General features: G+C 44.4%; 50 protein-coding genes (1 of these 50 running past the window's edge). 27 read left to right on the top strand and 23 right to left on the bottom strand.

Annotated features, from left to right (window positions below; genetic code table 11):
* The 4 genes from mpl to A3K91_RS00230 form a co-directional block, all read left to right on the top strand.
* On the top strand, window positions 1-542 hold the final stretch of the coding sequence (mpl, locus tag A3K91_RS00245; protein ID WP_062843490.1) for a UDP-N-acetylmuramate:L-alanyl-gamma-D-glutamyl-meso-diaminopimelate ligase. The gene continues 937 nt to the left of window position 1, outside the view; only the last 542 of its 1,479 coding nucleotides appear in the window; its start codon lies off the left edge, out of view; it ends in the stop codon at window positions 540-542.
* Window positions 543-893: 351 nt separating this feature from the next.
* Window positions 894-1,148 (top strand): GlsB/YeaQ/YmgE family stress response membrane protein, encoded by a 255-nt coding sequence (locus tag A3K91_RS00240; protein WP_062843489.1) that lies wholly within the window; start codon window positions 894-896, stop codon window positions 1,146-1,148.
* 234 nt (window positions 1,149-1,382) lie between these two features.
* Window positions 1,383-1,937, top strand: coding sequence for a peptide deformylase (def, locus tag A3K91_RS00235; protein ID WP_062843488.1), 555 nt, complete (start codon window positions 1,383-1,385; stop codon window positions 1,935-1,937).
* 151 nt (window positions 1,938-2,088) lie between these two features.
* The gene (locus A3K91_RS00230; protein WP_062845776.1) at window positions 2,089-3,264 is read left to right on the top strand and encodes a type III PLP-dependent enzyme; all 1,176 of its coding nucleotides are present in this window, start codon (window positions 2,089-2,091) and stop codon (window positions 3,262-3,264) included.
* A gap of 87 nt (window positions 3,265-3,351) precedes the next feature.
* Here the strand turns inward: A3K91_RS00230 and A3K91_RS00225 are convergent, their stop codons facing one another.
* From A3K91_RS00225 to dnaJ, 3 genes are all read right to left on the bottom strand, one after another.
* Window positions 3,352-4,266, bottom strand: a complete 915-nt coding sequence (locus A3K91_RS00225) for a hypothetical protein (protein ID WP_062843487.1) — start codon at window positions 4,264-4,266, stop codon at window positions 3,352-3,354.
* Window positions 4,267-4,310: 44 nt separating this feature from the next.
* Entirely contained in the window at window positions 4,311-5,141 is an 831-nt protein-coding gene (gene dapB, locus A3K91_RS00220; RefSeq protein WP_062843486.1) for a 4-hydroxy-tetrahydrodipicolinate reductase, read from the bottom strand.
* A 185-nt stretch (window positions 5,142-5,326) separates the two neighbouring features.
* Entirely contained in the window at window positions 5,327-6,460 is a 1,134-nt protein-coding gene (gene dnaJ / locus A3K91_RS00215) for a molecular chaperone DnaJ (protein ID WP_062843485.1), read from the bottom strand.
* A 425-nt stretch (window positions 6,461-6,885) separates the two neighbouring features.
* On the opposite strand from dnaJ, the gene A3K91_RS00210 reads away from it, so the two are divergent.
* Window positions 6,886-7,536: a DUF2939 domain-containing protein gene (locus A3K91_RS00210; RefSeq protein WP_062843484.1), complete on the top strand. Its 651-nt coding sequence runs from the start codon at window positions 6,886-6,888 to the stop codon at window positions 7,534-7,536.
* Window positions 7,537-7,684: 148 nt separating this feature from the next.
* Here the strand turns inward: A3K91_RS00210 and A3K91_RS00205 are convergent, their stop codons facing one another.
* A complete protein-coding gene (locus tag A3K91_RS00205) occupies window positions 7,685-8,749 on the bottom strand; it encodes a disulfide isomerase DsbC N-terminal domain-containing protein (RefSeq protein WP_062843483.1) in 1,065 nt (354 codons plus the stop codon).
* 349 nt (window positions 8,750-9,098) lie between these two features.
* Complete coding sequence (locus tag A3K91_RS00200) at window positions 9,099-9,803, bottom strand: pseudouridine synthase (RefSeq protein ID WP_062845775.1); 705 nt, start codon at window positions 9,801-9,803, stop codon at window positions 9,099-9,101.
* Window positions 9,804-9,999: 196 nt separating this feature from the next.
* On the opposite strand from A3K91_RS00200, the gene A3K91_RS00195 reads away from it, so the two are divergent.
* From A3K91_RS00195 to A3K91_RS00175, 5 genes are all read left to right on the top strand, one after another.
* Window positions 10,000-10,596, top strand: a complete 597-nt coding sequence (locus A3K91_RS00195) for a YigZ family protein (RefSeq protein ID WP_062843482.1) — start codon at window positions 10,000-10,002, stop codon at window positions 10,594-10,596.
* Between the two features lie 224 nt (window positions 10,597-10,820).
* Complete coding sequence (locus A3K91_RS00190; protein ID WP_062843481.1) at window positions 10,821-11,906, top strand: YheT family hydrolase; 1,086 nt, start codon at window positions 10,821-10,823, stop codon at window positions 11,904-11,906.
* A 74-nt stretch (window positions 11,907-11,980) separates the two neighbouring features.
* A complete protein-coding gene (locus tag A3K91_RS00185; protein WP_062843480.1) occupies window positions 11,981-12,523 on the top strand; it encodes an acyl-CoA thioesterase in 543 nt (180 codons plus the stop codon).
* 18 nt (window positions 12,524-12,541) lie between these two features.
* Complete coding sequence (locus A3K91_RS00180) at window positions 12,542-12,919, top strand: VOC family protein (RefSeq protein ID WP_062843479.1); 378 nt, start codon at window positions 12,542-12,544, stop codon at window positions 12,917-12,919.
* 215 nt (window positions 12,920-13,134) lie between these two features.
* On the top strand, window positions 13,135-14,181 hold the full coding sequence (locus A3K91_RS00175; protein WP_062843478.1) for an NAD(P)H-dependent flavin oxidoreductase: 1,047 nt from the start codon (window positions 13,135-13,137) through the stop codon (window positions 14,179-14,181).
* A gap of 1 nt (window position 14,182) precedes the next feature.
* On the opposite strand, the gene A3K91_RS00170 is transcribed toward A3K91_RS00175, so the two are convergent.
* Window positions 14,183-15,136, bottom strand: a complete 954-nt coding sequence (locus A3K91_RS00170) for an alpha/beta fold hydrolase (protein ID WP_062843477.1) — start codon at window positions 15,134-15,136, stop codon at window positions 14,183-14,185.
* Window positions 15,137-15,647: 511 nt separating this feature from the next.
* Between A3K91_RS00170 and A3K91_RS00165 the strand changes: the two genes are divergently transcribed.
* Window positions 15,648-17,213 (top strand): MATE family efflux transporter, encoded by a 1,566-nt coding sequence (locus A3K91_RS00165; protein WP_062843476.1) that lies wholly within the window; start codon window positions 15,648-15,650, stop codon window positions 17,211-17,213.
* Window positions 17,214-17,456: 243 nt separating this feature from the next.
* Here the strand turns inward: A3K91_RS00165 and A3K91_RS00160 are convergent, their stop codons facing one another.
* The gene (locus A3K91_RS00160) at window positions 17,457-18,218 is read right to left on the bottom strand and encodes an aspartate/glutamate racemase family protein (RefSeq protein ID WP_084387207.1); all 762 of its coding nucleotides are present in this window, start codon (window positions 18,216-18,218) and stop codon (window positions 17,457-17,459) included.
* A gap of 221 nt (window positions 18,219-18,439) precedes the next feature.
* Between A3K91_RS00160 and A3K91_RS00155 the strand changes: the two genes are divergently transcribed.
* Both A3K91_RS00155 and A3K91_RS00150 read left to right on the top strand, forming a co-directional pair.
* Window positions 18,440-19,951, top strand: coding sequence for a right-handed parallel beta-helix repeat-containing protein (locus A3K91_RS00155; protein WP_062843475.1), 1,512 nt, complete (start codon window positions 18,440-18,442; stop codon window positions 19,949-19,951).
* A 52-nt stretch (window positions 19,952-20,003) separates the two neighbouring features.
* Window positions 20,004-20,258, top strand: a complete 255-nt coding sequence (locus A3K91_RS00150) for a DUF2798 domain-containing protein (protein ID WP_062843474.1) — start codon at window positions 20,004-20,006, stop codon at window positions 20,256-20,258.
* A 251-nt stretch (window positions 20,259-20,509) separates the two neighbouring features.
* Here the strand turns inward: A3K91_RS00150 and oppF are convergent, their stop codons facing one another.
* The 5 genes from oppF to A3K91_RS00125 form a co-directional block, all read right to left on the bottom strand.
* Window positions 20,510-21,541 (bottom strand): murein tripeptide/oligopeptide ABC transporter ATP binding protein OppF, encoded by a 1,032-nt coding sequence (oppF, locus tag A3K91_RS00145; protein WP_269465570.1) that lies wholly within the window; start codon window positions 21,539-21,541, stop codon window positions 20,510-20,512.
* Window positions 21,542-21,544: 3 nt separating this feature from the next.
* Window positions 21,545-22,639 carry an oligopeptide ABC transporter ATP-binding protein OppD gene (gene oppD, locus A3K91_RS00140; protein ID WP_269465569.1) on the bottom strand — a complete coding sequence of 365 codons (1,095 nt, stop codon included), beginning with the start codon at window positions 22,637-22,639 and terminating at the stop codon, window positions 21,545-21,547.
* A 12-nt stretch (window positions 22,640-22,651) separates the two neighbouring features.
* Entirely contained in the window at window positions 22,652-23,557 is a 906-nt protein-coding gene (gene oppC, locus A3K91_RS00135; protein WP_062843473.1) for an oligopeptide ABC transporter permease OppC, read from the bottom strand.
* Between the two features lie 43 nt (window positions 23,558-23,600).
* Window positions 23,601-24,521 (bottom strand): oligopeptide ABC transporter permease OppB, encoded by a 921-nt coding sequence (gene oppB, locus A3K91_RS00130; RefSeq protein WP_062843472.1) that lies wholly within the window; start codon window positions 24,519-24,521, stop codon window positions 23,601-23,603.
* Between the two features lie 154 nt (window positions 24,522-24,675).
* The gene (locus A3K91_RS00125; protein ID WP_136139172.1) at window positions 24,676-26,346 is read right to left on the bottom strand and encodes an ABC transporter substrate-binding protein; all 1,671 of its coding nucleotides are present in this window, start codon (window positions 26,344-26,346) and stop codon (window positions 24,676-24,678) included.
* Between the two features lie 1,074 nt (window positions 26,347-27,420).
* Here A3K91_RS00125 and A3K91_RS00120 point away from each other — a divergent pair.
* From A3K91_RS00120 to A3K91_RS00105, 4 genes are all read left to right on the top strand, one after another.
* Window positions 27,421-29,676, top strand: coding sequence for a DUF2157 domain-containing protein (locus A3K91_RS00120; protein WP_062843470.1), 2,256 nt, complete (start codon window positions 27,421-27,423; stop codon window positions 29,674-29,676).
* On the top strand, window positions 29,673-30,284 hold the full coding sequence (locus A3K91_RS00115; protein WP_084387206.1) for a GDYXXLXY domain-containing protein: 612 nt from the start codon (window positions 29,673-29,675) through the stop codon (window positions 30,282-30,284). Before A3K91_RS00120 ends, A3K91_RS00115 begins: the two co-directional genes overlap by 4 nt.
* A gap of 246 nt (window positions 30,285-30,530) precedes the next feature.
* Window positions 30,531-31,508 carry a zinc-binding dehydrogenase gene (locus A3K91_RS00110; protein WP_062843469.1) on the top strand — a complete coding sequence of 326 codons (978 nt, stop codon included), beginning with the start codon at window positions 30,531-30,533 and terminating at the stop codon, window positions 31,506-31,508.
* 153 nt (window positions 31,509-31,661) lie between these two features.
* On the top strand, window positions 31,662-32,666 hold the full coding sequence (locus A3K91_RS00105) for a YhdH/YhfP family quinone oxidoreductase (protein WP_062843468.1): 1,005 nt from the start codon (window positions 31,662-31,664) through the stop codon (window positions 32,664-32,666).
* Window positions 32,667-32,823: 157 nt separating this feature from the next.
* On the opposite strand, the gene A3K91_RS14145 is transcribed toward A3K91_RS00105, so the two are convergent.
* The 3 genes from A3K91_RS14145 to A3K91_RS00090 all read right to left on the bottom strand — a co-directional run bounded on the left by A3K91_RS14145 (window position 32,824) and on the right by A3K91_RS00090 (window position 35,809).
* A complete protein-coding gene (locus A3K91_RS14145) occupies window positions 32,824-33,870 on the bottom strand; it encodes an RES family NAD+ phosphorylase (protein WP_062843467.1) in 1,047 nt (348 codons plus the stop codon).
* 140 nt (window positions 33,871-34,010) lie between these two features.
* On the bottom strand, window positions 34,011-34,544 hold the full coding sequence (locus A3K91_RS00095) for an NADPH-dependent FMN reductase (RefSeq protein WP_062843466.1): 534 nt from the start codon (window positions 34,542-34,544) through the stop codon (window positions 34,011-34,013).
* Window positions 34,545-34,633: 89 nt separating this feature from the next.
* A complete protein-coding gene (locus tag A3K91_RS00090; RefSeq protein WP_062843465.1) occupies window positions 34,634-35,809 on the bottom strand; it encodes an MFS transporter in 1,176 nt (391 codons plus the stop codon).
* A 105-nt stretch (window positions 35,810-35,914) separates the two neighbouring features.
* On the opposite strand from A3K91_RS00090, the gene soxR reads away from it, so the two are divergent.
* Window positions 35,915-36,364: a redox-sensitive transcriptional activator SoxR gene (gene soxR, locus A3K91_RS00085; RefSeq protein ID WP_084387205.1), complete on the top strand. Its 450-nt coding sequence runs from the start codon at window positions 35,915-35,917 to the stop codon at window positions 36,362-36,364.
* 85 nt (window positions 36,365-36,449) lie between these two features.
* Complete coding sequence (locus A3K91_RS00080) at window positions 36,450-36,902, top strand: GNAT family N-acetyltransferase (protein ID WP_062843464.1); 453 nt, start codon at window positions 36,450-36,452, stop codon at window positions 36,900-36,902.
* Window positions 36,903-37,034: 132 nt separating this feature from the next.
* Here the strand turns inward: A3K91_RS00080 and guaA are convergent, their stop codons facing one another.
* On the bottom strand, window positions 37,035-38,645 hold the full coding sequence (gene guaA / locus A3K91_RS00075) for a glutamine-hydrolyzing GMP synthase (protein WP_062843463.1): 1,611 nt from the start codon (window positions 38,643-38,645) through the stop codon (window positions 37,035-37,037).
* A gap of 715 nt (window positions 38,646-39,360) precedes the next feature.
* Between guaA and A3K91_RS00070 the strand changes: the two genes are divergently transcribed.
* Window positions 39,361-41,166 (top strand): YadA-like family protein, encoded by a 1,806-nt coding sequence (locus tag A3K91_RS00070; RefSeq protein WP_062843462.1) that lies wholly within the window; start codon window positions 39,361-39,363, stop codon window positions 41,164-41,166.
* A gap of 125 nt (window positions 41,167-41,291) precedes the next feature.
* Window positions 41,292-42,353: a hypothetical protein gene (locus A3K91_RS00065; RefSeq protein ID WP_210727510.1), complete on the top strand. Its 1,062-nt coding sequence runs from the start codon at window positions 41,292-41,294 to the stop codon at window positions 42,351-42,353.
* Between the two features lie 123 nt (window positions 42,354-42,476).
* On the opposite strand, the gene A3K91_RS00060 is transcribed toward A3K91_RS00065, so the two are convergent.
* Window positions 42,477-43,640: a MalY/PatB family protein gene (locus tag A3K91_RS00060; protein WP_062843461.1), complete on the bottom strand. Its 1,164-nt coding sequence runs from the start codon at window positions 43,638-43,640 to the stop codon at window positions 42,477-42,479.
* A gap of 40 nt (window positions 43,641-43,680) precedes the next feature.
* Here A3K91_RS00060 and A3K91_RS14275 point away from each other — a divergent pair, with 40 nt between their 5' ends.
* The 4 genes from A3K91_RS14275 (at window position 43,681) to A3K91_RS00045 (ending at window position 46,430) form a co-directional block, all read left to right on the top strand.
* A complete protein-coding gene (locus A3K91_RS14275; protein WP_257722194.1) occupies window positions 43,681-43,812 on the top strand; it encodes a hypothetical protein in 132 nt (43 codons plus the stop codon).
* Between the two features lie 145 nt (window positions 43,813-43,957).
* Window positions 43,958-44,455, top strand: coding sequence for a cupin domain-containing protein (locus A3K91_RS00055; RefSeq protein ID WP_062843460.1), 498 nt, complete (start codon window positions 43,958-43,960; stop codon window positions 44,453-44,455).
* A 251-nt stretch (window positions 44,456-44,706) separates the two neighbouring features.
* Entirely contained in the window at window positions 44,707-45,891 is a 1,185-nt protein-coding gene (locus A3K91_RS00050; protein ID WP_062843459.1) for a hypothetical protein, read from the top strand.
* A gap of 101 nt (window positions 45,892-45,992) precedes the next feature.
* Window positions 45,993-46,430, top strand: coding sequence for a hypothetical protein (locus A3K91_RS00045; protein WP_062843458.1), 438 nt, complete (start codon window positions 45,993-45,995; stop codon window positions 46,428-46,430).
* Between the two features lie 87 nt (window positions 46,431-46,517).
* Here the strand turns inward: A3K91_RS00045 and A3K91_RS00040 are convergent, their stop codons facing one another.
* Together A3K91_RS00040 and A3K91_RS00035 are read right to left on the bottom strand one after the other, a co-directional pair.
* Window positions 46,518-47,177, bottom strand: coding sequence for a hypothetical protein (locus A3K91_RS00040; RefSeq protein WP_062843457.1), 660 nt, complete (start codon window positions 47,175-47,177; stop codon window positions 46,518-46,520).
* A 93-nt stretch (window positions 47,178-47,270) separates the two neighbouring features.
* A complete protein-coding gene (locus A3K91_RS00035; RefSeq protein ID WP_062843456.1) occupies window positions 47,271-48,074 on the bottom strand; it encodes a crotonase/enoyl-CoA hydratase family protein in 804 nt (267 codons plus the stop codon).
* Window positions 48,075-48,278: 204 nt separating this feature from the next.
* Here A3K91_RS00035 and A3K91_RS00030 point away from each other — a divergent pair, with 204 nt between their 5' ends.
* Both A3K91_RS00030 and rlmF read left to right on the top strand, forming a co-directional pair.
* Window positions 48,279-48,980: a LysE family translocator gene (locus A3K91_RS00030; protein ID WP_062843455.1), complete on the top strand. Its 702-nt coding sequence runs from the start codon at window positions 48,279-48,281 to the stop codon at window positions 48,978-48,980.
* A gap of 65 nt (window positions 48,981-49,045) precedes the next feature.
* Window positions 49,046-50,083 (top strand): 23S rRNA (adenine(1618)-N(6))-methyltransferase RlmF, encoded by a 1,038-nt coding sequence (gene rlmF, locus A3K91_RS00025; protein ID WP_062843454.1) that lies wholly within the window; start codon window positions 49,046-49,048, stop codon window positions 50,081-50,083.
* A 173-nt stretch (window positions 50,084-50,256) separates the two neighbouring features.
* On the opposite strand, the gene gyrB is transcribed toward rlmF, so the two are convergent.
* The 4 genes from gyrB to dnaA all read right to left on the bottom strand — a co-directional run bounded on the left by gyrB (window position 50,257) and on the right by dnaA (window position 57,572).
* Window positions 50,257-52,884, bottom strand: a complete 2,628-nt coding sequence (gene gyrB, locus A3K91_RS00020) for a DNA topoisomerase (ATP-hydrolyzing) subunit B (protein ID WP_099046686.1) — start codon at window positions 52,882-52,884, stop codon at window positions 50,257-50,259.
* 505 nt (window positions 52,885-53,389) lie between these two features.
* Window positions 53,390-54,592: a DNA replication/repair protein RecF gene (gene recF, locus A3K91_RS00015; RefSeq protein ID WP_062843453.1), complete on the bottom strand. Its 1,203-nt coding sequence runs from the start codon at window positions 54,590-54,592 to the stop codon at window positions 53,390-53,392.
* 185 nt (window positions 54,593-54,777) lie between these two features.
* Window positions 54,778-55,953, bottom strand: a complete 1,176-nt coding sequence (gene dnaN, locus A3K91_RS00010) for a DNA polymerase III subunit beta (protein WP_062843452.1) — start codon at window positions 55,951-55,953, stop codon at window positions 54,778-54,780.
* 173 nt (window positions 55,954-56,126) lie between these two features.
* Window positions 56,127-57,572: a chromosomal replication initiator protein DnaA gene (dnaA, locus tag A3K91_RS00005; protein ID WP_062843451.1), complete on the bottom strand. Its 1,446-nt coding sequence runs from the start codon at window positions 57,570-57,572 to the stop codon at window positions 56,127-56,129.
* Window positions 57,573-57,671: the final 99 nt, after the last annotated feature.

Below are 57,671 nucleotides of genomic sequence, written 5' to 3'. Positions count from 1 at the left end.
TTCACAACGTCAATAATGCCTTGGTTGCGGTAGCCGCCGCCTATAACGTTGGCGTCAGCGTTGATACCGCTTGTGCTGCGTTATCTGCCTTTGCTGGTATCAAACGCCGTATGGAGCTTATCGGTGATGCGCATGATATTTTGGTGTTTGATGATTTTGCTCACCATCCAACGGCCATTGCGACCACACTAGATGGCGCCAAAAAGAAACTGGCAGGTCGACGAATTTGGGCCATTATCGAACCGCGTAGCAACACCATGAAGATGGGTATTCATCAAGACAGCTTGGCTGAATCTGCTGCCCTTGCTGACCATACCCTATGGTACGAGCCGATAGGTTTGGAATGGGGATTAAAAGAAGTGATTGAAAAAGCCAATGCTGCGCACAATAACATCGGCGATCAACAAGTCCTTGCTAGTATCGATGCCATTATTGAGCACATTGTCGTCCATGCACAGGCAGGTGATGCGATTGTGATTATGTCGAACGGCGGCTTTGAAGGGATACATCAGCGTCTACTGACATCATTGCGTCAGCGCTAGTAAAAACTTCAGTGCAATTAAGGGATTTCTTATTCCCTTCATGTACCTGTTTCTCCAATGCATAAATGAAGCGTCGCGTCGTAGCAGACAAGCGGCGCTTTTTTATTGTCAAAATTTAGCGAATGGTTATCAGGGATTTTAATGGTTCGACGCGAACGCTATTCGCGTCTTAATTACCTTTGTAACCTTTCATTTACTTATCCTCCCTCCATCTTAGCAAATCCCTTGTTTTTCTCACATAGCTCATACACTGGTAACATTTCGCGCTTACCTTTATTTTTCTGCAGTCATTACAATGAGCTTATCAAAACTAGCAAACTATTATAAATGACAATAAATTAGGAGAATAACATGAGCTTTATTTGGATGATTATCGTAGGTTTGGTTGCAGGTCTATTAGCACGTGCTATCAAGCCAGGCAGTGACCCTATGGGCTGGATTATGACGATTGTACTGGGTATCGTGGGTGCTATGTTGGGTGGTTTCCTTGCAGGACTTATCGGCATTGATGCAGATGGTGGCTTTACTGGTCTAATCTTCTCTGTAATCGGTGCTATTATTCTCCTATTCTTGTATGAAATGATTGTCAGCAAACGCCGCGTATAAATTTATATGATAGATAAGATGTGAGCAAGAATCCTAAACTCACAATAAAAAAGCCTTGCAAATTGCAGGGCTTTTTGTTGAATTCGCGAAAGTCATAATATGGCGTCTATAAAAATCTAAAAGAGGATATACGCGCGCAAGTATTAATAAGCAAAGTATTGATAAGCATTACTTTTGTCCCCATTTATCTTATAATACCAACCCTATTTTATCCTTATCATTGAGGTGAGCGTTATGGCATTACTCCCTATTTTAAATTACCCAGACCCGCGCTTGCGCACCATTGCAAAGCCTGTCAAGGAAGTGACTGCTGAAATCAAAACCTTAATCGCTGATATGATTGAGACCATGTATGATGCACAAGGCATTGGTCTGGCTGCAAGTCAAGTTGATCAACATATTCAACTGATCGTCATGGATTTGTCTGAAGATAAAAACAGCCCTCGGGTTTTTATCAATCCAAAGGTAACCCCATTGGTAGAAGACAAACAAGCTTACGAAGAAGGTTGTTTGTCTGTACCTGACGTCTATGACAAGGTTGAACGTCCTAATAAAGTGCGTATCGAAGCTTTGGACGAAAATGGTGAAAAAATCGATGAAGAAGTTGACGGGTTACTCGCCGTCTGTATCCAACACGAAATGGATCATCTAAACGGTGTCATCTTCGTTGATTATTTATCGCGTTTAAAACAAACGCGTGCTCGTGATAAGGTACGTAAAGTCATCAAAATTCGCGAAAAACAAGGCGAGCAATCCGCTGATAAGCAGCCACAACCGACCAACTCTTGATGTATTTATTTTTTAGGCCAAATGTTGCATGAGTACCATTCTCGTCGCTTTATGACACATTATGATAATAATGTGACGTTACACTAGCGATGTGGCCTAGGCCTTCATTTTTTAACGTATGTTTTTTCATTAAAGGTTTCCTACCATGACCATGATCAAAATTGACCAATATTTTGACCCTGCCGGCTGGCAGAAATTCACCAAAGCAGCTGAAGGTCGCGAGACGCCTCTTTTGGTAGTGGATCTAAGCCGCATCAAAACGAAATTTCATGAAATGGTGGGATTTTTCCCGAATGCCAAAATCCATTATGCAATGAAAGCAAGCCCTGCTGTCGAAGTCATTGACTTACTCGCCAAGCTTGGTTCAAATTTTGATTGTGCGTCTATCTATGAGTTAGATCGAGTACTTGATTGCGGCGTGGACGCGTCACGTATCTCTTATGGTAATACCATTAAAAAAGCAGAACATGTTAAATATGCGTTTGAAAAAGGCATCGACTTGTATGCGACCGACTCAGAAGCGGATTTAAAAAACATCGCTAAGTACGCACCTGGTTCAAAAATATTTGTGCGTATCTTGGTGCAAGGGTCAGAAACCGCTGAATGGCCATTGTCTCGTAAATTTGGTTGCCATCCTGATATGGCGATTGAGCTTTTGATTCAAGCTCGCGAATTGGGTTTGGTGCCTTACGGTATCTCGTTCCATGTGGGCAGTCAGCAAAAAGATGTCGCTGCATGGGATGATGCGCTTGCCAAGGTCAAATACATGTTTGACTGGATGAAAAATGAAGAAGGCATCAAGTTGCAAATGATTAACTTGGGTGGCGGTTTTCCAGCGAATTACATCAGTGAAGTAAATCCTATTAAAGTTTATGCTGAAGAAATCAATCGTTATTTGACCGATGACTATGATGCGGAAGATATGCCTGAAATCATTCTTGAGCCAGGACGTTCATTGGTTGGTGGTTCGGGCGTACTAGTCAGTGATGTGGTATTGATTTCTCGTAAATCAAATACAGATTTGACGCGTTGGGTATACACCGATGTAGGCTTGTTCCAAGGTTTGATTGAGACGCTTGGCGAATCTATCAAATATCCTGTCTATACGCCAAAGATGGAAACCTCGACCAGTGAAGGTACGGTCGTATTGGCAGGCCCGACTTGTGATTCGACCGATATCATGTATGAAGAGGCAGGCTATCAGCTCCCAGAAGAGCTTGAGATTGGTGATAAAATCTTTTGGTTGACCACAGGTGCGTATACCAACTCGTATTCATCGGTTGAGTTTAATGGGTTTCCGCCATTAGAAGTAGTCTATGTTGATTAGTAATCGCTGAGAAATCATTGAGTAAAAAGCGCGGCACTGTAAATCACAGTGCCGCGCTTTTTTGTGGGTTGTTACTGCCATTATCCACTACTGCACCAATAGCGAAATCGGTACGCTATTATAACTATTGGTCGCTCCGTAGCCCCTACCTCCTGCTTGTTGGTTTTGGCTATTTTGAACGATTTGACCGATCGTTACCCATTGTCCACGTGGCACGATGAAAGTGCTATTGAGGCTTTGACCTTGAATGCTGTTACTGCTCATGCCGTATCGATTGTAAGATGAATTAGATCGCGCCAGTCGCTCTTCAACTTGTGATAGCTTTACTTCGACTTGACCACTCGGTAGTAGCCGCGGTGTCACGCTAATGCCTTGGGTCGTTGGTAGCAATACCTGCTGCTGAATAACGATTTGCCCTAGCGAACGAGAATACACTGACGCCGTAGGATAGTAGCTTTGAGCCAATGACCACAACGTGCTTGTCCCAATACTTGCCGCACTGCCAGATAAGGTTTGAACTTGATACAAACTACTGCCTTGCCGCTGGTTATTACTCTGATTGATAATTCCTGTGCCTTGGATACCTCGGCTCGTAATCACGACCTGACCTTGCTGATTATCATATTGAGTACGGCTGTCATTGCCGACACGTACAGAAACCGTCAAGGCTTGCGGCTGACTGTCGATTTGTGCCAATAACTGCTGTACCGCTTGATAATTGGCGGGCGTCGTTTGTAGTACCAATTTGCCTTGATAAGTAGCCACCGTACCGCCGTCACGGCTCGTGCTTAACTGCTGACGCACTGCTGGCAGTAAAGCATCACCGCCATAAGTTGGGATAACGTAGGTTTGAGAGTGGCTTTGATTGGTCGCCGTATGCCCTACGATAGGCATCACCGCTACACTAAGAACAAACGCAGTTTGGCAAACATAACCAGCATTTTTCATAGCAACAAACGTATAGCTAAGCCTCGCCAATAAATTGACTCTCGACTTATCCATGTTTCACTCCTAGCGATGATTAAACCCTGATAATTAAGTAGTAACTACTCGTTTAACCCCAGCACATCTTGCATGTTGTATTGCCCAACTTCTTGCTGAATTACCCAAGTCGCCGCGCGTACTGCACCAGCCGCAAACGTCATGCGCGCCCGTGCTCTATGCGTAATTTCAACCACTTCGCCATCAGCGATGAACATCACCGTATGGTCACCGATGATTTCGCCACCGCGAATGGCATGAATACCAATCGTACCGGCTTCGCGCTCGCCCGTTTGGCCTTCACGTCCATAGACAGCAACGTCTTTGAGGTTCTGGCCACGAGCATCTGCGACGGCTTCTGCCATCATATAAGCTGTGCCAGATGGCGCATCGATTTTGTGCTTGTGATGGGCTTCGATCACTTCTACATCGGCCTCTGTTCCAAACGCTTTGGCAGCCATTTCTAATAGTTTTAAGGACAGATTGACGCCTGTGGAATAGTTGCCTGCGTAGACGATAGCGATCTTTTCACTGGCCTTTGCCAATACTTGCTCTTGCGGCTCGTTAAATCCTGTCGTACCAATAACCATAGCCACGTTGTGCTCAGCACAAACTTGCATATTTTTTTCAGTGGCATCAGGCAGGCTAAAATCAATCAGCACATCGATATCGTCAACCACGGCTTGCAAGTCATCGACAATCTGCACATTCAAGTGTCCAATAGCGGCGACTTCACCTGCATCTGCCCCAACAAGGCTTGAGCCTTGACGCTCAATCGCCGCATTGAGGGTGGTTTGTGGATTGTCATTGACCGCTTCAATGAGCATGCGACCCATACGTCCGCCTGCACCAATGACACCAACTTTGATGGCTTGTTCTTTTGTTTGTTGACTCATATCTCTACCTTAAATACTTTATATTTGGCGGGGTTATTTTTGGATATCATTTATCGTCAGTTTAACAAATATCGCTACCTGAGTGGTTTTTTATCGACACAAGAAAAAGCCCAAAGGTTTCATGTGAAACCTTTGGGCTTACTTTCAGTATAGCTACCTAAAGACAGCCTGTCTTAGTTAAATAATCAGTCAAACAAGTCGCCGATTTTTTTGAAGAATGATTTTTTATGAGGCGATTGCTGATGCTTACTATCGCCATCCAAAGTATCTTGGAACTGACGTAGCAGGTCTTTTTGTTCACGGGTTAGGTTGACTGGAGTCTCAATAACGACGCGGCAGATCAAATCGCCTTTCATGGTGGTACGCACTGGCGTCACGCCTTTACCGCGTACTCGTAGCAACTTGCCACTTTGCGTGCCTTCTGCAACTTTGATTTTTACTTTGCCATCTAAAGTTGGGATCTCAACTTCTTTACCTAGTGCGGCATCAGTGATGCTCACGGGCACATCCATATAAAGGTCCGCCCCTTGACGCGTAAAGACGTTGTGCGCTTTGACGCGCACTTCGACATACAAGTCACCATTTTGCACGCCTGCGCCGCCCGCTTCCCCTTCACCTGCTAGGCGAACGCGATCACCATCATCGACGCCCGCTGGGATAGAGACTTCGAGCGTACGCGACTTATCTTTGACGCCATTACCATGACAGTCAGGGCAAGGGTTTTTGATTTGCTTACCAGTGCCGCCACATTGTGGGCAAGCTTGCTGAACCGCAAAGAAACCTTGCTGCATACGTACCTGGCCTTGACCATGACACATCTGACAGGTCACGACATCAGAGGCATCTTTTGCGCCTTTACCGTCACAGGTATCACATGGTGCAGGGGCGGTAAAGCTGATTTCTTTTTTGCAGCCGCGTACCGCTTCTTCTAATGTCAGCTCGATCACATAACGCAAGTCTGAGCCACGGCGCGAACGTCCACCACCACCACGCGACTGACCGAAGATATCCCCAAAGTTACCGAAGATATCGCCAAAGATATCTTGGAAGTTGCCGCCGCCTGCACCGCCAAAGCCACCACCGCCCATGCCATTTTCGAATGCAGAGTGACCCATACGGTCATACGCTGAACGCTTTTCTTCATCGCTCAGTACTTCATAAGCCATAGACGCTTCTTTAAATTTATCTTCAGAATCAGGATCATCAGAGTTGCGGTCTGGATGGTATTTCATCGCCAGCTTGCGGTAGGCTCGCTTAATCTCTTTACTGTCAGCCGTCTTACTGACACCTAATACTTCATAAAAATCGCGCTTACTCATGGGCTCTCCTATCGTCTTTACAGTCCACCGGCCAGTCGATTCATAGATTTTACGCTTCCCTACTTTATCTGTGACCCTCCATCGTCTTCAAAGGTTTCACATGAAACATAGGGGATAAAAAAGTCAAAAATAAGAAGGATATGAATCTTACAAGCAAATACGGCAGGATGCTGCTTAGCCAAATCAGTTATTAAAAGTTTGCGCTATTTATGGAGATGGTATTGCTATTTATCAAGCGCTTAGATAGGGAAAGTGCGCGCTAAAATCATTTAGGTCAGTTAAAAAGGTTCTATTAAGGAACGGATAAAGGTTTTCATACCTTAATTTGTATGGGCCATGCTAGTATTTAGCATTATTCAAACGGTTTGATTGAATCTCTTGTTTATATTTGACTCTATTAATTTTGCGATAAGGTATCCATTTTTATGAAGAAGCTGATTGTGTTATTAATCGTGATTGCGATAGCTGTATATGCAGGCTCGCCTTATTACAGTGCTTATCAGCTCAAAAATGCTTATGAAGATAAAGATGGCGCTACCATTGCCGCCGCCATCGATTACGACCAAGTAAAGCCTAGTATTCAAAATCAGCTGACCACGCAATTTACTACGACCATGGGCAAATATCCTTTGGTCGCAGAGTTGGGCGGTGAGCCTTTAACACAAGCGGCAAATCGTTTTATTACCGAAGCCGTCGATGGTGCCATTACGCCACAAAACGTTGAAAAGATCATTGATACTCAAGGTCAAGCCAATACCGCCACTAAAGAGCTGGCTGCTGCTTGGGCCATCGCGAGTAATCAAGTGGATTTAAAGAACCTGATTCAAAATTTGATCCTCCAGCGCGGTGATGTTAATGCCGTTGTGCAAAGCCAGATGCAGCAAATCATGAAAAAACAAGCGGCAGAGCTTGAGCAGCAGGCCGCTCAAGGTACAGACAGTGATAAGCCAACCTTGAGCTATTGCGGTATCAATTGCTTCAATATCAGTGGTCAGGTTAAGGGCTACCCGCTCACTATAGAGATGCAGCGCCAAGGACTTATTCAATGGAAGATCGTCGATATTGTCTTGCCATAGACAAGTTGAGACCGCTTTTGATATTCAACATATTGATAAGTTAAACGATGAAAACCGCTTTATGACTTAATTCATAAAGCGGTTTTTTATTATGTTATTCAAGATAGTGATGAATAAGGATCTTGAGAGGCGCTAATATTATTTATTATTATTCGATACCTAAAAATTCTAAAAACTCAGGACTCTCAAAACTTGCTTGATACAGCACACCGTCTTCACGATAAATCGCAGGTGTCGCCATCACCGCCAGTCCAGCAGCTTTGTCGCGATTCGGCGTAATGGGATCGACGTCACAACTGGCAGAAGCGAGTGTCATCTCACCTTGCAACATAGCTTTATCAAACGCCTGTCGACGACTGTTTGCATCAGTTTGGCACCAGATACCTCGCATTTGCGCGGGTGACTGCTCATATATCGGATAGCCAATCACGTTGACTGTCACGCCTTTTGCATTGAGCATGGGTATTTGCTGATGAAATCGGCGGCAATATGGGCAGTTGACGTCGTCAGCCACATATATCACGGCTTTCTCGGTACTGGTGGCGGGATAGCGAATCAGCTGTTTGTCATCCAAAGTCGCTAATACCGACTGATTTTTGCGTTGTTCAAATGCGGTGTCCAGACCCACGAACTGACCGTTTTCGATGACAGATATCTCGCCATCAGTGATATATTGCGCATCATCTGAGAGTAAAAAAGGCACGCCTTCCAAAGTCGCACCCCAAATCACGCCTGGTACAGCGGTGTAAAAAAACGGTGTTTTGTGGCTCATATTTTTGAGCGCGCTCATGTTGGCAAGCATTGCCGATTTGACGGCTGCACTGACTGGCTGACCTATTTGCTCTTTATGACTGCGCGGCAACGTTTTGGTCACTACCCGCTTGCTTGGGTTCTTTTGTAGCTCACCTTGAATGATGTATTTGCCATCTTTGGTAATATGTAGCGGTGCTTGTCCTGCAAGAGTCACCTGATACATATTGGGCAAGTTTGAGGGCGCAATAGAGGTTATCTGCGTCTTGATACCTGCTTGCGTGAGCACTTGGCGCAAATGGCTGTCGATAGACTGGCTTATCGAGCCAGCTGCTTGGCTACTTACTGCAGGTTGGCTGATGTTTTTACTCGTGGCATCATTGGCGCTTGGCTGAGCACAGGCAGTGGTCGCCACGATAAAAGTACCAATAAACGTAGTGGATGTTAATAAAGAGAGTTTCACGAAGACCGTCCTATCTGTTTTTAACAATAAGTATGCTTTACTGATAATGACATCACTGCTTAGAAAATAAAAAGTAGATAAGCCTTATATTATGCAAAAACATATATTGAAAAGAAAAATAGACTGTAGCACGAGGAGGATTTTTGCAAAGGCTTAAAAACGTATTATTGCAAAATTGCTACCCAGCTTTAAGAGGCAGGCAACACAAGCAGATCGCAAAAATAACGAAGGAGAGTCACAAGTAGAAATAGCTGACAGCAAAAAGCAGCACACGGTGTCGTGGCTGCTAATAAATTCAAAACAATGATTTAAATAGTAGTATGAATGCGCATACTAAAGAAGTCAGAGACTAAAATTTGGCCACTTCTTCTGCGGTTAAGAAACGACTGTCACCTTTGTCTAGACCATCTAAGTTGATATGACCAATGCTGGCGCGATGCAGCTCGACGACCTTATTGCCAAAGTAACCCATCATACGTTTGACTTGATGATATTTGCCTTGCTCTAGCGTCAGGCGCGCATGTGTCTCATCGATGAATTCAAGAATCGCAGGCTTGGTGGGTTCGTGATCGCCTTCTAACAAAATCCCTTCGGCAACCTTTTTGACCGCTTTTTCTTGGGCATCACTGTCCATCGCATCTGCTAAAGTTAGCTCGTAGACTTTGGCATGCTCATGCTTCGGACTGGTCACACGGTGTAGCCAGCCGCCATCATCACTGATGAGCAGCGCGCCTGTGGTGTCAACATCGAGTCGACCAGCGATACGCAAGCTGCCCAGCTCTGGCACAGCAATCAGCTCGGTAACGATTGGGTATTCTTTGGCTTTTAAGGTACATTCAAATCCTTCAGGCTTATGCAATAAAATATAACGGTTACCAGTCGCAACTGATAACGGCTCGCCTGCCCACATCACATCATCATTGGCGATATCGACATGTAGACCAGGGTCTTTGACGATTTGATCGTTCACTGTGATTTCGCCTGCGTGCATAATCTTTTTTGACTCTTTGCGCGACAGCTCAGTGGCCTTACTAATAAATTTATCTAGACGCATACGCTTAACTACCATCCGTTTTGGGATACCCATTCTGCCTCAAAGCCAACCTCACAAGCCTGCACATCATTCTTGTTCGCTATCTTAACTGGTCAGAAGTGGTACTATAATAAAAAATAAAATGAACACTGCGCCAAATACGGCAGACAGTGAAAGTTAGACCAGTTTACCATATCCAACCTAAGCCTGATGAAATATGAGCTATCAAACCCTAAAACGTGCTGTCACCGCACGCTTAGAAATCAAAAAATCTGAGTTTATCGCTAACGCCTATCCTGTCACTTCACGGGAAGAAGCTATGTTTCATGTGGAACAATTACGTCAGCAATACGCCGATGCCCGTCATCACTGCTGGGCTTATATCATTGGTGACCCTGATAATACAACCAGCGCGGGTTTCGACGATGATGGGGAGCCAAATGGCACCGCAGGCAAACCGATATTGAATGTCTTGCAGCATAAATCGATTGGCAACGTCATTATCATTGTGGTGCGTTACTTCGGTGGTATCAAGCTGGGTGCAGGTGGTCTGACGCGCGCTTATGCAGGATCGGCACAAGCGGCTGTGGACATGATGACCCTGCTTGAGCATGTGCCAATGATTCAAGTGCAGATACTGGCAGAGTTTGCGACCGAAGCGCAGTGCCGCTATGTGGTCGACAGTCTTAACGGTCGTATCGATGATGTGGCTTATAGCAAACAAGTGCTATTGACTGCGACGCTGGCTGAGGCGGATATAGACTCGCTAAAAGAGCGCCTTGCCATGGATGGGCGGGTGTTAGATCCGTCGTAAATTCCTTAGCCAATGACCTGTTGATTAACCACGGTGTGAGTAACTGGCTTTAACTGATTGACCTTGAGTGACTGATGTTAAGTAATAAGTGACCAGTCTTGATTAACTGCTTTTGAGTAACCAGTCTTTAGTAACCAAGCGTTCACTGAAAAGCGTTGGTTTTGATACTGGCGGGCGCTATGATAACGCATTGCTTTTTAACCCAATAAAATAAGAAACTCTCTATGTCACAGTCAATACCAACCACACCTTTTTCACCAGCGCCTTTCAAACCGCCGTTTTGGCTCACCAATCCACATTTGCAAAGCATTTTGCCCAAGTTTTTTGCGCCCAAAACACCAACTTATCGCCGTGTGGTCGAAAAGGATTCTTTGAATGAAAGCGATATTGCCTACGATTTTTATGATGCGCATCCTGTAGAGGCAGCGGCAGATAATGAGCTTGAGCAAACGCCATTGATCGTTTTGTTTCATGGGATGGAAGGCAGCAGCGACAGCCACTATGCGCGAGCATTGGCTTATCAGATGCATGCTCAAGGCTGGCATTTTGTCGTGGCACACTTTCGCAGCTGTGGCGGTATTCCTGCTAGTGGTACGGTTTTTTATAACGCTGGTGACACGGACGAAGTACATCATGCGCTACAAAACTTACGTCAGCAGTATGCCAATATCTATGCCGTTGGCGTCTCGCTAGGGGGCAATGCGCTGGCCAAATACATGGGCGAATATGCGGATAAGGCGCTGTGTCGTGGTGCGGTGGTGATCTCTGCGCCAGTCGATATGTCCTCAGCGGCGCTTAGTATGCACAGCTTTTTGAGTCATCGCATTTATACGCCCTATTTGCTCAACCCAATCATCAAAAAAGCTTTAGCCAATGACATCACTCAAGATGAGATCGACTCGATCAAATCGGTCAACCGTATCAGCGACTTTGATGATATCTTTACCGCGCCGCGTCACGGCTACCGATCTAACAATCACTACTATCAAGCCTCATCAGCCCTTCCCTATTTGATAAAAGTGACCAAGCCTTTATTACTTATTAGTGCCAAGGACGATCCGTTTATCGGTTTTACCGCCACGCCAAATGATGTCTCTGACAGTGTCACCATTCTCGATACGGCTCATGGTGGACACATTGGGTATTTGCGTTATCTCTCTCACAACGAACAAGCCGAAGATAAAAATTATGATCAAGCATCGACTGTTTATAACAAAAAAGGCAAAAAATCAAAATTTGATATCAATTGGATACCCGAAACTGTGAGTGCGTACTTTAATTGGATTGGCGTCGAATCACGTAAAAAATAGGTCTAAGTAGCCCTGACCATACACTCTGATGTGACGACTATTAACTCTATTCTTTAACCCTTTGAGACTGCTTTATGTATCCATTTATCCGTTATGCCAGCACCATCGCCCACGCGGCTCTACAAGCAAAAAAGGGCAATACGTTAACGCTCAAAGAAACCAGCGAGATTCAGTTTCGCTGTCGTCTGACCGACATCGATAATTTCTTGGAGATGAATAATGGTCGCGTGTTCACGCTGTATGATTTGGGGCGTATGGACTTTGCAGTGCGTAGCGGACTTGGTAAGCAGCTACTAAAACAGCGATGGGGTTTGGTCATCGCTGGCAGCACCATCCAATATCGCAAGCGTATTCGTGCCTTTGAAAAGGTCACGCTAAAAACCAAAATCGTTGGCATTGATGCGCGCTGGATGTATATCGAGCAGTCGATGTGGGTTAAGGGTAAGCCTTGCTCGTCTGGGTTGCTGCGTACGGGCATGACCAAAGGCGGTAGAGTCATTGATACATCAAAAGTGCTTGCGGCGTTGGGTCAGTCTGATTGGGAGCTACCGCCAACAGGCTACGTCGCCGAATGGATTGAGAGTGATGCGGATCGTCCGTGGCCACCGCAGGACTAGGATTGAGTAAGGATACTTATGAAATTTCGCTATGCACGGCACACCAATAATTTGGATAGTCTTATTAGTTTTTATCAGAATATTATTGGACTAGAAAAGCTGGGCGGCTTCAAAGACCATAATGGTTATGATGGTGTGTTTTTAGGATTGCCCAATCAAGATTGGCATCTGGAGTTTACCTATTCCAATAACAAAGCAGACCATCATCCTGACAGGGACGACTTGATCGTATTTTACTTAGATAGCGAAGAGGAAGTCCAAACCATTATAGATAGAGCGAAACAGGCAGATATACTACCGATCACCTCACAAAATCCGTATTGGCATGAAAATGGTATCGAGCTGACTGACCCTGATGGGTTCGGCGTCATACTAACGGTAAATTCATCTAATTAAAAAATGAGAGTCTATCTAGCATTCAACGATGGCTAATATAAGTTATATGAGCCAATCGAGGTTAACTATAGAGTTGTAGCCAACTATTTTAACTACAACTTCATAGTCAAAACCCACCACCCTATTCAGCAACTAAATAAACACTATCCAACACACGCACCGCCTACCTCTGCTACAGTAAGCCATGCAAATATCCTAATAAAAAGGAGCCATTCATGAGCTTACTCAAAACGCTTAACCTCACCTACCCGATTATTCAAGCCCCAATGGCAGGCGGTGCCACCACGCCTGAATTGATCGCCTGCGTCAGTAACTTTGGAGGGCTAGGTTCATTGGGGGCTGGCATGACCGCGCCAGACGTTTTAAACAGTCAAATCAATACGATTAAAGCCCTGACCGACCGTCCTTTTATAGTCAATCTGATGGTGTTATCTGAGCAGGAGTCGAGCACCTTTGATACCGATATGCCTGCTTGGCTGAGTAATTATTACCAAGCGCAGAATATAGAATTTACGCTACCCGAACGTCCAGCTCAGAGCTTTGCCGAGCAGTTACAAGTGCTCTATGGCAACCCTGTGCCTGTCGCCAGTTTTACCTTTGGTATTATCAGCGCCCAGCAAGTTCAGCGTTTGCAAAGTGTCGGCACACGCGTCATCGGTACAGCCAATCATCCATTAGAAGCTAAAGCATGGAGCGATATTGGTGCAGATGCAGTCTGCGCGCAAGGAGCAGAGGCAGGCGGTCATCGCGGTGGTTGGTTGCCACAAAGCGAAACCGATCCATTGGGATTATTGACATTGATTAGCCAAATACGCGCCCTCACCGACATTCCATTAATTGCCGCAGGTGGCATTATGACTGCCCAAGATATCAAGGCAGTACAAGCAGCAGGCGCTGAGCTTGCACAAATGGGCACGGCGTTTTTGACGACAGATCAGTGCGGTATCAATGACACCTATAAACAGGCTCTACTTGATGCCAGTCAAGGAGTACGCAGTAGCGAGACACGCTTAACGCGACTGTTTTCAGGCAAGCTTGCTCGTGGTTTACTAAACGATTATCTGCGTGATTTTGCTCAATTTGAGAGTACAGATGCGCTACCGCCCTACCCGCAACTCAATGCCATGAGCAAGTTTATGCGGGCGGATGCGACCAAGCATTTGGACGCCGAGCATCTGTCGCTATGGGCAGGACAAGGCGTCACGTTGGTCAGAAATGAAAGTACAGACGCCTTACTAACGCGGTTAATAAAAGACTTGTGAGTTACTTGTCCATAAGCGTTGCACGAAAGTCTTTATAATCACTGGCCGTCTTTTTTACCGCTTCGACCATCGGTACATGCCCAACCTCAGGCATCATCATCACCTGTGCTTGTGGCATGATTTGTTTCATTATGAGGGCGGTTTCAGGCTTAATGATTTTATCCTCAGCACCCCAAACGATGAGCGTGGGTATATTGTGCTGCACGATCACTTTGGCACGTGCTTCCACATTATCTGCTGTGATTTGTTCAAGGATGTTGCCGTGTAGTTCGCGGTTGGCAATATTGGTCTGAGCAAAGACCGCTTGCACGGTTTTGGGAATGTAAGGCGGCTTGTACATGACCAAATCATATAAGGCAAAATAATCCTCTTTGGTTTCGATCAATAGCGGGCTGCTTGTTATATCGCCATCGCCAAATCGATCTTGAGCGAATCCTGCTGACCAAAAACCTGCGCTGTCGAGTAGCCACAAGCTTTTGACGCTATCGGGATACATGGCCGCGTAAGCAACACTGATAGCACCGCCCATTGAGTTACCACCGACATGGATATTGGACGCCATGCCCTTGGCTTGCAGCAGCTCATGTAAACGCTGCGCCTGAGCATCGGCGCGATAGTCAGCTTGCGGCGGTTTGCTGGATTCACCAAAGCCTAGCAAGTCTGGCAGGATCAGATGATAATCGCTCAGCTCCTTGGCGATACGGGTAAAGTTGTCTTTGTTTGCCCCAAACCCATGGATGAGCAGTAAAGGCTCGCCGTTAATATTGCCACCTTCTAGATAGGTCAAAGTATCGCCAGAGGCCAGCGTCACTACCTTTTTTTCAAGGTTGGCTTTATTGCGCTCAAACTGTATCAACTTTTGGGTCGCATTGACGGCAAGCGTATTAGGCGCGGTGTTACAGCCGACGACTGACAGACTAAATAGTGCGACAAGGCTTAAACGTTTTAGTGTCATCGAAACATCCTTGTTAGAAATATAGTCAATCCACTATAAAAGCGTTACAGCGTTAACCTCGCTTGAAGTATGACCTATACCTCTGTACTCGGTTACCTTGTACCACTCTTAAATTGCATCAACTATAGTATAAAAAGTATTTACGCTATGATTCTAACGATAAATGCTTCTTCGTATTTATAAATCTATTACTTTGTAGTCAAATCAGCGTCATGCTTTTTAGGATTTTTATAACCATCAGGATTTTATAATAAGTAGAAACCGGACTGGCCTCCTAATCGTATATAAGACACAACATCAAAAGGAAAGTAACAAAGTTAGTAACACATTCAGTACTGGAGCTTATGTCAGCACTTGACTTGTTTACCGTTCTAATCAAGATGACATAGGCATTGTCATTTATAATAAGCGTTTTTATTCCATCAATCCTAAGTCTGTTATCTAACACCTTTCTTAGGACGCATTCTTATAACAAACCGAAGCCCAATTGAACGGTGCAAAAGGAAAGACATTGAGCGACACCAGCATTGCCACTGACAAACGGCGTGACCTCACTGAAGGGTCAATTGCCAAAACGATGCTCCTATTTGCCTTGCCAACACTTGGATCATCAGCGCTACAGTCGTTAAACGGCTCAATCAATGCTGTCTGGGTGGGGCGGTTTTTAGGGGAAGAGGCGCTCGCCGCGACAGCGAACGGCAACATTTTGATGTTTATACTCATCTCCTTTGTTTTTGGTTTTGGTATGGCGTCTACTATTTTGATTGGTCAAGCCATGGGCCGCCGTGACGAGACTATGGTCAAAAGAACCATGGGAACGGCGCTCGGTAGTATTATTCCGATCAGTATAGTGGTGTCGGCAGTAGGGTGGCTATTTGCGCCAATGCTACTGGATTTGCTTGGCACGCCAGCCAGTGCGGTAGATCTTGCTCTGACCTATCTACGCATGATTTTCGTTGCAATGCCTGTCACACTCACGTTTACGCTGATCATGATGGCACTGCGTGGGACAGGCGACTCTACGACGCCGCTTTGGTTTATCATTATCTCGGTGGTTTTTGATGTAATTTTGACACCAACATTGATTTTGGGTCTAGGCCCCTTTCCCGAGTGGGGTATATTTGGCGCAGCTTTCGCAACTGCCACCGCAAACACACTAGCACTTATTGGTATGGTGATCACCATGTACCTGCGTGGCTCTGTGCTGACACTTAAGATGCCAGAACTGTGCTTTTTACGCGCAGACCGAGAAATCCTAAAGTCAATGTTTTCAAAAGGGTTGCCGATGGGTCTGCAAATGATCGTTATCTCTTCGGCAGCGTTGACCATGCTGTCACTGATCAACCGCGAAGGGGTACAGACGACCGCCGCTTATAGTGCTACCCAGCAACTTTGGACATACGTGCAGATGCCAGCGATGGCGCTCAGTGCCGCCGCCAGTGCGATGGTTGCACAAAATATCGGTGCTAATAAATGGAGTAGAGTCTCAGACATCACGCGATGGGGACTTATTTTTAACGTGATATTGACCGGTGCAATTATCGCGGTGCTGACGATTTTTGATGGCACTATTTTGGGCTTTTTCCTTGGTAGTGATAGCGAAGCGTTGCCAATTGGAGAACACATTCAGTTAATGGCAACATGGGGTTTCGTCTTTTTTGGGATAGCGCAAGTGCTGTTTGGCACCATGCGAGCGAACGGCTATGTGATTTGGCCATTGGTCGTTATGGCGATTTCGATGTACCCCGTGCGCCTTGGATTTGCGTTCGGGCTTTACCCACTCCTTGGGGACGACGCACTGTGGCTGTCGTTCCCAGCAGGCATGGTAGCCACCGCGCTGATGGGGGCAGGACTATATGTACATGGCGGATGGCGCAAGGGTAAAAAACTGGTCGCAGAAGAGGCTGCTCAAGGCAGTGAAGGCTATCGCGTGCATGGTGGCACCTCTGCGTCGTGCCGAGATATCGCACCAACGACTGTGTGGAAGCTGCTCCCGTTACGCCGTATCACAAGGCTACATCGACGACTTCGCAGACGACTTTATAGACACCGCATGATAAAGAGTAATAAAGGCTAATAGCGTGGTTTATATATAGTTAAGATGCTTTAAAAGTGTTATAGCGCTACTGGAAGAAATGTTACTTGCGTGCGGTGTCTATACCAGAGCCTATAACGACAGAGGCTGTGCAAAATTTCTTCCAGTAGCGTATTTAAATTGATGTATCATTTTCAGCTGACTATATATACGTTTAGCTTGATGACTCTTTTTCATTGGTATAAGGAGTAAGCTGTCTATAATCTCGACTTATTGCTGCATATACTAAAGCCCTATATCAGACAATAAAAAATCTACCGCAGCAGCGGCATGTATTGCAGTGGTATCAAACACAGGGATTGGGCTGTCTGCTTGAGTGATGAGTAGACCAATCTCAGTACAGCCTAATATCACACCTTCTGCTCCTTGCGCCGCTAAAGCTTCAACCACTTGACGATAATATGCCCGTGAGCTGTCTTTGAACTCACCGACGCACAGCTCTTTTTTTATAATACGGTGTACTTCGGCACGTTCGTCCTCGGCAGGTATCACCACTTCTAGCCCTGCATCAATCAAACGCTGCTTATAAAAATCTTGGGTCATCGTAAACTGCGTGCCGAGTAACGCTATTTTAGTGAGATTTTGTGCTTTGATGGCATCGATAGTGGCGTCTGCAATATGGATCAATGGTAGGTCTGTGGCTGATTGTACATCGTCGAATAATTTGTGCATGGTGTTAGAAGCGATCATGATTCCTTGCGCGCCCGCCGCTTGCAAGCGTTTACTGCTACTCACCATAAGCGAACCCAGTGCTTCCCACTCTCCCGTTTCTTGCAACGTATTGATAGGGCCAAAATCGACACTGTGTATGAGCAAATCTGCTGAATGCAATCCACCCAGCTTGGCTTTGACACCTTCATTAATCAGGCGATAGTAGCTTTCGGTACTCTCCCAGCTCATGCCACCGATGATGCCAAGTGTTCTTTGAGTACTGTATTGAGGCGTGGTTTGCTGAGAGGATGGGTGTTGCTGATTCTGGTTAGGCATTTTTCTTCCTTATTAAGAGGTGTCCTCAATTCAATCAGTGGTCATCTAAGCGGACTAGAGACAAACGCGTAAGCGTAAAAAGTCATTCAATCGTAGCAAAAATCGTTATATGATATAAATCATTTTTAAGACAATTTTTATAACCGCTATAGCAAAGATCCCTTCAGACTTATCTACTTTTTTGTTCATCGATAGCTTATATCCTACTATTAGGAAGTACTATGAAGACTCGTCAGTCAACGCTGTATTCAAAGATTCGTTCATCCATGCTATTGCCTATTGGATTACTTGCATCCGTAGTGATTGTATTGCCTGCTTGCGGTGGTGGCGACTCAGATACAGACTCAAACGCTTCCACTCCTCCTACTACTTCTGAACCAGCCACGCCCGCAATACCAAATATCCCGACACCGCCTGAAACAGTACCACCGACATCTAATAGCCAAGCATTTTATGATCGCAGCTCAGCCCTTGATGATGTAACGCTCGATGACAGTACGCGTAAACATATCTACGTGGCGACAACGGGTAGCGATACGGCAACAGGTAGTGCTAACTCACCAGTACTGACCATACAAAGAGCGGCGGATCTCGCCACCGCTGGAACGACAGTACACATTGCCGCCGGTACTTATAAAGGGCCTGTCTATATTGAAAACTCTGGCACACTGTCACAGCCTATTATTTTTGAGGCGATGCCAGCTGCAAAAGTAGTCATCACAGGCACGCCAAGTACTGACGATGAGCATCTGTTCCATATAGAAGAACAAGCTTATGTGATCATTCGTGGCTTAGAGTTTACTAACTTTTGGACAACTAGCGATCAGGTTACGCCCACTGCGATCTATGTGACAGGTAGTAGCCATAATATCCTCATCGAAAACAACTATATTCATAATCTAGGCACGCGCGTTAAAAATGAGTATGGCAATGCGCATGGCATTGCGGTGTACGGTACTCAGCCTATTAGGGATATTCAGGTCAATAATAATCGAGTCGAAAACCTCACCTTAGGTCGTAGTGAAGCGATCGTACTCAATGGGGATGTGACTAACTTTGAAGTGAACCATAACCAAGTCAATAACAACGATAACATTGGTATCGACATCATTGGTTTTGAAGGAACAGCAGAGACCGCTAACGACTATGCCAGACGAGGCGATATCATTGGCAATACGGTCACGCGCAATAGCATCGTTGGCAATCCTGGCTACAAAGGTGATAATCCTTCAGCGGGTGGTATTTATGTCGATGGAGGCAGGCAAGTATTTATTCAAAACAATACCGTGACTGGCAATGATATTGGTATCGAAGTCGCCAGTGAACACTTCCAAAAATTGACAGAAGAGGTCTGGGTAGAGGGCAATACGGTCACCGATAGCAGCTATGCTGGTCTCGCAGTCGGTGGCTATGATGAGCAACGTGGCGGCGTCAGACAAATCACCCTTGTTAATAATACCGTCACCAACAATGATCTTGGTAAGCAACAAGGTGGTCAGCTACTCCTGCAATTTAATATTCAAAAATTAAGTATTAAGGATAATACATTTACCAGCTCACCCTCACGCTATATTATCGTTGCCAATCAGCTTGATCGCGGCGAAGTCAGCTTTGACAATAACCGTTACCTCCCTCAACCCAGCAATTTATCCTTACTATGGGTACTCGGCAACAAAACGTTTAGCAGTAGTACCGCTTTTGAAAACTGTGCGGTGTTGCTACAATGCAAATAGCGTGCGAATGTTTGACATGTCCTAACTTTTTATCACCAAAATAAGTAAAACTATGAGTAAAATACCCACCATCAGAATCCGTACACGGCGCAAATACTACCGTCTAATCTTTACCGGACTTATGGCACTGATGATGTCACTCATTATCTCAGCTGCTTTGATCCTGATTAAAGTCGGCTGGACCGAGGGGTTTTTTGATACGCTGTTCCATTCGTGGGGATTGGCCTTTATCGTAGCGTGGCCGAGTGCATATGTTTGTGCCTATATGATTCAAGAACATGTGCTGAGTCGCATTGAGTTTTATTAAAGAGCGGGCTAATATCACGTGCTATTGACATAAATTTTGCTTGCTGTACCTTCGCAGACAGCGGCTGCGCAAAATTCATGTCAATCTCGCTATGGTTACTTTATCGTGGTTTATGGCATTTTGAATATTCGACATGCCCTAAATATATCAACACTCACGCCTATAAAAATACCAAAGATGATGTTATTCACCTTTGGTATTGTTTTATAAAGTAACTTAACACAGTCGTCTATTATTAAAGGGCTGCTAACTTACGATATCACCTCGACTTTATTTTTTAGACAAGCCACTCGGTGGTTTATATTCCCTTCCAGCACCGGTTTAATTTGAGCACACTCCTCATCCGCTAGTGGACAGCGCGTCCGAAACGCGCAGCCTGAGGGCGGATTAATCGGACTTGGCAAATCGCCTTCCAATAACTGAATGGTTTTATTGCGCTCAGCAATAGGATCAGGTAGCGGTACCGCCGACATCAATGCTTGGGTATAAGGATGGGTCGGATTACCATACACCGCTTTATTTACTCCAAGCTCGACGGCGTTGCCCAAATACATGACCAGCACTCGATCAGCAATATGCTTAATCACCGACAAATCATGGGCAATAAAGATAAGCGCAAGTCCCATCTCTTCTTGGATGTCTTGCAATAAATTGATGACCTGCGCTTGAATAGAAACATCAAGCGCCGAGACTGGCTCATCACAGATGATAATTCTGGGCTTTAAGATTAAAGCGCGGGCAATGCCAATGCGCTGACACTGTCCACCTGAGAACTCATGCGGATATCGGTTGATCTGATTGGGCAGTAGTCCCACCTTTTTCATAATCTCACGTACTTCGCTTTGTACGTCACCTTTTTTCATTTTGGGATAATAAGTACGTAGCGGTTCGGCAATGATATCGCCCACTGTCATGCGCGGATTCAATGAGGCGAGCGGATCTTGAAAAATCATTTGAATGTCTTTGCGCTTCATTCTCATGGTTTTTTTGGACGCGCCGACGAGCTCTTCTTCATTGAACAAGATGCTACCAGAGTTGGCTTCGATCAAACCCACGATAGTACGAGCAAGGGTCGATTTGCCGCAGCCTGACTCGCCTACCACGCCCAAGGTTTCACCAGCAAATATCTCAAACGAGACACCATTGACGGCTTTTAACGTCGCAGGCTTTTGCCAAAAGTAAGTGCCTTTTTGTTTGATATTAAACGTGGTATGGACATCCCGTACTTTGAGTAACGGTGTTTTAGGCTGGCTTGCGCTGCTATTAGTAATCTGTGTCATCATCGTCTACCCCTCTATCTCTGATGGATGATTGGCATCGATATCCGTCAAGGTATCTAATTTCATTTCAGGGTGCCAATGACAAGCGCGCTGACGGTCGTGCGGCAAAAACTCAAGTGGCGGCGGCGTATCACGGCAGATATCCATCGCATGAGGGCAGCGCTCATAAAAAGGACAGCCTGCAGGCAAGTCCAGTAAGTTTGGCGGACTGCCAGGAATCGTCTCAAGCTTGCCCATCTCGTTATCCAGACGCGGAATGGCTTTTAATAACCCGATGGTATATGGATGGGTCGGGGTATAAAAAATCTCCTCCGTCTCGCCATAAGCCATCGTGCGACCGGCATACATCACAAGGACACGATCACAGATACCCGCTACTACGCCCAAATCATGGGTAATCATAATAATAGTCGTACCGAAGTCGCGTTTTAGCTCGTTCAATAACACCATGATTTGCGCTTGAACCGTCACATCAAGTGCGGTGGTCGGCTCATCAGCAATTAATAATTTAGGGCGACAGAGCAATGCCATCGCAATCATCACCCGCTGACGCATACCGCCTGAGAACTCATGCGGATACATGCCAATGCGTTTTTTGGCCTCAGGGATTTTGACGGCATCTAGCATGCGTATCGACTCTGCCCACGCCTCCTTTTTATTCATCCCCTTATGCAAGGTCAATACTTCGGCGAGCTGATCGCCTATCTTCATATAAGGATTTAGTGACGTCATGGGATCTTGAAAAATCATCGCCACTTGTTCGGCACGGATTTTATTCAGTGCCTTTTGCGACAAGCTGAGTAACTCATTGCCTTGAAAGCGTACTGAGCCTTTGGCATGACCATTTTTTGCCAGCAATCCCATAATGGCAAAAGCGGTCTGCGATTTGCCAGAGCCTGATTCACCAACGATGCCTAAGGTTTCACCCTCATGCAGATCAAAATTTAACCCATTCACCGCTGTCACCAGACCATCCTCAGTCTTAAACTGAACGGACAAATCTTTTACTGCTAGCAAGGTGTTCGAAGGCGTAATGAGACTGTTATTAGAACCATCATTAAGATTGTCATTAATGGTGTTACTGAATTCTTTAGTTACCACGATGTCACTCTCCTAGCGGTCTTTAGGGTCAAACGCATCACGTAGACCGTCGCCAATAAAGTTAAAGCAAAATAAAGTAATGACCAAAAAAGCCGACGGAATCAAAATCTGCCAAGGCGCCACTTGCATGGTGCGAGAGCCTTCTTGCAATAGCGCACCCCAGCTAGTCATCGGTTCTTGTACACCCAGTCCCAAAAAGCTCAAAAACGACTCAAACAAAATCATCGTCGGTACCAGTAGTGAGGCATAAATCACCACCACACCCAGCACGTTAGGCACGATATGGCGTTTGATAATATTAAAGCCTGAGACGCCGCCTACATGAGCCGCTTCGATGAACTCTTTACTCTTCAAGCTGAGCGTCTGACCACGAACAATCCGAGCGACATCCAACCAAGACACCAGTCCGATAGCGACAAAGATTAAGACCAAGTTGCGTCCAAATATCGTGACCAATAAAATCACAAAAAACATGAACGGAAAGGCACTTAAAATCTCTAAAAACCGCATCATCACCATGTCAACTTTACCGCCAAGATAGCCTGACGTCGCACCATAAATGGTACCGAAAAGTACAGCAACCGTCGCTCCCGCTATCCCAACCATTAAGGAGATACGGCCACCAACGGCGGTACGCACCAATAAATCTCGACCAAGTGAATCGGTACCAAAATAATGCTTATTTTCGATAGAAGGCGCAGCTTGCATAAAATTCCAATCGGTCTCGGCATAACCAAAAGGAGCAAACAACGGGACAAATAGGACAAAAGCCCCAATCAGTAATAAGATAAAAAAGCTGGCCACAGCCGCCTTGTTTTGATAAAAACGTCGCCACGCATCTTGCCAAAGACTGCGACCTTTAATCTCTTTCGCTGGCGACAGGATAATGTCGGTGGGCTGGTCTACAATAAGGCTCATAGTTGTCCTTGTAATGATCTGCTTAAATAATAATTCATCATATTTAATACTGAATTTTTGGGTCAATCATGGCATATAAAATATCAACGATGGCATTGAAGGTGATGGTCAATACACCCACCAAAATGGTCAAACTAAGCACCACACCATAATCACGGTTGAGTGCGCCATTCACAAATAACTGCCCAATACCCGGCAAACCAAAGATAGTCTCAATCACGATAGAGCCTGTGATAATGCCGACAAAGGCAGGGCCTAAATAGGAAATCACAGGTAACATCGCCGGTCTCAGCGCGTGCTTCATGACAATCTGGCGCATCGGTAAGCCTTTAGCTCTAGCCGTTCTGATATATTGGCTATTCATCACCTCAATCATTGATCCACGCATGATCCGCGCGATACTGGCCGTATATGCCAAGGCCAAGGCGGTGACTGGTAAGATGAGATTTTGTAACGCGCCATCATTCCATCCACCCGCTGGCAGCCAGTGCAAAATGATCGCAAAAATGAGCACCAGTAATGGGGCTTTAACAAAGCTTGGAATCACAACCCCCGTCATCGCAAATGCCATGAGTACATAATCTATCCATGAGTTTTGCTTAAGCGCTGCGATTACCCCAAAAATCAACCCTAAGACCAATGCTAAGATAAACGCATAAACCCCAAGCTCCATCGATACTGGAAACGACTGCGACAACAGCTCATTGACCGTATAGTCTTTATATTTAAAGGAAGGTCCAAAGTCGCCGACAGCAAGTTGTCCCAGATAATGGATATACTGTAACCAAAGAGGATCATTAAGATTGTATTTGGCTTCAATATTGGCCAGTACGGCCGGGGATAAGGTACGCTCGCCTGAGAAAGGATTGCCTGGTGCTAAGCGCATCATAAAAAAGGAGACGGTTATCAAAACAAATAAGGTCGGGATGGCCTCTAGAATACGCCGAAAAATCAGTTTTAACATAATACCTCTTCTATGGAAATGCTGGCTTCTAAGCTCAATAAAAGCTAGAAAGATACAGCAGATGTAACACGCCATGATGGCTTACTGGCAATAGCAGTGAGTGCAATGAGTCAGCCGAGGTCTCAATCATCGCACTCAGTTTTATCTTGATCTATCAGTGTTTAGCAATGGATAAATCTTTTGCTTGCCAGTTGTTTAGGGCATCTTTCATTGGGAAGCCAATAACATAAGGCTTAACCAAACGAGGGCTGACATAGTGATAAACATTCAATAAAGGCATGTCTTTGTCCAGCTGAGCCTCGGCTTTGTTGTATAAATCAACGCGCTGCTCAGGCGTCACACCTGGTTTTAGCGTTTGTGCCATCAGGCTATCAAAATTGGCATTGGAGTATTTACCGTGGTTGTTACTATTACCTGTTTTTACGATGTTCAAGAAAGTTGAAGCCTCGTTGTAATCACCACACCAACCCGCGCGCGCGATTTGATAGTTACCATTACGGCGAGTATCGAGGTAGGTTTTCCATTCTTTATTGATCAAGTTGACATCTACGAAGCCAAGCGATTGTTTCCATAGCGAGGCGACGGCAAGCGCCGTTTTCTTATGAAGATCATTGGTGTTGTACAGCAGCTCAAATGTCAGTGGATTGCTCTCGCTATAGCCTGCTTCATTCAGCAGTTTTTTGGCTTCTGCCAGACGCTTCTCTTTATCCCATGTTGCCCACTCTGGCATGTTTTTTACACCGCCATTAGTCGCGGTCGGTGTGAGCTGATACGCCGCTGTTTGCCCTTGGCCGATGACCTTATCGACTACCGTGTCACGATCTAATGCCAAGGCGAGCGCACGGCGCACTTTGACATCATCAAATGGTGGTTTGACATTGTTAAATTCATAATAGTAAGTACACAGATAAGGAGAGACGGTTAGCTCATCACCAAGCTGCTCTTTGAGAGACGCAAATTGCTCAGTTGGGATTTCGTTGTAGGTCATATCGACCTCGCCTGCCTGATAGCGCGCCACATCGGTGGTACTAGAAGGAATCGCGAGCATCGTGACAGTATCAATTTTGGTATTGGCGTCATCGTAATAAGCAGGGTTACGCGTTAGGACGATTTGATCATTGACCTGCCATTTGCTGACTTTATAAGGGCCATTGACCACGATATTGGCAGGGTCTGTCCATTTATCACCAAACGCTTCGATCGTTTTTTGGTGGACGGGCTTGACCGAGTTGTGAATCATCATGTCTGGGAAATAAGGCACAGGCTCTGATAAAGTCACTTGCAGAGTTTTGTCATCTAGTGCTTCTACGCCAAGGGTGTCTATACCCGCTTTACCCTCAACGATTTGCTCAGCGCCCACAATCTTGGCATCGACTAGATAGCTCGAATAAGGAGAAGCGGTATTTGGATCGACCAGACGGCGCAAGCTATAAACAAAATCCTCTGCGGTCACAGGATCACCATTTGACCACTTGGCATCACGCAGCTTAAACGTCCACACTTTGTTGTCTGAACTCTCCCAACTTGTCGCCATACCCGGAATGGTTTTGCCATCCGCATCCGTATTAGTCAGCCCTTCAAACATCTGACGGTCGATACCTGCTTCAGGGACGCCAGAGACTTTGTGCGGATCAAGCGACTCTGGCTCGGCAGCGTTATTGACAACCAATTCTTGAGTGTCGGCCAATACGTTTGGATCGATATTTGAAGATTGGCTGGCAGTGCCATCGCTTGCAGAGTTGTTGCTACAGCCTGTCATAAACATGGCCAGTACAAGAGAAGTGGGTAAAAACACAGACGTCAGAAGGTGGTTGGAAGGGCGCATCATGTAATATCCTAGCAGGTAAGTGGCTGGGCGGATTTACTGAGTTGTAGTAAGTCCATTTAATTTATCCGTATGCTGATACTTATCCACTCTATTCATACTCTAACCACGAGCACTCTAACCACGCTCACAGCAATCATCGTCACAGCAATCATCGTCACAGCAACCAATGCTGCAGTGCTCCTGAAATCGCGGTCTGATAGGCTTGAAGGCGTCAGATCTGAGCACAAACTAATTCTCAATATTTATACCACTCGTCGCTTTATTCGACCGTTGAAGCATAAATCTTGAAACAAAATTGAGACTTAATTATGGTAATAGAGATGACTTTGGATAATTATTAGTAACATTATGGATAACCATTAGTAATAAAAAACAGTATCAATGTCAACAATTTTCGATATGCTCAGATTGAACATAAGTGCGAAAAATATCTAAAAATAAGTTTTTTTGATGGCTGAAAATTGAGTAAAAATCCAGTAATAACAGAAGTTTTTTATTGTATTTATAACCTTTTATCGTCATAAACATACCGTTTATATCTCTTTGTTTGATACGACTTGCTTTATGATTTTAGCCAACGGTTATGATTCGCAAGGTCTGTATTCATAAGGTATTGAGCAAAACGCACAAAAAAATATGGTAATTTCCACTTACAATATTGTTTTTAATAACTAATCACTGGTCGTAAAAGACCGTTGAATATAGTTGTCCGCCAATCCTGTGACGGTGGTATCCATCGTCAAACTTATTTTCTGTGATAAAACCCTCTCAATATTTTATTTTTTTTCTGTCATTTATTTTTGTAAGACTTGGATAAAATTGTGGCAAAAATAAACGTTAAAAAAGCATTTAGAGGCAATAGCGTCATCAGCAGTTTTCTGTTGAACAAGGTCATTAACGAAATGAGTCCCTATCGTTTCATCATCTTGTACCTATTTTTGCCAAGACTTTATCGAATTGAGCTGTCTTAAAAACGCTACAATTATACTAAGAGGATTGTCGATAAATGACTGGGTTCAGCTGGTAGTTTTGATAAGATAGTCTTTACACTGTTTTTAATGAGAGCGTGCTATGAACCAACCACAGCGCACGACTGAGCATTCGCTTAAACACGATACCTCTCCTATCGAACGCGCCGATGATACGGCTGCCCACTTTGACATCTACCCAACCAAGCAGACATGGCTTGCTTTTTTTGATAAAGCGCTGCTGGTGATTGGATCAGTCGCACTGGCGTTAGCCCTTGTTTTCTTTATCGCTTATAACTGGTTAGACATGGGCAAAATGGGTAAGTTTGCACTGGTCGAAGGCGCACTGTTTATAACCATTACCCTATACGTTGGCTTGTGTGTTAGGCGACAATTTCTCCTCATTCGTCAACTGCTTTTGCTCATTGCCAGTATCATCACTGGCAGCCTACTTGCTTTGTTTGGACAGACCTATCAGACGGGCGCAGACACATGGCAGCTGTTTTTTGTGTGGGCGCTATTGATTACGCCGTGGGCCGTGATTGCTCGTTTCCCTGCGCTGTGGTTGTTGTGGTTGGGTCTGCTGAATGCCTGCCTATTGTCTTATTTAGACGTGACTGGTTTTTTGTTAAACGATAATATATACCAAGGCGTGATAGAAATAGGCGCGCTGGCCGTCATTAATTTTGTCGCACTGAATCTCTGGCTATTTTTTATTGATCACAAAAGCCCCTCTCAAATAACTTCTGCCAATGCAGATATAGACACTCCGTCTCCTACCGCCGCTCATACACAAAATCAGACTAGAGCTGGTTTGCACTGGAGCACTTATGTGGTTGGTTTATTAAGTACCTACGCCATCACTCACCTCGCTATCTTCACCATTTTTGACAACGGTAATTTCACGATACCTATTGTTTTATTATCGCTATGGGTCATTTGGTTTGGCTTTATGGTTTGGCGATTTTACCAATACCGTGTTGATGTATTGATGCTGACCTATGTCAGTGGCTCTATCATTATTGTGGTGATGTTTTGGGCAGGTAGATTTTTATTAGAAAACACTAATAGCAGTGGTTTTTTAGTGTTGGCGCTGCTATTGGTTGGCATGAGTTCAGCGACCGTTGTTTGGCTACGTAAAGCAGCTCGTTTAAGTCATAAGCGCACTGCGACAAGTGACATGGTTAACGAATCGGTTGAGGTCAATGCGACTGATAGAAGTGCAATTGATGGAAGTGCAGCTGATAAAAATGGCGAAACAAGCCTTTCAAATAGTAATGATCAAGAAGATACACCTTGGTTTGTACACGTCCTTTTTGGCTTTAGTGGGCTGTTAGCCAGCCTGTTTTTTATTGGTTTTTTGACCTTAATATTAGAAAGTACTGGCGCGTTAGACAATGCAATGATGATAGGCATGATTGGGCTGTTGTTGAATGCGTGTGGCTTCCTCTTATTTAAATATGAACACCGACGTCACAGTATGTTTTTGAGCAGTCTGGCCTTCATGATCAGCGTGGCAGGTCAATCATACGTGGTGTACAGCTTAATCGAAAGTAGTATCAGCCATCCGCTTAATGTGTGGGTATTTTTATTGCTACAAAGTGCTTTGATCTTTATCGTGCCAAGCTTTATGTACCGATTGATTGGGAGCTTAGTGGTGTTTGGCTGCATGGTTTTTTTACTCGGTTATTACGCTCTACCCGAAATCAGTCTGGGTCTATTGGCATTGATTGCAATTGTCAGTCATTTACAGCGCTATCGGTTATTGCGACGCATTTCAGCTCGGTGGCATTTAGCAAGCTCTGAGGTGATAAAAGCCATTGGTTATGCCAGTGCGCTCATGCTTTTATGCATTTCTGTCTATTTCATTGTCGACGAGTACCGTTATGGCTTCGATAATAACGACGAGCTGTTTCGTTATCATTACTACTGGGAACAAGGACTGCTCACACTCGCCAGCCTATATGCCGCCTACCTCATTTTGAAGCGTTACCGTGTCCAATGGCATTCTGCCGTAGGGTTGATGACTGGCAGCGCTGTCATTGTCTTGGGTATTGTATCGACCTATGTTACAGGCTTACTGGCCACTAGCTTGATTATCATCATTGCCATGGCCAATAGCAAACGCACTCTGTTAGGTATTGGCGTGTTCGCCTTGGTTTGCTATGTGTTTTGGTACTACTACCAGCTCAATACGTCTTTATTGGTCAAATCTGTCTCCGTGCTGGTAGTCGGTATTGTACTGCTACTGCTGCGCTGGATATTGATCAAGCGCTATAGTGCTCACGACTTACCTGCCTCTGGAGCACGCATCCAGCATAACGCCAGTCAGGTCGATAGTGAGGAGCCTTTATCATGAATGATGCCAATAAATATACTAATGCAAGCAACGTCTCCACCTCTGCTCTAGCACGGTGGCAAAAACCAGCCGTGACCATCACTATTGCCATACTGGGTTTGGTCGGTATTTTGACCTTTATCAGTATAAATGTGATGAAGTATGAGAGGCATCTTGCTAGTGGTGATCCTGTGTTATTACAACTGGCGCCTGTTGATCCACGCGGCTTTATGCAAGGCGATTATATGACGCTTAGTTATGCCTTGGAGCGCAATGTTTTGGATGTGTTAGATAAAACTGGTGACCGTCCTAAATCGGCTGACAGCTACGTGATAGTCGCTTTAGATGAGCGCGATGTCGGGCACTTTGTACGCTTGGCAGATAGTCATCAGCCCAATACATTGGCGACCAATGAAAAAGCTATCCGTTACCGTCTGCGCAACGGCTCAGTAAAACTTGCAACCAATGCTTTTTTCTTTCAAGAAGGTCATGCCAATGCTTTTGAAGCAGCAGAATACGGCTTGTTTCGCGTCAATGACAAGGGTGATCCGCTACTGACCAACCTCGTCAACGAGACATTTGAAGTGATTGACCCAACAGATATAGATAAAGCCAAAGTTAACAATTAAATAAACTGGGCAACTGCTACTTCACAACTGTAAGCAAAGACTAACCTTATTTAACCAAATAAGTACTGATAACGATAAGCTGGACTTGCTACTGTGGTGACCGGATAACGCGCTTCTTGACGGAGCGCTGATAACTAAACATTGATGAACGAACTGATAATGATGAATGAGCTGATAATCAACCAATAATAATCTATTCAGTCATATACGATTACTTCATTCAAAATAAATAAAAAGGACACACCCATGCGTAGCGCAACTTATAGTAAATTTGGCAAACCCACCGAAGTCTTAAGCCTTGGCGACAGCCCTATTCCTGAACCAAAAGCCGATGAGGTACGAGTCAAAACCATATTGGCCTCTATCCATAACCATGACCTACTCACCATTCGCGGTCAGTATGGCTTTAAACCAGAACTGCCAGCCATCGGTGGTAGTGAAGCCGTCGGCATCATTGATGCGATTGGGGATAATGTGAAAGACGTCAAAGTCGGTCAGCGTGTCGCGGCTGCCAGCGTACAAGCAACATGGGCAGAGTACTTTGTGGCCTCAAAAGATATGGTGTTTGCTGTCCCTGATAGCTTAGAAGATCAAATCGCAGGCCAGCTTATCGCCATGCCGCTTAGTGCCTTGATGCTCATTGAATTCTTAGAATTAAAAGAAGGACAATGGGTCATTCATAATGCAGCCAATGGTGCGGTCGGTAAATCACTTGCGATGCTCGCCGCTGCACGTGGTATCAATACTATCAATGTCGTCCGTAGTGCGGACGCGATAAAAGAGCTAGACGCGCTGGGTATCAAAAATAACATCAATACCTCAGATGACGACTGGAAAGATCAGGTTCGTAAACTCGTGGGCGATGACAAGATAATCGCGGCAGTTGACTCAATCGGCGGTGAGTCTAGTAATGACTTACTAGAATTGCTCGGTCATGGTGGCACGTTGGCCTCGTTTGGTATCATGTCAGGTAAGCCAATGAACCTAGATCCAACCAATATCATCTTCAAACAAGCAGTTATCAAAGGCTTCTGGGGCAGTAAAATCAGCCAAGAGATGAGTGTGGATAACAAACAACGTTTGATTGATGAGCTGATCGAACGCGCGACCAATGGCAATCTAAAACTGCCTGTCGAAGCCACGTTTGATTTGGCAGATATCAAAAAAGCCGTCAATGGTGATTTGCAATCCAGCAAAAACGGTAAAGTGTTATTAAAACCTTAATGTCTCACTAACTGTCAAAGTCTACTCACGCAAAGCATATGCAAAAGCCCATTGGTATTCATATAACAATACGGTGGGCTTTTTTTGCTTAAATAGATAAGGCAAACAGTCACTCATAAATACCAACAACAAAAAATAAATAGGGATATCACCATGTCAAACCAACCAACCTTTAACGCCTTAGTCGTCGAAGAAGACGCCAATGGTAATTTTAATAAAAGCATCCAAGAGCGCAGTCTCACTGACTTACCCGAAAACGATCTGCTTATTGAAGTGCATTATTCATCACTCAACTATAAAGATGCCATGTCAGCATCAGGCAATAAAAGAATCACCAAGCACTACCCGCACACACCTGGTATTGATGCCGCTGGTGTCGTGATCAGCGACAAGTCTGGCACCTTTGAAGAAGGTCAAGAAGTCGTGGTATTTGGTTATGATCTTGGCATGGACACCTCAGGCGGACTTGGTCAAATAATCTCTATACCTGCTGACTGGGCGATAGAATGTCCAGAATCGTTGACATTAAAAGAAGCGATGATATACGGCACAGGCGGTTTGACAGCGGCTTTGAGTATCCAAAAGTTAGAAAAAATGGGCGCAAAACCCAGCGATGGACCAGTCGCAGTCACAGGTGCAACGGGCGGCGTGGGTAGTATCAGTATCGCGATCTTAAAACACTTGGGTTATGAGGTGATTGCGTTTTCAGGTAAGCCTGAACAAAGCGAACACTTAAAAGCGCTGGGTGCAAGCGAAGTCCGTCATCGCGATACCATCAATGAGATCGGACAAAAACCTATCGGCCGTGAGCTATGGGCAAATGCAATTGATACCATCGGTGGCGATTACTTAGCCAACTTGCTCAAACAGACCAAAGCAGGAGGCGCGGTCACCAGTTGCGGATTGGCAGCTTCCCCTGAATTTTCGATGACGGTTATGCCATTTATCACAAGAGCCGTGTCGTTATTGGGTATTGATTCGGTCTATATTCCATTGGAAGATAAAAAGGCGATTTGGCAGCGTGTTGCTACCGATATGAAACTGCCTAATCTGGAAAGCTATGGCGAAGAGATTACATTGGCGCAAACGCCTGAATATTTGGATCGGTTTATCGCGAGTAAGACGGTGGGACGTTATGTGGTGAATGTGCGGGGTTAGGGTTTTAAGTTTAAGTATTGATGTAAATAAAGGCAGCACTTCTTTTGAGGTGCTGCTTTTCTTCGAGAAAAAGTAGGTAGTTAAAACTTATATTCGCTTACTATCACAAACTTTCAAAGATGCTCATGTAGTAAGAATCAATAAGGTGGAAATAAGTTTAGTTCACATCTGCTGGACCAAAAAAGTAATCATATACTACTCTATTTAGAAACAACTTATTTATGCTTAGTACTTCAACCAGTTTATCTTCTATAGGTTGGCCAAAAATAGCAATGTTCGGGATCTTACCAGATTCTTCAATTTCTCTGAAATCATCTATATTATTATTTAAACTTTGATATGTAGAAGGTGATGGGAGCGCTCCTAGTCTGGCCTGTGTAAAGAAAGATGGAAAGATAATACCGTCAAACCCTTTCTTGTAAGCTTCCAAGCTTAGAAGTCTCAAAATTTCGTAAGAATGCTTGCCAGCATAGAACAACATTATAAGAGAAATATTTAAGCTCTCAAACTCAGTAACGTTTTCTAAAATTTCTGTGCTTAAATCTAACATCTTTAAATTTTCCAAAGGTCTAATTGTAGCGACGTACAATTCATCAGTTACGCTTACTCTACACTCATGAATACAAACCTCCAAATCTTGTGAAGCATAGAATATCTTGAAGCCTTCTGAATCCAGTCTACCTTTTCCTGGAAAAGGTGAGCTATCATACTCACCTATATTACTAGGTTCACTTGGTGCAACTCTCAATCTATAGAATATTTTTGAAGTATCAAGTTCAAGAATAGGGTATTCGCTGATTATTCTCTTTATTACCTCCATTCTCTTATCTTTATCTTGAAGGTCTTCTAAGGGCGTGATATAGCCAAGAGTCCATAATCTGGGTCCATAATGAAAAAATCCCACCTTTAGATATTTTTCAAATAACCTTATATCTTGATTAATGTCGTCTGTACAAACGATGCTTGTTTCTTGATACTCATTGAACTTGATGCGGGGTGCACCTCCATAATCCCCTTTAACACCACTTCCCATTACAAAAAACTGATGAGCTAAATCCTCTAAAATGCTTTTTGTCAGTTTGTAGCCTTTAGTATCTTCACAATTTGTACATCTCATATCGTTTTTAATACCAAGTTTTTGTGCCGAGATTTTTAAACCTTGATTAGAAAAACAACTTGAACATAGAATAAATGACTCTTTCATGTTTGCACCAACGGTATCGATTATTTTTTAATTCTACCCTATATATGATTTGAAAAAATCGAGTTAATTATATCTATTAGCAAAAAAACACCCAACCAAGTTGAGTGTTTTTTTATCGCTTCTTAAAGTCAGTTCAAGGATTAAAGCGCGCTAATAGCCTCATTTAATTTTTGATTAAACGCTTCATCAGTGACAACGCCTGTCTCTGCATCAAAGTTATCAAAGAAGTTAGGCAATGACAGTGCGCCTTTGACATCAGCTGCAAAAAACGGCGCGGACCCTTCTGCCGCAGCAAGCACGCTTTGAGCGCCGCTAGGCCCTGGTGACGTGGCCAGCATAATCATTGGTTTGTCTTGATATACCTTCATATCGATGCGTGATGCCCAGTCAAATAAGTTTTTATAAGCAGACGTATACGAGCCGTTGTATTCGGCAAACGAGATGACAATCGCGTCCGCCTCACCAATCGCCTGATAAAAATCATGCGCGAAAGCAGGGATCCCGCTTTCTTTTTCGCGCTCTTCGCTAAAGATTGGCATCTCAAGATCATGAATGTCGAGTAGCGTGATATTTACATTATCTATGGTATCATCGATTTGCGCCGCGCTATAGCGAGCCAATTTTTGATTGATTGAATTTCTGCTGTTGCTGGTACCAAAGGCTAGTACTTTCATTATAAAATCCTTATGATCGTTGTTATTTTTAATCTGTCGTGAGAGTAAAAAACGCGTTGCGGTTAGATGCAATGTGACACCATCACATATTATGATACGGACTTCGCTTTTAGCATGAAGGCGCTTGCGACTGCCAGCGTTAAAGTAAAGCCCGCCGTTACCAAATAAAAATGGCTATAAGCCAGTGCCGAGATAAGCGCAGACGTGACCAGTGGTGACACAAACTGTCCGATAAAAATACTGCTTGTCAGTACGCCTGACGCCAATCCGCGCTTGTCACTGGGTACAAACGCCAGCCCTGTTACCATAAAATTTGGCATCACAAGGCCCATGCAAATGCCCATGAGCGCACACCCAAGGGCAACCAAGCCAAAAGAGCTGGCCTGTGAGAGCACCAACATACCCACGCTCATGGCCATAAATCCTGCAAACGCCACACCATGGCTATGAATCTTAGCGACAAGCTTGCCAAAAAAGACACCAGATATCGCTGCTGCAAGTGTGCCTGCACCCATAGCCAACCCAGCTTTACTTGGGTCTATAATACCGATATCAACCATAAAAAACGGTATTTGCGTCGGTAGAATATAAAAGACGATTAAGTGACAAAAAAGAAAAACAGCACAGCCTGCAAGGATTCGTTTCCAGCCACTATTTACATCGGTATCGTCTGGCGGTTGATCCGACTTGGGATTGATAGGTTTACTATTTTTGATAGAGACAAACACCAACGGTACCAAAAAAATGGCAAGTCCATAAATATAAAAAGGCAAGCGTGCGTTAATACTGGCCAAATATCCGGCGGTAACGATAAATACGATGCCGCCAATATTAGAGAATGCTTGTTGCAACCCCATGAATTGACTGCGTTGTTGGCCAGAAAAATAATCCGCTATCAAAGCCGTGATGGCCGTCATCAGACCAGCGACACAGATACCTAAGATTGCACGACTGATGAGAATGGCCTCCAGTCCTGCCAGTTTTGCGCCTGCTGCACCAGATATCGCAAACATAAGGGTTGAGAGAATAATCTGATTTCTACGGCCAAATTTATCGGCGGTCCAGCCCAAGATAGGCGCAAAAATAACCACAAACAGCGCGGGTATCGGTAGCAGCATTTTTACCAAAAGATCGGCAGAGGGCGTTCCCGAAAACTCACTGGCCAAACCCGGTAGCGCAGGTGCAATGGTCGCATTGGACATCACGGTTAAAGTAGAAATCAAAAGCAAGCATAGTGAGCTTGATGCTAATACGTTAACTTTCATGGATTGTTCTCTTTTTGGTCGCCTGTGCGCTCAAGTATTGGACTTGAACTCATATTGATTTGCGCCTATTCTGCTACCTAAACCTAAGTTGAGGTCAAGCGAAAAATGCAAAAAAAACTCATTCCTGAATGGATATCGGTGGGTGTACTTAGTGAAAGGACAGGCGTATCGATATCAGCCTTACATTTCTACGAGAGAAAAGGGCTAATCAAAAGCCAAAGAAATGTCTCAAATCATCGGCAATATCCAAAGCACGTCATTCGTATCGTCTCTTTGATTCAAGTGGCACAGCGTACAGGCTTTTCGCTAGAAGACATATTATTAGAACTTCAAGAATTGCCAAATCATACTCGCATTACCCTTGAAGACTGGGAGGCGCTGGGCATCAGATGGCAAGGAGAGCTTGATCGAAAAATCGTACAGTTGACAGAGTTAAGAGACATGATGAGCGACTGTATCGGCTGTGGTTGCCTATCGCTTGAGCGTTGTAAACTGCTCAATCCTTATGATGAATTGGGTAAAAGAGGCGCAGGGCCACAGCGGCTGACGGGATAAACACAGTCTTAATCAACAATGAGTCATGACCTAATCCACCAACCTTGCTACAGTAGCGTATTATCCATAATCAGACGGAAACCTTATGATAACTTGGCAGCTCAAGCCTTTCACTGAATTAACAACCATCCAACTGTATCAACTCCTTAAACTCAGAGTGGACGTGTTTGTGGTTGAACAAAAATGTCCATATCCTGAATTGGATGATAAAGATCATCAAAAAGACGTTTATCACTTGTTAGGTTATGCCGGTGATAAGCTTATCGCCTGCGTCCGTTTATTACCAAAAGGCGTGAGTTATCCATCCGTCAGTATTGGCCGTGTTGCTATCTCAGCCAATCATCGCGGCGGCGGTATTGGTCATCAACTGTTAGAAGAAGCCTTGAGAGCTTGTCAGTCTTTATGGCCCAATGAATTTATTGAGATTGGCGCGCAAGAGTATCTAGAAGCGTTTTATACACAACATGGCTTTGTCAGAACCTCAGACATGTATTTAGAAGATGACATTCCGCATATTGATATGATTTTGGAAAAATAATTTCTCCGCTATCTGTAACTGACGTACACTATTTTTTATTGCCATTAATAGCTTTATCAAACATTCAGATTCAAAAAAGCCCACAATCACGTGGGCTTTTTTTATAACTATTTAACAATGTCTAAGGAAGGATTATTCCCACTCAATCGTCGCTGGTGGCTTGCTTGACACATCGTACGTCACGCGTGATACTTCCGCGATTTCATTCATGATGCGATTTGAGACTGTTTCAATCAGCTCATATGGCAGATGCGCAAAGCGCGCTGTCATAAAGTCCACTGTTTCAACGGCACGTAACGCAATGACCCATGCATAGCGGCGGCCATCACCCACCACACCGACCGATTTGATTGGTTGGAATACAGCAAATGCTTGCGCGGTTTTTTCATACCAGCCTGAACGCTCAAGCTCTTGCATAAAGATCGCATCAGCCAAACGTAGAATATCAGCATATTCTTTTTTGACTTCACCTAAGATACGCACGCCCAAACCTGGACCTGGGAACGGATGACGATAGATCATTTTTTCTGGTAAGCCTAGCGTAATACCCAATTTGCGCACTTCGTCTTTAAAGAGGTCACGTAGCGGCTCGACCAACTCAAATGCTAAGTCATCTGGTAATCCGCCAACATTATGATGGCTCTTGATGACGTGAGCTTTGCCTTGATGTGACTTGGCAGACTCAATCACGTCTGGGTAGATTGTCCCTTGTGCTAAGAACTCAACGACTTTACCATCGCTTTGCTCGCTCACTTCACGTGCGCTGTTGGCAAATACGTCGATAAAGGTTTTACCAATGATTTTACGTTTTTTCTCTGGATCAGACTCGCCTGCCAGCGCATTTAAGAACAAATCTTCGGCATCGACGCGAATCACTTTCACGCCCATGTTTTCGGCAAACACTTGCATGACTTGATCGCCTTCATGCAGACGCAAGAGACCATTATCAACAAACACGCAAGTCAGCTGATCGCCAATGGCTTTATGCAAAATGGCTGCGACGACTGAGCTGTCCACGCCGCCTGATAGACCAAGCAGTACTTGCTTGTCACCGATTTGCTCTTTTAACTGAGCGACGCGCATATCGATGATGTTGTCGGGCGTCCACTCGCCTGCACACTCGCAAATTTGATGCACAAAACGACTGAGTAGTGCTTGACCTTGCAGGGTATGCGTCACTTCAGGGTGGAACTGTAGACCATAATACTGCTTGTCATCATTGGCCATAATCGCAATTGGGCAGCTTGGTGTACTGGCGATGATATCGAAACCTTCTGGCGCTTCGATTACTTTGTCGCCATGACTCATCCATACATTGAGCTTGGCTAACGATGCCTCACTCTTACTGTCCTCAATGCCTTCAGTCAAATGTGAATGACCTGTCACTTCAATAGTCGCTGCGCCAAACTCATGAATATCACTGGCATGAACCTGACCACCGAAGCGATCCGCCATCGCTTGCATGCCATAACAGATACCCAATACTGGCACATTTAACTCAAATACAGCGTCATTGATACGTGGACTATTTTCTGCATGTACGCTCTCAGGACCACCCGATAAGATAACGCCTTTTGCGCCAAATTCGGTGATGCGCTGGGTGTCGATATCATAAGGTAACATCTCACAAAACACGCCAGAATCGCGTACACGGCGAGCGATTAGCTGGCTATATTGTGAGCCAAAATCGAGAATTAAGATGCGATCTTCTTTAATGGTGGGAGTGGCAGCAGCAGTAGTCATAAATCGATATCCATCAATTGATAAATTGGTGCCCTATTTTAACAAGTTTAGGCCGCATCAGGGTTACTTCCTCAGCAAAATTTCGTGTTTCAAACACTTTATTCAGAAAAAACATTTTATAGCGCTGACTATCTTCCATTTGAGCACTTCATGCGGTGGTCTTTTATTGCTAATAGTTTGCTCTTCTACTTTTAATCTAGAGAATAATTTTTGATGATCTTTACGGTCAAGGTCAGGTACAACTGTGTTTGAGAATAATAGTCATTCTCTAATTCTATATTTGCTTGAAACTTTTGCTTACAAAATAGCTTTTCTTATCCCTTAGTTTATGTAGGATTTGTTAACAATAAGCCTCGATTAGTAGTCGAATTTTGTTATATAACCGTGTACAGTAAAGAAGTGATTGCCAATAATATGAGCCATCAATATGCCATTATTCCAAGCAAAAAAATTTTGAATGCGGTAAATGGCTTATGTTTTGACATATCGCAGTAGGTTGGTTCGTTAATCGCAGGACAGCGTTTAGACCAATCTATTATCGTTCCTTTAAGTATGTGACCCGTAAGTGACCTAGTCCCACTACCTGCACTACTAGATGGTCAATTGTTAGATTACTCATATCGGAGCGTCTTGATACCAAGTGCGCAATGATCTCTGTCAACATCCAACCAAACCACCGTAAAGCCATGACGGCTTTCTCAAAAGGATACAAATAATGAAAATGGAATTGTTATCGCCCTCAGCCCTCAAAATCAGCACCCTCACTCTTGCAATCGCTGCCGCTTCTCTTAGTACCACCACCGTCATGGCGGCTGAATGTCAACTCAATGATGGCACTGTTGGAGGCGCAACCAGTAATGGTGTCACAGCACTCGCTTGTGGCAATGCCGCAGTCGCTGGTGGTGCTAACGACACCGTCGCTATCGGTAATGCCGCAAATGCCACTGGCAACTCTACAACTGCGGTCGGCGGCGAAGCCTTCACTGGAACCGTAGCAGCAGGCACTGATTTAAATGCAGGCGCTCTCACCTCTACTGGTGGTACGCCAGGCGCTACCGCCATCGGTTGGCGTGCAACAGCGACCGCAGAGAGAGCTACGGCAGTCGGTCATTTGGCCAGTGCTTCTGGCGTCCGATCTACCGCAGTTGGTGAAGATGCTTTTGCTGGCGGAGCCAACGATACTGTGGCGGTGGGTAATAAGACTCAAGCCAATGGTAATTCGACAACGGTGTTAGGTGGCGAAGCTTTTACTGGAACGGTAGCGGCAGGTACTAACTTAAATGAAGGCAATCTCATCTCTACAGGTGATACAGCGGGTGCTACTGCTATCGGTTGGCGTGCAACGGCTACCGCCGAGCGTGCTCAAGCATTCGGTCATTTAGCCAGTGCTTCTGGTGTTCGCTCTACCGCAGTCGGTGAAGATGCTAATGCCAGTTCAGACAATGCCATCGCTATCGGCAATCAATCAGTAGCCTCAGGTTTGGATGCCGTTGCAATAGGTGGCGACAGAAGTGGCGTGCGTCAAACCACTGCTTCTGGCACCTCATCAACAGCTATTGGCGCTCAAGCGCAAGCGACTCAAGCAGGTACGACGGCAATGGGTTGGCAGTCCACGGCAAGTGCTGAACGCGCTCAAGCTTTTGGGCATCTAGCTTCAGCAACCGGCGTGCGCTCGACCGCAGTCGGTGAAGCTGCTCAAGCACAAGGCGAGGGTTCAGTTGCTTTAGGTAATGAAGCGGTTGCCGCAGGCGCCAATGACACTGTGGCTGTCGGTAACAAAACCCAAGCCAATGGTAATTCGACCACGGTATTGGGCGGTGAAGCCTTCACTGGCACAGTAGCTGCAGGCACTGACTTAAATGCAGGAGGCCTCACTTCTACAGGTGATACTCCAGGTGCTACCGCTATTGGTTGGCGTGCAACAGCGACCGCAGAGAGGGCTCAGGCTTTTGGTCATTTAGCCAGTGCTTCGGGTATTCGCTCTACCGCAATCGGTGAAGATTCCGCTGCACAAGGCGCAGGTTCTGTCTCTCTAGGCAATAAATCTGTTGCAAGCGGTACAAACAGTATTGCTATAGGTAATGGCGCAAATGCCGCAGGTGACAACCAGATCGTGTTGGGTAATGCAGGTCAACTCCAAGCCAGTACAGCCTCACAATCAGGTGGCACCAATATCGTCACCACAGACGCAAACGGCACACTAGGTACCAGTGTCAGCATAGACTCGCTCGCCACATCACAACAGTTCAGCGACTTGCGTAGACAATACAATCGTCAAGAAGATCGCTTAGAAGAAGCAGAAGATGGTATCGCAATGGCGCTGTCTATGGAAACGCCAGTCATTCCTTCAGGTAAAAGATATGCCATGGGATTTGGTACTGGTTACTATAATGGCAGCACTGCTGTGAGCGCGTCATTTGCTGGACGAGCAACTGACAGTGTGACCATTTCAGCTGGCGCTGGTGTTGGTGCGGATACTGGCAAAGTCGGCGCACGTGGCGGCGTCACGTTTGCTTGGTAAATCACTGATAACGGTCTGTTGCATTCACAAAATAAGCTGAGTGCAACAGACAAGCGTTATTTTATTCAACATCCAACCGAATCAACTAAAAGTCTCAAAGCTTTTAAAACACAGGATAAAAAACAATGAAAATGAATTTTTTGCCACGCTCTACACTGAAGATCACTACCCTTGCCCTAGCAGTTGCGGCCGCTTCTCTGAGCACCACGGCTGTCATGGCATCTGAGTGTCAACTTAATGATGCAAATGCGACCACTATTTTAGGTGCGACCAGCAATGTTAAAACGGCTCTTGCTTGTGGCAGTGCGGCAATGGCTGGCGGTACCAACGATACCGTTGCGGTCGGTAGCCAAGCCAAAGCTGGTATGAACTCTGCCACTGCGGTCGGCGGTCAAGCCAACGCAGCGGGTCTAGGCTCAACCTCTATTGGTTGGCAATCAAAAGCCACGGCTGAACGCGCACAAGCATTCGGCCATTTAGCCGATGCCAGTGGCGTACGCGCAACTGCCGTTGGTGAAGCGGCAATGGCTGGCGGTAATAATGATACGGTTGCGGTCGGTAACCAAGCCAAAGCTGGTATGAATTCTGCCACTGCGATTGGTGGTCAAGCCAATGCAGCAGGTCTAGGCTCAACCTCTATTGGTTGGCAATCAAAAGCAACAGGAGAGCGTGCGCAAGCGTTCGGTCATTTAGCCGATGCCAGTGGCGTACGCGCAACTGCCGTTGGTGAAGCGGCAATGGCTGGCGGTAATAATGATACGGTTGCGGTCGGTAACCAAGCCAAAGCTGGTATGAATTCTGCCACTGCAGTTGGCGGTCAAGCCAACTCAGCAGGTCTAGGCTCCACCTCTATCGGTTGGCAATCAAAAGCGACAGGGGAACGCGCGCAAGCGTTTGGTCATTTGGCTGATGCCAGTGGCATGCGTGCCACTGCCGTCGGTGAAGCTGCCATGGCAAAAGGCGAATCTTCTGTAGCGATTGGTAATATGGCAATGGCAGGGGGTTTAAATAGCATCGCTATCGGTAACAGCACAAAAGCGGCTAATCGAAATCAAGTCGTCTTAGGCAATGCTGGTCAAGTCAACGCTAGTACAGCATCGCAGTCGGGTACTGTCAAGATAGTAACCATTGATGAAAACGGCACGTTAGGTACGATGATGGTTGATTATTATAAGTCTGCTCAATAAGCCGATTGTAAAAGTAGAGAGCATCGACTGTAGTCAAAATAATAAAACCCTGCAATGGCAGGGTTTTTTATGGCTTTCATTCATCTAAAATAAAAGTAGTACCCAGCTCTTATGTTGGTATTATCAATGCTTGCTGCTGTTCTCTAACGCTTGATAAATACGATTTAACCCTTCTGTCAGTAGCGCTTTGGGACAAGCCACGTTGATACGCATTTTAAGATGCCCTTCTTGACCGTACTTAATCCCTGCATTCAGCTCAACCTTGGCGTCTCTCAAAGTGTCATAGAGCATTTGATCGTCTTTTGCATAGGCAGAGCAATCCAGCCAAATCAGATAAGACGCTTCTGGACGCATGATTCTAACATCAGGTAGATACTCTTCTAAAAAGCGCACGGTCAAATCAATATTGGCCTCAATATATTCAAGCGCTTGCGTGAGCCATGCGCCACCTTGCTCATACGCGCTACGCATCGCTGTATAAGCAAACAAATTCAGCTCATACTCATCGTTTAAGTGCTGCTGCTGACTGATTTTTTTGATTAGTCCCTCATCTTTAGCAAATATCATCGAGCCTTTGATACCAGCGATATTAAAAGTCTTGGTCATTGAGGTCAGACTCACCACCTTGTGCTCATAGCCTGTTGCGAGCGTTAATAAAGGCGTGAATGTGTGTCCGCTCAAGGTCAAATCTTGATGAATCTCATCGCTGACGATGGCGACATTGTATTTTTTACACAAGGTCAGAATCGCTTCCAGCTCTTCAGCCGTCCATACGCGCCCGCCCGGATTGTGCGGATTGCACAATAAATACAGCTTGACGTCATGCTGGGTGATTTTGGCTTCGATATCCGCCAAATCCAGACGATATTGCCCCTCAACGTCTTTGAGCGCTGAGGTCACAAGCGTGCGACCATTTTGCTCAACCTTACTCATAAATGGCGCATAAATGGGATCATTGATCAGTACCGCGTCCCCTACCTCGGTAAAGACGTGCATCATCAGCGCCAGACTTGGCACCACCCCTGGGGAAAATAAGATGTTGTCTTTGTCCAGCTGCAAGTTATAACGACTGCCATGCCAGTCAATAATCGCATCGTATAGTGCCTCGGTGGGTTTGATATAACCCAATATGCCATGCTGCGTGACTTGTTCAATTGACTGCAAAATAGGCGCTGCGGCTTTAAAGTCCATATCCGCCACCCATAGCGGAATTGTTTCATCGCTATAGTGCCATTTGACCGATCCTGTATCCCGTCTGTCGATGACTTCATCAAAGTTGTATAACACTGGCCTCTCCTCACACAAAAATAATCTCTTAGGGTACAACATGAGCGCCGTCAGAACCAATCGCTTTATGGGTATATCGTCATCTCAAAATAAAATCGATAAATCAATCTTGGTTCGCTACTGGTATAAATTTGACTTGCTTGCTGTGTCTGCGCTGACAGAGGCTGCGTAACATATATCCCAGCAGCTTTGTACCGTTTTTTAAAGGGAATTGACTATATCACCATGCTACTGAGACACCTCTCTTTTACCACGTTTGACACCTAGCACTACTGGCTCATAGTGAGGTACACTCAAAACATCAATCACGGAGACAGATGATGACCCTACCTGACCAAAAGCCGCCTAAGGATACGCACGCTTACGTCCTAACCAAGTCTGATATCGATAACACGCCCGAGACCAAACACGTCCATCAGTTCAATGAGCACGCCATTCGCCATACGGTTTCGCTCAGCGACATCGTCGGTCTCACGAAGTTTGGCTTGCACCTCGTACGCGTGGAAGCAGGCGATGAGACGACGACGCACCACTATCATGAGGAATCCGATGAGTTCATTTATGTGCTGTCAGGTGAGCTGTCGCTGCGCTATGGCGATGAGCATTATCAATTGCGTGCTGGTGACTTTGTGGGCTTCCCTGCACATGGCGCGGCGCACTCGATGCGTAATAACAGCAATGCCGATGCCACTTACTTGATGGGCGGTAGTAGGCCTCCGATTGACATTACCTTGTATCCAGAAATTGACCGCAAAATGTACAACATTCATGGCAAAAAAGAGTATGTGGATTTTGAGGACTTGGGTAAGGTTTGAACTGTGTAGTAGAAAGTAGCCAATCCTGCCATCCGCTGTTATCTGCTTATCTAGGCGTGGCGAGGCTGAAACTCGCCTTAAAGCCCCTGATATATTAATTATTAAATTTACGAACTGTAGCGCTTATAATAAGAGCACACAAAAATAGTTGATAAAATATAAGCCATCATTTGAAAATTTAGTGATTTACATTTCATAAACTATATTATCGCTAACATACACTAATTAGAATATTATGGAGTAGTAATGGAATGTCAAAATTTAATATACCTGATGATCTTGAGTTAATGAGACAGAGAGCATTGTTAGTGTTAGGTGATGTTAAGCCTGCAACTAAAGAAACGAAAGCAGATAGAAATTTTTTATTCGAGGCTAAACGCACAGAAGCAGGAAGAGCGCTACCACCATATTATCTTGTCTATTTTCTCTTACATGATTTACTGAATTTTAGAAACTTAGGCAAATTTGAAAAGATCTCATGGTCAATTCCTATAGACTTTAAGGGCAAAGCCTTTCTAATCGAACACCGTAAATTAGGTGTTGGTGTGTTTGCAAGTAATTTAGAAACGGATGAGATAGATGCTCAAAAAATAGTAAGGAGTATTCAAAAAGGAATTAAAGTAGCTAAACCTTATTTTGAATGGCTAGCGTCTCAAGCTGTAGAGGATTCTAAACTAAGTGTTAGAAATAATAGTTCAGAACTATTTGCAAGATACAAATATTTAATAAGCTTATATAAAACCCAGCAACTAGAAGCTACCAAAAGAAAAGATGAGATTAACAAGCAAACTCAAAAAACATCTTATGGTGAAGCAACTATAATCCAATTCCCAACCGCAGAGTTTCGTCAAAATGCAAATTGGTTAGCCACTTCAGCAATTGAGGCATTTTTTAGTTGGACCGAACATCTATTTGTACATTTAAGTATTATTACGAAAAGTATAGGTAATGGAAAACAGGTAGCTAACCTAGTTGGAGCTGAATGGCAGGTAAAATACAAAAATGCAATAAATATTGATATTCCTCAAAATAAGATTTTTTTTGATGAGCTAATATTTATTAGACGACAACTTAGAAATTTTATTGCTCATGGGGCATTTGGTAAAAATGGCGAGACATTCATGTTTCATTCAAACATTGGTGCTATTCCTGTAATTATGCCTAATCAAGTAGGAAAAAATAAATTCTCACTGTTTGTTGATCTTTCATTTGATGAAGATGAAGTCATTTTATTGCTCGAAAATTTTATCAGTCACTTATGGCTATCTGAGCTTAAATCTGCCATGCATTATGTTATGGATAGTAGTTTACCTACGATTCTTACTCTAGCAAGTGACGGGGCATATGCTAGAGCAATGACTTCAACCGAAGACATGGAAAGCTTTATTAAACATCTATGTTATCAATTCGACCAATCAGCTAATATGGACTGGTAAATGTATGTATAAAAAATTCTTTGAGAATTAAAAACGATATTATTATTCAATCTTATTACAGACTATATTACTAGTATAATTAATTAGAAGAGTCTATATTTATGGCGATTTATGGTGCAGGTTCAAAATGGAATAACCAAGAAGTGAAAGGTGTTTTTTTTGAAGAAGGTAAGTTTATAATTGGCTGGAATGAAAATAATTCTAAGGATTTGTATGAGGCTGTTTCTCACCTCAAAGTAGGTGATATTATCTATCTTAAAGGTGTAAGCCCTAGATACATTCGAAATATAAAAGTTAAAGGCATAGGAATAGTAACAAAGAGCTTTATACAATGTTTGCAGTCTGGTGAATATGACAGTACTGATATATCAAACTGGAATAGCTTGTTTATCAGAGTCAATTGGTTACATCAGACAAGCTTCGAAATCAATATTCCTGAAGATGAAGGGAAATTAACAAATGTACGGCCAGCTACGTTTTATGAAGAGTACCTCCCATATGTTCAGAAGGAAATTATAGACATAATTGTAAATGGTTGAGCATAAAATTAAGCCTAATCAACTTATCGATATAATGGTTCAATTTTCGACAAATGAAAAGGTTGAGTTTAGTGTCTAAACCCTATCCTACTCCACACCTTTTACGTTCATCTGATCGACAATCGCTTCTAGCTCATAATAATTGGATAAGACTTGTACCTTATTCACTTTCCTTAATTTGACGGCTAACTCAATACTATCAAAGTGATTGTCATCAAACACGGCGTTATATATCTGCTGCAACATTCTCTTTTGGATAGCGAGGAACTCATCCCGATAAGGCATGGCTTTTAGCTTATGAATCGAAAAGAACAGCAACGCCAAAGGCACTAGCATCACATATTTATCCACTCCATTCTGCAATGGCAGTAACGGTATGCAAACCATCAGCACGGCAGGTATCACCCAAAGGGTAAAGCGCCATTTTTTTTCATAAAAACCGATTTTTTCTCTGACAGCAATATAATTTTTCAGCTCTACAAAGTGCTTCTTTGTAGCGATATTGATATAAAAATAATCTTCTCGTAAGCCATGTTTCAAGACTTGCCGTAAGCCAACATATTCTGGCCTATCAATGTTGAAGCGACCTTCCATAAAATCAAAAGGTAGCCAGCGCTGTAATTTTTTGCGCAAAATATCTGACAGGCCACCTTCTTTGTTAATGGATTTTAGGAACATGACCACTGACAAGCTGAGCATAAAAGTCAAAAACAGCAAAAATAATAGTAGATAAAAATGATCAGTCATAAGTGGTCGTTAGCCTTTGTGGCCCTTTTAGCATAGTAATAAAATCGTGCAATCTTAAAATATTAGCTTCATATATCACAAGCGATGGTTGCGCTACTTACCTTTAAACTCAGGTTCCCTTCTCTCAACCATCGCCATCGCACCCTCACGCGCGTCTTCTGAATAAAACAGATCTGGCAGATAGCTATGGATATTGGCCAATGCCGCGCCGATGCCGCTACGACTCACATCTTGTGCTGACGACAGTAGACTTTGCACACCAAGTGGGGCCGCTTGGCAGATCTCTTTGGCAATCGTGAGTGCGCGCTCGTATTCAGTGCCATTTTCGACCACTTCACTGATCAGATTGAGTCGATCCGCCGTTTGCGCGTTAAACGGCTTACCAGTAAGCAGATACGGCATGGCTTTTTGCCAGCCAGCGGCTTGTACAAACCTGACCGTCGCCCCACCAAACGGCATGATACCGCGCAGCACTTCCATTTGGGCAAAGTTGCAGTTGTCACTTGCGATGACCACATCACTATTAAGCATCAGCTCGATACCAGCGGTAAAGCAAGTGCCTTGTACCGCAACGACCACAGGTTTGCTGCGTAATTGACCACTGATGCCCCACGGATCGATTTGATCGTGATCAAACTCAAACGCGCCTTTGTCCCACTTATCTTGTAGCTCCATCAAATCCAGACCGGCGGTGAAGTGCTCGCCATGTGCGAAGATAAGCGCGCAGCGTAGGTCATTGTCATGCTCGTAATGGGTGAGTGCGTCGGATAATTGCTGAATCATATGGCTGTCAAACGCGTTGCGCTTACTGGCACGATTAAGACCAATTAGGCAGATGTGACCCTGCGTCTCGTAGGTGATGCGGTTGTCGGTATGGGTATTGCTGTCCGTCGTCATGACTGTATCCTTGTCAAAATTCACGTAATGGGTGAGGCAGTGATTCGCACTGTATTTTTAATATAGCACCCTTGCTTTAGAACACAAGCAGCAACGCGTGGATTTATGACGGTCGTGGTTCATAAAGATGCACGTGAATAGCGGTTGATATCCTTTGCGATAAGTGCAACTATTAGCCAATTAAGACGTCATTTAGAGCACTTTATGGAATTTTGGCACGGTTTTTTGCTTATCACCAGCGTTCACTTGCTCGCAGCTGCCTCGCCTGGCCCTGATTTCGTTTTGGTCTCGCAGCAAACCCTAGCAAAGGGTCGGCGCACTGGCTTGATATGTAGTCTTGGCATCACGTTTGGTTTGGGCATACATGTCATTTATTCGGTGCTAGGACTGGCAACGATCATTGCCCATTCGCAGCCACTATTGACCGCTATCAAATGGCTAGGCGGTGGCTATCTGATTTATCTCGGTTGGCAAGGTATTAGGGCCAAACCCAAAAAACCATTTAATTTAGTCCATTCGGCAGATGCAGACTCGAGCGTTTCACAGCTAGTACTGTCTCAACAGAATGTCGCGACCAAAAAGTCGTTTAACAGAGCAGAAAATACAGAAATCCCCTTTGCTATTTTACGTCGTGGCTTTTTTTGTAATGTGTTTAATCCAAAAGCGCCCGTGTATTTTGTTGCCATATTTACGCTGGTGTTATCGCCCGATATTCCGCTGTGGCAGTTGGCTATCTATGGCGTGTGGATGATGGTGTTGCAGATGGCGTGGTTCAGCGCAGTCGTCATGTTGCTCTCTATTCCTGCCATTCACCAAAGATTTCAGCGCTTCGAGCATTGGATAGACCGCGTCTTGGGATCAGCGATGATTGTATTGGGATTAAATCTTATTTTACGTAGCCGATAAGCCATCAGTTTTTTGTGAAATCTGCTAAACTGGTTGATTATATTCAGATATCAAAGCCCGATACTATGACCAGTAAGCCTATGAACCGTCGTCCGACCGCCAATAATCGCAGAAATAGATCGCCCGAGACTGCCAAAAAACTCGGTCAGCTGCATCCGCGCAACCCGCATCAGGGTCGCTATGACTTTGAGGTATTGACCCGCGCTTTGCCTGAGCTTGCCGATCACACCATCACCAATCCAAAGGGTGAGCCGACGATTAATTTCTCTGACCACCAAGCCGTTCGTATCCTTAACAAGGCACTGTTGGCGCACTATTATGGTGTTAAGTTCTGGGACATTCCTGAAGGCTACTTGTGTCCGCCCATCCCAGGACGCGCGGATTATATTCATTACATTGCTGATCTATTAGCGCAAACCACGCACATCAATGACGATAATACGCCGCCTACTGGTAAAGAGATCCATGCGCTCGATATTGGTACTGGTGCCAGTGCCATTTATCCTATTATCGGTAGTCAAAGTTACGGCTGGCGCTTTACTGCCAGTGACATCGACCCTGTTTCAGTCAATACGGCAGCACTTATTTGTGAGGCCAACCCAAAGCTAAAAAGTGCGGTAAAAGTAAAACTACAACCTGAACCTAATGTTATCTTCAAAAACATCATTGGTCGTCAAGATTACTTTGATGTGGTCGTATGTAACCCGCCTTTTCATGCCTCACTTGAAGAAGCGATGGAAGCCAATAGCCGCAAGCAGCATAATCTACAACGACATCGCGGCAAAAATGAAAATGAGCAAATAAGCCGTCATTCAACCAAATCAGGCAATGCGGCGCAAAACCTCAATTTTGGTGGTCAGCATAAAGAGCTTTGGAGCGAAGGCGGCGAGATTACTTTTTTGACAAAAATGGCAAAAGAGAGTCAAAGCTTTGCAGAGCACGTTGGCTGGTTTACCACTTTGGTCTCAAAATCTGAAAACGTGAAACCGTTACAGTTATTACTCAAACAATTGGATGTGGCTCAAATGCGCATTATTGAGATGAGTCAAGGTCAAAAAAACACGCGCGTTTTAGCATGGCGTTTCAATACTGACGAAGCGTAACTACTAAAAATACTCTTCGCCTAAGTTTCACGTGAAACAAAAAGTTGTAATTTATAAGTTATAAGTTATAAGTTATAAGTTATAAGTTATAAGCAAAGTTTCACGTGAAACAAAAAAATACCGCTTTCATGAAGAAAGCGGTATTTTTTATTTTAAATGCCAGTAAGCGATGCTTAGATGTCTAGATTAGACACCGTCAATGCATTCTCTTCGATGAAGATACGGCGCGGCTCAACATGATCACCCATTAAGCAAGTGAACATATGGTCAGCAGCGATAGCGTCTTCGATAGTGACACGCAGCATACGACGGTTTTCAGGATCCATTGTCGTATCCCACAGCTGATCAGCATTCATTTCCCCTAGCCCTTTGTAGCGCTGGATGGCTAAACCACGACGAGCATCGAGCATCATCTGCTGCCAGAGATAATCAAAATCACGGATGGGGATATCTTTGGTCGTGCCCGCATTGGCTTCACGGCGAATAAAGGCATCGTCTTCTAATAAGGTGTTCCACTCCGCAGACAAACGCAGTAGCTTACTGTACTCGCCTGAATTGATAAAACTAGAGTCGAGCAGATAATGATGCGCCAACTGGTGCACATAGACGGTGACACGTGGTAGCCACTGCGCTTTTGTAGATAGCGCTTCGTTACCAGTATCCGTGTCTGAATCGGCTTTCTCTAGACTGGCCACGCCTGATGTCATACCCAGCAAATCTGCAGCAGCGGCATCCATGTTCTCAGGCTGAGGCGCATGGATATTAACCAATTCAATCTCAGGGCTTAGATCACTACCAAACGCATCAAGTTGAGTCTGCATGGCGTCTTTCCAAGCCTGCATGGCAGACTTGTCATAAGTCATGTCTGTACTAAGCTTCGGTGTATGCGTTAAGGCATCCAAAATCACCGCTGGGAAACGAATCTGCAAGCGCGCTTTAATCAGCTGCGTTTGGTTATAGTCATTTAAAAGTGTTTCGAGCGCCTGACCAGTAATCGCAGGGGCATCAGCACTGATATGTAGCTTAGTATTGTCAATAGTCGATGACAACAAGTAGGCTTTAAGCGCTTCATCGTCTTTTAGGTACAGCTCTTGACGACCTTTTTTCACTTTATAAAGCGGTGGCTGTGCAATATAAACATAACCACGCTCGATCAGCTCAGGCGTTTGACGGAAGAAGAAGGTCAATAGCAAGGTACGAATGTGTGAACCATCCACATCGGCATCGGTCATGATGATGATTTTATGGTAGCGGACTTTATCAGGGTTGTATTCATCAGGGCCAATACCGCACCCAAGCGCAGTAATCAAGTTACCCACTTCAGCAGACGATAACATCTTATCAAAACGGGCACGCTCTACGTTTAGGATTTTGCCTTTTAGGGGTAAGATAGCCTGAGTTTTACGGCTACGGCCTTGTTTGGCTGACCCACCTGCTGAGTCACCCTCCACAATGTATAGCTCTGACAATGCCGGATCTTTTTCTTGGCAATCCGCCAATTTACCTGGCAGCCCTGCAATATCTAATGTGGTCTTGCGGCGCGTCATCTCACGCGCTTTGCGAGCTGCATCACGAGCGCGAGCCGCATCAAGAATCTTATTAGCAATCGCTTTACCCGCACTTGGGTTTTCTAACAAGTAGTCATTGAACTTATCGCTCATCGCCGATTCAACCGCCGATTTTACTTCGCTCGACACCAGCTTGTCTTTGGTCTGACTTGAAAATTTTGGATCAGGGACTTTGACAGACACGATGGCGGTCAATCCTTCACGCGCATCATCGCCAGTCGCGACGACCTTCTCTTTTTTGAACAAGTTTTCACGATCTATATAGCTGTTTAGACCGCGTGTTAGTGCAGATCTGAAACCTGATAGATGCGTACCACCATCGCGCTGTGGAATGTTGTTTGTGAAACACAACACTTTTTCGTTATAAGTGTCTGTCCACTGCAGCGCGACTTCGACACTGATGCCATCATCTTGTTCACTGTTGAAATGAAACACTTCATTGACGCCATCTTTGCCAGCATTGATATAGCTGACAAACTCTAATAGACCGCCTTTATGCTCGAACTCGTGACGCTTATCGATGCGCTCGTCGGTCAAAACAATACGCACGCCTGAGTTTAGGAACGACAGCTCACGCAAACGCTTGGCCAAAATATCGTACTCGAAGATAGTACCCGTAAAGACGTCAGCACTTGGGTAAAAACGAATCTGCGTACCCGTTTTGTCCGTGGCTTCCATCTGCTGGATATCTGCGTCTGGCACACCATCAGTGTAAGTTTGATGATAATGATAGCCTTCACGCCAGATGTTCATCTCAAGCTTTTTCGACAAGGCATTAACAACCGATACCCCAACGCCGTGTAGGCCACCTGATACTTTATAGCTGTTATCATCGAACTTACCACCAGCATGAAGAACTGTCATGATGACCTGTGCTGCTGACACGCCTTCTTCTGGATGGACATCGACGGGCACGCCGCGACCATTGTCCATCACACTAACCGATTCGTCTTCATGGATAATGATGTCAATTTGATCGCAATGACCAGCAAGCGCCTCATCGATAGAGTTGTCCACTACCTCAAAGACCATATGGTGGAGACCAGTACCATCATCTGTATCACCGATATACATACCAGGGCGCACGCGTACTGCTTCTAAGCCACGCAATACACGAATATCTTTGGAGCTATAATCAGAGGGTAATCCTTCAGAAACCGCAGCTGGTGCAGTCGTTTCGACAACGCTGTCTGATGTCAGTTGCTGGTGCTCTGTAGGTAATGAATCACTCATGTGCATTCCTTAATCTAGCCATAATCAGCCGTCTGTCATTAACGCACCACTACGGCGACGCCTCATAACGTTATTTTAGACTTAACTTTTATAGTCAAAAACTTTGATAGGGGTTATTTTTTGAAGGCTATTAGCCAAAACTCTAGAAGATATTTGATGAGCTTAAAAAGCTTAAGTTGATCTCTCATTTATCCAATGTTAGTGGTTTTGTCTTAAAATAAAACAATGCCAAAACAGAAGAAATAAAAACTATATTTATCAATCACTTAAAATTTCTAGCCAACAAAAAACATCTAGATAACGCTATCAAACAACTTGCTGAAAACAGGACAAAAATAAAGCCGTATTTTAGCATTTTTTTGCTTCTAAGTCACTGTTTACTGGCAGTTTTATGGCTATTAAACCTGTCTTTAAGAAAGGTAAATATTATTAGAAGAAATGGTATGAATATAGGCTGTCTTGGGACAGGTATGAAGTATAAGATAGATAAGAAAAAGGAGGCACATCAAGATAAAAATACTTGACCTTGTTTCACGTGAAACACGTTCGGAGTTGACCATAACGACTGTACCAATGGCACAATATCATCGGTCAAACTGGTCATGAATACTTGGCATGGTAGCTTCGATAATGTCGATAATAAAATATGTATTGCTCTATCATCTAACTCGGCAGTGATGTCATCTAATAACACCACTGGTGTTATTTGAGAGGTGGCGTAGCCAGTAGATAAATCTGAGTCTGCGTTATTTAACAGTAGTGGCAGTTGTGACAAACGCAGCGCGGTGATCAAAAGCTTTTTTTCACCACGAGACAGCACGTTTGCTGCTTGTTCTTTTAAGACTGGCAACGCTTTATTCACATCAGTATCTATCTTCTCATTGATTAGAGCATCATTGAGCTTCGTTGAACCATGAGAGCGCCAATGCACATGAATATCCGCTCGGTGATTACCAATACGAGTATACCCCAGCTGTAAGTCCTGCTCTAATCGCTCATCGAGTTGCACATCAAGGGCGATACTGGTGTCATAGCCCGCACTATAGCTTAAGCTTAATTGTTCAGCATAGCTTGGCAGTAATTGAGTAATGCTTTTGGCAAAGTAAGGCTGCCATTCTTCGAATATGCGTTCGCGATAATGGTGAATCAATGCAGCATGGTTACTCAACCCCTTGTCCCAAGACCTTAGCTCAGCAAGCTGTACTTGTGTTAAATGACGTGTTTTTTTTAGCAAACTATTGCGCTGTTTTAATAGACGTTGATAAGCTACCCACTGTGGATGAAAGCCTTGTTTCATGTGAAACACTAACCAATCTAGCAGTTGCCGACGGCTGGCACTACCCTGCTCTAGCATATCCATGGTTGAAGGATCGATTAATAAGGTTGGGAGTTGCTCGGTTAAGATGCTTTGGTTATAGACGGTGGTTTGGTTCAACCGCAAAATCGTCGTCGCATCAGCTTGCTTTTGAATAGCCAAAGTACTGCCGTCATTGATCTTGGCATGGACAGTTGCAGTGTTTTGATGATGCTGGATATAGCGTTTTGGTTGATGATGACGAAAACTTTTGCCTCTTGATAACAAGAATATGGCTTCGAGCAACGATGTTTTTCCACTACCATTAACACCAATAATGACATTGCACGCCGCTGATGGCAGGTTGACTTGGGTCAGGTTACGAAGGTGTGAGATTTGTAGACGTTCAATCATAATACCGACAGCCGCCTATAGACATGGTTTAAATTTATATACAAAAGTTTGTCTTTAAGAACATTTACAAGGTTTTGGAAGTTAAGATTTTTCATAGAGTTATGGAAATCACGGTATTTACATATAGTACTTGCAGACTGCTCTATGGCTCAACTCCCAGTAATCCAAATATTATTTATTGAGCACTATATACGCATCGGCATGATGACATACTGATGAAATTCATCGTTCAACTGGTTGATCAATACAGAGGCGTTCGATTGGCTCATATGCATTTGTATATCACCTTGGACCACGCCGAGAACGTCTTGTAAGTATGCTGCATTAAAAGACAACTCCATTGGTTCGCCTTGATATTTTGCTTGTATCATTTCGACCGCTTCGTCTTGCTCAGCGTTGTTGGCTCTTACTTCAACCATACCGTCGCTGGCAAAGTTAAATACCACGCCGCGAGATTTTTCATTACTCAAAATGGCCACACGGCGCAGTACGTCTGTCATTTTTTCTTGATTGAATAAAGCAAGCTTGTCAGTATTGCTCGGCATCACACGGCGATAATCAGGGAATTTGCCATCGATCAAACGAGCCGTAAAAGTCACCATTAAGTTTTGGGTGATTTGCCCTGCACTATCAACGTCACCAAATGGCAAACTGACTTGCAAGAATTCACGACCAAAACTGAGCGTGACTTGATTGTCTTGCTCACCCAGCATTTTGCCAAGCTCAGAAGCCAATCGCTCAAGCTCAATCACAGCTTTACGTGGCAAGATAGATTGCATATTAAGATCAGCACTCACATCAATCACACTACGCGCCAAAGCCAATCGATGTCCATCAGTGGCTACTGTCGTCAACTGCTGCTGTGATACGTCAAACAACATACCCGTCAGATAGTAACGTACATCTTGAATCGCCATCGCAAACTGTGTTTTATGAATCAAGTCTATCAGACGATTGCGGCTGATATTCAATGGCGTGATGTTTTCAGGATTGCCCAGACTTGGATAATCTTCGCTAGGTAATGTACCCAAGGTAAAACGACTTTTGCCACTGGTCAGCAGGCAACGCTCATTGGCTTGAGTGGCAAGATTGATTTGGGCTTGAGCAGGTAATGATTTACAGATGTCTTTTAGTTTCGTTGCAGGCAATGTGGTTGTACCTGCTTCTACACAGGCACCCGCAGGCAATTTCAATGTCGACGTCAGCTCCACTTCTAGATCAGAGGCAGTCAAAACAAGCGCTGACTCAGACAGCTGTAGCTTAATATTTCCCAAAATAACCATGTTGTGGCGTTTATCAGCCGCTTTGGCAATTAAATTAATGGCTTTTAGTAACGACTCTCGATTAATCGATAATTGCATGCTTAATTACTCTTATTGGTTACTCTTATTTGAATGGTTTCTTTGTATAAATATAAAATAGTGACTCAATAATACCTTGTCTACCAAGGATAATCCATCAGGTATCTGTGTGCTTATATGTCCGATATTATAAATCATCTGTCTTCACGAAAATACAGCGATACCCTTATCTATTAACCTGCTTGCAACATAAGCGCCAGCGTCTTGTAGTCCTTATCAAATGCAGGATCCGCCAGTCTCAGCTCATTCACTTTGTCACAGGCATGCATCACCGTTGTGTGGTCGCGGCCACCGAACGACTGACCAATTTCAGGAAAACTATCTCCAGTTAGTTCTCTTGATAACGCCATGGCTATTTGACGTGGTCTTGCAATACTGCGCGTACGTTTGCGACCCATGATGTCTTTTACCGTCACATCATAATACTCAGCGACTACCTTACGGATGTTGTCCATGTTCACCGCTTGAACACGCATAGCCACAATATCTTTTAGCGCATATTGCACCATTTCCAGCGTAATCTGAGCACCAGTCAGATTGGCATTGGCAAAAACCTGATTGAGAGCACCTTCTAAGCGTCTGACATTAGAGACGACATTTTGGGCAATGAATAGGGCACATTCTTTAGGTAAGGTCATGCCATACGAAGATGCTTTTTTCTGCAAAATTTGAACTCGAGTGTCAATCTCCGGTGGATCGACGGCAACCGTTAATCCCCAAGAAAAACGTGACCTAAAACGTTCGTCAAATTCTGTCATTTGTGACGGATGACGATCAGACGCTAAAATTAGCTGTTTATCACCACTGGTAAAATCAGCAAACAAGGTCAAAAACTCATTACTACTTTTGGTTTTTCCTGCTAATACGTGAATATCATCTACAATCAATAAATCTACTTTTTTAATTTTCTTTTTAAAATCTTCTATTTTATTATTTCTTAAAGAATAAACTAATTGATTAATAAATTTTTCAGAAGTGAAATAATAAAAACTTTGATTATTTTTTAAATAGCGATGTGCTACAGAATGCATTAAATGCGTTTTTCCCAAACCAGAAGGTCCGTATATAAATAAAGGATTATGCCGATTTTTTGATTGGCGCTTACTAAGCTCATAGCACGCCTTGTAGGCTAGATTATTAGACTTACCAGTGACAAATGTCTCAAAAGTAAAATCTGGATTTAGATAGCTCAGCGATTTTGCATCGGCAGAGTCAGAGAACTCTGCATGACGCATGTTGGCATCGATATCGGCTTTGGCATTGTTGTGATGAATGGTTTCAAATTTGTCATCTGCGAGGGTAGGGGAGGGGTTATCTTCAGCAAACAAAGACCCTGACTGCGATTGACTACTGTCTTCTCTATCACGGTCGGCGTTATCAACACGTACAACGACTTCCTCGATACTTCCTTGACTGTGCTTAGCAACCAGCTGCTGAATATCTTGTAAATGGTTTTTTTTGATGTAAGTGACAAAATAATCATTAGGAGCAAGTATGATCAACGTTTGCGCTTCTTGATGTGCTGATAATGGTCTCAACCACATCGTGAATACATTGTCTTTCACGTTATACCGTAAGTCGTTTAGACATTTGTCCCAGATATTTGCTGTGTCTATCATGAAAAGTATTAACCCTATAATTTAAATAATAGATGCATTTTAACGGTCTAAGCTATCACTTAACCCCGAACGCTACCCATAAGTAATCACTCAAAAAGT

Origin of the sequence: Psychrobacter alimentarius (assembly GCF_001606025.1) — a bacterium.
Taxonomy (GTDB): domain Bacteria; phylum Pseudomonadota; class Gammaproteobacteria; order Pseudomonadales; family Moraxellaceae; genus Psychrobacter; species Psychrobacter alimentarius.
The sequence above is the reverse complement of the archived record's forward strand: the minus strand, read 5'-3'. Positions and strand labels throughout refer to the sequence as shown.

Bases quoted from the DNA above. Each gene is read 5' to 3' on its own strand.
- A3K91_RS00240 (WP_062843489.1), top strand. From the start codon at position 894: ATGAGCTTTATTTGGATGATTATCGTAGGTTTGGTTGCAGGTCTATTA.
- def (WP_062843488.1), top strand. From the start codon at position 1,383: ATGGCATTACTCCCTATTTTAAATTACCCAGACCCGCGCTTGCGCACC.
- A3K91_RS00230 (WP_062845776.1), top strand. From the start codon at position 2,089: ATGATCAAAATTGACCAATATTTTGACCCTGCCGGCTGGCAGAAATTC.
- A3K91_RS00225 (WP_062843487.1), bottom strand. From the start codon at position 4,266: ATGGATAAGTCGAGAGTCAATTTATTGGCGAGGCTTAGCTATACGTTT.
- dapB (WP_062843486.1), bottom strand. From the start codon at position 5,141: ATGAGTCAACAAACAAAAGAACAAGCCATCAAAGTTGGTGTCATTGGT.
- dnaJ (WP_062843485.1), bottom strand. From the start codon at position 6,460: ATGAGTAAGCGCGATTTTTATGAAGTATTAGGTGTCAGTAAGACGGCT.
- A3K91_RS00210 (WP_062843484.1), top strand. From the start codon at position 6,886: ATGAAGAAGCTGATTGTGTTATTAATCGTGATTGCGATAGCTGTATAT.
- A3K91_RS00200 (WP_062845775.1), bottom strand. From the start codon at position 9,803: ATGCGTCTAGATAAATTTATTAGTAAGGCCACTGAGCTGTCGCGCAAA.
- A3K91_RS00195 (WP_062843482.1), top strand. From the start codon at position 10,000: ATGAGCTATCAAACCCTAAAACGTGCTGTCACCGCACGCTTAGAAATC.
- A3K91_RS00190 (WP_062843481.1), top strand. From the start codon at position 10,821: ATGTCACAGTCAATACCAACCACACCTTTTTCACCAGCGCCTTTCAAA.
- A3K91_RS00185 (WP_062843480.1), top strand. From the start codon at position 11,981: ATGTATCCATTTATCCGTTATGCCAGCACCATCGCCCACGCGGCTCTA.
- A3K91_RS00180 (WP_062843479.1), top strand. From the start codon at position 12,542: ATGAAATTTCGCTATGCACGGCACACCAATAATTTGGATAGTCTTATT.
- A3K91_RS00175 (WP_062843478.1), top strand. From the start codon at position 13,135: ATGAGCTTACTCAAAACGCTTAACCTCACCTACCCGATTATTCAAGCC.
- A3K91_RS00170 (WP_062843477.1), bottom strand. From the start codon at position 15,136: ATGACACTAAAACGTTTAAGCCTTGTCGCACTATTTAGTCTGTCAGTC.
- A3K91_RS00160 (WP_084387207.1), bottom strand. From the start codon at position 18,218: ATGCCTAACCAGAATCAGCAACACCCATCCTCTCAGCAAACCACGCCT.
- A3K91_RS00155 (WP_062843475.1), top strand. From the start codon at position 18,440: ATGAAGACTCGTCAGTCAACGCTGTATTCAAAGATTCGTTCATCCATG.
- A3K91_RS00150 (WP_062843474.1), top strand. From the start codon at position 20,004: ATGAGTAAAATACCCACCATCAGAATCCGTACACGGCGCAAATACTAC.
- oppF (WP_269465570.1), bottom strand. From the start codon at position 21,541: ATGATGACACAGATTACTAATAGCAGCGCAAGCCAGCCTAAAACACCG.
- oppC (WP_062843473.1), bottom strand. From the start codon at position 23,557: ATGAGCCTTATTGTAGACCAGCCCACCGACATTATCCTGTCGCCAGCG.
- oppB (WP_062843472.1), bottom strand. From the start codon at position 24,521: ATGTTAAAACTGATTTTTCGGCGTATTCTAGAGGCCATCCCGACCTTA.
- A3K91_RS00125 (WP_136139172.1), bottom strand. From the start codon at position 26,346: ATGCGCCCTTCCAACCACCTTCTGACGTCTGTGTTTTTACCCACTTCT.
- A3K91_RS00120 (WP_062843470.1), top strand. From the start codon at position 27,421: ATGAACCAACCACAGCGCACGACTGAGCATTCGCTTAAACACGATACC.
- A3K91_RS00115 (WP_084387206.1), top strand. From the start codon at position 29,673: ATGAATGATGCCAATAAATATACTAATGCAAGCAACGTCTCCACCTCT.
- A3K91_RS00110 (WP_062843469.1), top strand. From the start codon at position 30,531: ATGCGTAGCGCAACTTATAGTAAATTTGGCAAACCCACCGAAGTCTTA.
- A3K91_RS00105 (WP_062843468.1), top strand. From the start codon at position 31,662: ATGTCAAACCAACCAACCTTTAACGCCTTAGTCGTCGAAGAAGACGCC.
- A3K91_RS14145 (WP_062843467.1), bottom strand. From the start codon at position 33,870: ATGAAAGAGTCATTTATTCTATGTTCAAGTTGTTTTTCTAATCAAGGT.
- A3K91_RS00095 (WP_062843466.1), bottom strand. From the start codon at position 34,544: ATGAAAGTACTAGCCTTTGGTACCAGCAACAGCAGAAATTCAATCAAT.
- A3K91_RS00090 (WP_062843465.1), bottom strand. From the start codon at position 35,809: ATGAAAGTTAACGTATTAGCATCAAGCTCACTATGCTTGCTTTTGATT.
- soxR (WP_084387205.1), top strand. From the start codon at position 35,915: ATGCAAAAAAAACTCATTCCTGAATGGATATCGGTGGGTGTACTTAGT.
- A3K91_RS00080 (WP_062843464.1), top strand. From the start codon at position 36,450: ATGATAACTTGGCAGCTCAAGCCTTTCACTGAATTAACAACCATCCAA.
- guaA (WP_062843463.1), bottom strand. From the start codon at position 38,645: ATGACTACTGCTGCTGCCACTCCCACCATTAAAGAAGATCGCATCTTA.
- A3K91_RS00070 (WP_062843462.1), top strand. From the start codon at position 39,361: ATGAAAATGGAATTGTTATCGCCCTCAGCCCTCAAAATCAGCACCCTC.
- A3K91_RS00065 (WP_210727510.1), top strand. From the start codon at position 41,292: ATGAAAATGAATTTTTTGCCACGCTCTACACTGAAGATCACTACCCTT.
- A3K91_RS14275 (WP_257722194.1), top strand. From the start codon at position 43,681: ATGAGCGCCGTCAGAACCAATCGCTTTATGGGTATATCGTCATCTCAA.
- A3K91_RS00055 (WP_062843460.1), top strand. From the start codon at position 43,958: ATGATGACCCTACCTGACCAAAAGCCGCCTAAGGATACGCACGCTTAC.
- A3K91_RS00050 (WP_062843459.1), top strand. From the start codon at position 44,707: ATGTCAAAATTTAATATACCTGATGATCTTGAGTTAATGAGACAGAGA.
- A3K91_RS00045 (WP_062843458.1), top strand. From the start codon at position 45,993: ATGGCGATTTATGGTGCAGGTTCAAAATGGAATAACCAAGAAGTGAAA.
- A3K91_RS00040 (WP_062843457.1), bottom strand. From the start codon at position 47,177: ATGACTGATCATTTTTATCTACTATTATTTTTGCTGTTTTTGACTTTT.
- A3K91_RS00035 (WP_062843456.1), bottom strand. From the start codon at position 48,074: ATGACGACGGACAGCAATACCCATACCGACAACCGCATCACCTACGAG.
- A3K91_RS00030 (WP_062843455.1), top strand. From the start codon at position 48,279: ATGGAATTTTGGCACGGTTTTTTGCTTATCACCAGCGTTCACTTGCTC.
- rlmF (WP_062843454.1), top strand. From the start codon at position 49,046: ATGACCAGTAAGCCTATGAACCGTCGTCCGACCGCCAATAATCGCAGA.
- gyrB (WP_099046686.1), bottom strand. From the start codon at position 52,884: ATGAGTGATTCATTACCTACAGAGCACCAGCAACTGACATCAGACAGC.
- recF (WP_062843453.1), bottom strand. From the start codon at position 54,592: ATGATTGAACGTCTACAAATCTCACACCTTCGTAACCTGACCCAAGTC.
- dnaN (WP_062843452.1), bottom strand. From the start codon at position 55,953: ATGCAATTATCGATTAATCGAGAGTCGTTACTAAAAGCCATTAATTTA.
- dnaA (WP_062843451.1), bottom strand. From the start codon at position 57,572: ATGATAGACACAGCAAATATCTGGGACAAATGTCTAAACGACTTACGG.